Origin of the sequence: Agromyces sp. H17E-10, assembly GCF_022919715.1 — a bacterium.
Lineage (GTDB): Bacteria > Actinomycetota > Actinomycetes > Actinomycetales > Microbacteriaceae > Agromyces.
The window spans coordinates 1,428,783-1,486,453 of sequence record NZ_CP095042.1 but is presented as its reverse complement, the minus strand read 5'-3'; the positions used below and the strand labels follow the sequence as shown (position 1 = coordinate 1,486,453).

At 70.0% G+C, this 57,671-nt stretch carries 35 protein-coding genes and 3 tRNA genes (1 of these 38 only partly in view); 31 read left to right on the top strand and 7 right to left on the bottom strand.

Translation table 11 applies throughout. The features are described 5' to 3' along the window. Positions 1-72: 72 nt before the first annotated feature. The 4 genes from MUN74_RS06660 (at position 73) to MUN74_RS06645 (ending at position 1,917) form a co-directional block, all read left to right on the top strand. The gene (locus MUN74_RS06660) at positions 73-561 is read left to right on the top strand and encodes a YajQ family cyclic di-GMP-binding protein (protein ID WP_244855662.1); all 489 of its coding nucleotides are present in this window, start codon (positions 73-75) and stop codon (positions 559-561) included. A gap of 206 nt (positions 562-767) precedes the next feature. Then, a complete protein-coding gene (locus tag MUN74_RS06655) occupies positions 768-932 on the top strand; it encodes a hypothetical protein (RefSeq protein WP_244855661.1) in 165 nt (54 codons plus the stop codon). Positions 933-946: 14 nt separating this feature from the next. Beyond that, complete coding sequence (locus MUN74_RS06650; RefSeq protein WP_244855660.1) at positions 947-1,732, top strand: PH domain-containing protein; 786 nt, start codon at positions 947-949, stop codon at positions 1,730-1,732. 100 nt (positions 1,733-1,832) lie between these two features. Continuing rightward, a tRNA-Tyr gene (locus MUN74_RS06645) sits at positions 1,833-1,917 on the top strand. A gap of 78 nt (positions 1,918-1,995) precedes the next feature. Here the strand turns inward: MUN74_RS06645 and MUN74_RS19215 are convergent. Then, positions 1,996-2,121, bottom strand: coding sequence for a hypothetical protein (locus MUN74_RS19215; RefSeq protein ID WP_255820936.1), 126 nt, complete (start codon positions 2,119-2,121; stop codon positions 1,996-1,998). 206 nt (positions 2,122-2,327) lie between these two features. After that, positions 2,328-2,768: a VOC family protein gene (locus MUN74_RS06640; protein WP_244855659.1), complete on the bottom strand. Its 441-nt coding sequence runs from the start codon at positions 2,766-2,768 to the stop codon at positions 2,328-2,330. 49 nt (positions 2,769-2,817) lie between these two features. Between MUN74_RS06640 and MUN74_RS06635 the strand changes: the two genes are divergently transcribed. From MUN74_RS06635 to MUN74_RS06620, 4 genes are all read left to right on the top strand, one after another. Continuing rightward, positions 2,818-3,294, top strand: a complete 477-nt coding sequence (locus MUN74_RS06635; RefSeq protein WP_244855658.1) for a GNAT family N-acetyltransferase — start codon at positions 2,818-2,820, stop codon at positions 3,292-3,294. 73 nt (positions 3,295-3,367) lie between these two features. Next, entirely contained in the window at positions 3,368-4,198 is an 831-nt protein-coding gene (locus MUN74_RS06630; RefSeq protein WP_244855657.1) for an inositol monophosphatase family protein, read from the top strand. A 1,073-nt stretch (positions 4,199-5,271) separates the two neighbouring features. Beyond that, complete coding sequence (locus MUN74_RS06625; protein WP_244855656.1) at positions 5,272-6,291, top strand: M23 family metallopeptidase; 1,020 nt, start codon at positions 5,272-5,274, stop codon at positions 6,289-6,291. A 311-nt stretch (positions 6,292-6,602) separates the two neighbouring features. Further along, positions 6,603-7,604: an endonuclease domain-containing protein gene (locus MUN74_RS06620; protein ID WP_244855655.1), complete on the top strand. Its 1,002-nt coding sequence runs from the start codon at positions 6,603-6,605 to the stop codon at positions 7,602-7,604. A gap of 206 nt (positions 7,605-7,810) precedes the next feature. On the opposite strand, the gene MUN74_RS06615 is transcribed toward MUN74_RS06620, so the two are convergent. Next, positions 7,811-9,580, bottom strand: a complete 1,770-nt coding sequence (locus tag MUN74_RS06615) for a glycoside hydrolase family 13 protein (RefSeq protein WP_244855654.1) — start codon at positions 9,578-9,580, stop codon at positions 7,811-7,813. A gap of 256 nt (positions 9,581-9,836) precedes the next feature. Here MUN74_RS06615 and MUN74_RS06610 point away from each other — a divergent pair, with 256 nt between their 5' ends. The 6 genes from MUN74_RS06610 (at position 9,837) to MUN74_RS06585 (ending at position 16,358) form a co-directional block, all read left to right on the top strand. Next, positions 9,837-11,072, top strand: coding sequence for a sugar ABC transporter substrate-binding protein (locus MUN74_RS06610; RefSeq protein ID WP_244855653.1), 1,236 nt, complete (start codon positions 9,837-9,839; stop codon positions 11,070-11,072). 146 nt (positions 11,073-11,218) lie between these two features. After that, on the top strand, positions 11,219-12,847 hold the full coding sequence (locus MUN74_RS06605) for an ABC transporter permease subunit (RefSeq protein WP_244855652.1): 1,629 nt from the start codon (positions 11,219-11,221) through the stop codon (positions 12,845-12,847). 95 nt (positions 12,848-12,942) lie between these two features. After that, positions 12,943-13,875 (top strand): sugar ABC transporter permease, encoded by a 933-nt coding sequence (locus MUN74_RS06600; RefSeq protein ID WP_370647376.1) that lies wholly within the window; start codon positions 12,943-12,945, stop codon positions 13,873-13,875. 182 nt (positions 13,876-14,057) lie between these two features. Beyond that, entirely contained in the window at positions 14,058-16,058 is a 2,001-nt protein-coding gene (locus MUN74_RS06595) for a glycoside hydrolase family 13 protein (protein WP_244855650.1), read from the top strand. A 106-nt stretch (positions 16,059-16,164) separates the two neighbouring features. After that, positions 16,165-16,236 (top strand) — tRNA-Thr (locus MUN74_RS06590). 45 nt (positions 16,237-16,281) lie between these two features. After that, positions 16,282-16,358 (top strand) — tRNA-Met (locus MUN74_RS06585). Positions 16,359-16,465: 107 nt separating this feature from the next. Here the strand turns inward: MUN74_RS06585 and MUN74_RS06580 are convergent. Further along, entirely contained in the window at positions 16,466-17,092 is a 627-nt protein-coding gene (locus MUN74_RS06580) for a dihydrofolate reductase family protein (RefSeq protein WP_244855649.1), read from the bottom strand. Positions 17,093-17,128: 36 nt separating this feature from the next. Then, positions 17,129-17,695, bottom strand: coding sequence for a dihydrofolate reductase family protein (locus MUN74_RS06575; RefSeq protein WP_244855648.1), 567 nt, complete (start codon positions 17,693-17,695; stop codon positions 17,129-17,131). Between the two features lie 203 nt (positions 17,696-17,898). On the opposite strand from MUN74_RS06575, the gene MUN74_RS06570 reads away from it, so the two are divergent. Both MUN74_RS06570 and MUN74_RS06565 read left to right on the top strand, forming a co-directional pair. After that, the gene (locus tag MUN74_RS06570) at positions 17,899-18,816 is read left to right on the top strand and encodes an NADP-dependent oxidoreductase (RefSeq protein ID WP_244855647.1); all 918 of its coding nucleotides are present in this window, start codon (positions 17,899-17,901) and stop codon (positions 18,814-18,816) included. Between the two features lie 275 nt (positions 18,817-19,091). Further along, positions 19,092-22,976, top strand: coding sequence for a glycosyl hydrolase family 95 catalytic domain-containing protein (locus MUN74_RS06565; RefSeq protein WP_244855646.1), 3,885 nt, complete (start codon positions 19,092-19,094; stop codon positions 22,974-22,976). A gap of 127 nt (positions 22,977-23,103) precedes the next feature. Here the strand turns inward: MUN74_RS06565 and MUN74_RS06560 are convergent, their stop codons facing one another. Continuing rightward, positions 23,104-25,998: an immunoglobulin-like domain-containing protein gene (locus tag MUN74_RS06560; protein WP_244855645.1), complete on the bottom strand. Its 2,895-nt coding sequence runs from the start codon at positions 25,996-25,998 to the stop codon at positions 23,104-23,106. A gap of 97 nt (positions 25,999-26,095) precedes the next feature. Next, positions 26,096-29,098: an immunoglobulin-like domain-containing protein gene (locus MUN74_RS06555; RefSeq protein ID WP_244855644.1), complete on the bottom strand. Its 3,003-nt coding sequence runs from the start codon at positions 29,096-29,098 to the stop codon at positions 26,096-26,098. A gap of 235 nt (positions 29,099-29,333) precedes the next feature. On the opposite strand from MUN74_RS06555, the gene MUN74_RS06550 reads away from it, so the two are divergent. The 15 genes from MUN74_RS06550 to MUN74_RS06480 all read left to right on the top strand — a co-directional run. After that, positions 29,334-32,006: a LamG-like jellyroll fold domain-containing protein gene (locus MUN74_RS06550; RefSeq protein ID WP_244855643.1), complete on the top strand. Its 2,673-nt coding sequence runs from the start codon at positions 29,334-29,336 to the stop codon at positions 32,004-32,006. A 17-nt stretch (positions 32,007-32,023) separates the two neighbouring features. Continuing rightward, a complete protein-coding gene (locus tag MUN74_RS06545; protein ID WP_244855642.1) occupies positions 32,024-36,175 on the top strand; it encodes a beta-L-arabinofuranosidase domain-containing protein in 4,152 nt (1,383 codons plus the stop codon). A gap of 18 nt (positions 36,176-36,193) precedes the next feature. Beyond that, positions 36,194-39,430 carry a LamG-like jellyroll fold domain-containing protein gene (locus tag MUN74_RS06540; RefSeq protein WP_244855641.1) on the top strand — a complete coding sequence of 1,079 codons (3,237 nt, stop codon included), beginning with the start codon at positions 36,194-36,196 and terminating at the stop codon, positions 39,428-39,430. 256 nt (positions 39,431-39,686) lie between these two features. Continuing rightward, positions 39,687-40,325: a hypothetical protein gene (locus MUN74_RS06535; protein WP_244855640.1), complete on the top strand. Its 639-nt coding sequence runs from the start codon at positions 39,687-39,689 to the stop codon at positions 40,323-40,325. 4 nt (positions 40,326-40,329) lie between these two features. Then, the gene (locus MUN74_RS06530; protein WP_244855639.1) at positions 40,330-41,388 is read left to right on the top strand and encodes a DUF916 domain-containing protein; all 1,059 of its coding nucleotides are present in this window, start codon (positions 40,330-40,332) and stop codon (positions 41,386-41,388) included. Positions 41,389-41,506: 118 nt separating this feature from the next. Beyond that, positions 41,507-44,908: a family 43 glycosylhydrolase gene (locus MUN74_RS06525; RefSeq protein ID WP_244855638.1), complete on the top strand. Its 3,402-nt coding sequence runs from the start codon at positions 41,507-41,509 to the stop codon at positions 44,906-44,908. 14 nt (positions 44,909-44,922) lie between these two features. Continuing rightward, on the top strand, positions 44,923-47,130 hold the full coding sequence (locus MUN74_RS06520) for a family 43 glycosylhydrolase (protein WP_244855637.1): 2,208 nt from the start codon (positions 44,923-44,925) through the stop codon (positions 47,128-47,130). Between the two features lie 61 nt (positions 47,131-47,191). Next, on the top strand, positions 47,192-49,840 hold the full coding sequence (locus MUN74_RS06515) for an immunoglobulin-like domain-containing protein (protein WP_244855636.1): 2,649 nt from the start codon (positions 47,192-47,194) through the stop codon (positions 49,838-49,840). Then, positions 49,837-50,205, top strand: coding sequence for a hypothetical protein (locus tag MUN74_RS06510; RefSeq protein WP_244855630.1), 369 nt, complete (start codon positions 49,837-49,839; stop codon positions 50,203-50,205). The genes MUN74_RS06515 and MUN74_RS06510 overlap by 4 nt, the downstream gene beginning before the upstream one ends. A gap of 9 nt (positions 50,206-50,214) precedes the next feature. After that, positions 50,215-51,243, top strand: coding sequence for a LacI family DNA-binding transcriptional regulator (locus tag MUN74_RS06505; protein WP_244855623.1), 1,029 nt, complete (start codon positions 50,215-50,217; stop codon positions 51,241-51,243). Continuing rightward, positions 51,240-52,802: a sugar ABC transporter ATP-binding protein gene (locus MUN74_RS06500; RefSeq protein ID WP_244855622.1), complete on the top strand. Its 1,563-nt coding sequence runs from the start codon at positions 51,240-51,242 to the stop codon at positions 52,800-52,802. Before MUN74_RS06505 ends, MUN74_RS06500 begins: the two co-directional genes overlap by 4 nt. A gap of 269 nt (positions 52,803-53,071) precedes the next feature. Continuing rightward, the gene (locus MUN74_RS06495) at positions 53,072-54,070 is read left to right on the top strand and encodes an ABC transporter substrate-binding protein (protein ID WP_244855620.1); all 999 of its coding nucleotides are present in this window, start codon (positions 53,072-53,074) and stop codon (positions 54,068-54,070) included. Positions 54,071-54,204: 134 nt separating this feature from the next. After that, the gene (locus MUN74_RS06490; protein ID WP_244855619.1) at positions 54,205-55,791 is read left to right on the top strand and encodes a sugar ABC transporter ATP-binding protein; all 1,587 of its coding nucleotides are present in this window, start codon (positions 54,205-54,207) and stop codon (positions 55,789-55,791) included. Then, on the top strand, positions 55,788-56,873 hold the full coding sequence (locus MUN74_RS06485; protein ID WP_244855617.1) for an ABC transporter permease: 1,086 nt from the start codon (positions 55,788-55,790) through the stop codon (positions 56,871-56,873). Before MUN74_RS06490 ends, MUN74_RS06485 begins: the two co-directional genes overlap by 4 nt. Next, a protein-coding gene (locus MUN74_RS06480) for an ABC transporter permease (protein ID WP_244855616.1) crosses the window boundary here: on the top strand, positions 56,870-57,671 show its 5' portion. 260 nt of this gene lie beyond the right edge of the window; 802 of the gene's 1,062 nt are visible here — the first part of the coding sequence; its start codon is at positions 56,870-56,872; its stop codon lies beyond the right edge, outside the window. The genes MUN74_RS06485 and MUN74_RS06480 overlap by 4 nt, the downstream gene beginning before the upstream one ends.

Here is a 57,671-nt window from a genome sequence, read left to right as displayed (position 1 = left end):
TCTCGATACGCTCCTTCGTCGCTACTCGACCGACGGGGTGTATCCAACAGCTCTCTCGGTAAACTGGCCCGCATGGCAGATGCAACGTTCGACATCGTGAGCAAGGTCGACAAGATGGAGGCCGAGAACGCCGTCAACCAGGCGCGCAAAGAGGTCGAGCAGCGCTACGACTTCAAGAACGTCGGCGCCTCGGTCGAGTGGAGCGGCGAGAAGGTCCTGCTGAAGGCCCAGACCGAAGAGCGCGTCAAGGCCGTGCTCGAGGTCGTCGAGTCGAAGTTCATCAAGCGCGGCATCACGCTGCGCGCGCTCGACACGGGTGAGCCGTACGCGTCGGGCAAGGAGTTCCGCATCGAGATCGCCCTCAAGAACGGCATCGACAGCGAGAACGCGAAGAAGATCTCGAAGATCATCCGCGACGAGGCGCCCAAGAGCGTCAAGAGCCAGATCCAGGGCGACGAGCTGCGCGTCTCGTCGAAGAGCCGCGACGACCTGCAGGCGACGATGGCGCTGCTCAAGGGCAAGGACCTCGACGTCGCGCTGCAGTTCACGAACTTCCGGTAGGGGTCTCGATACGCGTCGCCTCCGGCGGCGCTACTCGACCACCGGGTGGGCGCTTCGCGCCTACTCGACCACCGGGGAAGCCGGGGCTCGCGCGGCGCGCCGCGCCCGCCCCGCAGCATCCATGCGGTAAGAATGCCGGGTCAGGGCTCGCTCGTGGGGTGGCCGGCCTGCCATCGCACGAACAGAGAAGGGAAAACGCAGAAACCATGAAGTTGGTCAAGCGCATACTCCTCGCCCTCGTCATCGTCTTCGCCGCGTTCTACCTGATCACGCGGCCCGAGGATGCGGCGAACGCGGTGCAGGGCGCCGTCGACGCCGTCTTCAACGCGATCGCCTCGATCGGCACCTTCTTCATGTCGCTCGTCTCCTAGCGAGGAGGCGCACCGTGGGCTTCTTCGATCCGCACGTCGAGCGGCACCTCATCGCCGATGAGGGCGAGGTGATCGTCGACGAGGTCACCAAGCACTGGGCGGCGAACGTCGCGGCGACGCTCGAGATGCTCGCGGCGATCCCGGTGCTGCTCCTGCTGAACGTGCTGCCCTCGCAGCTGTACTTCATCCCGATCTTCGGAGCGCTCTACCTCGTGCTCGACGGCCTGCGCCGCATCCTCGGCCGCCGTATGGACCGCTTCGTCGTCACCAACATGCGCGTGTTCCGCGTGCACGGAATCCTGGCGCAGCGCATCGCGACCATGCCGCTCACGCGAATCCTCGACATCTCGGTGCACAAGCCGATCATCGGGCGCGTGCTCAACTACGGCCACTTCATCTTCGAGTCGGCCGCGCAAGACCAGGGGCTGCGCGAGATCCGCTTCGTCGGCTCGCCCGACCAGCGCGGGCTCACCATCCAGCGCGTCATCCAGCGTGCGGGTCTGCGGGGCGGTGGTCGTGGCGGCGCGGCATCCGCCCTCGTGACCGGGATGCCGCAGCAGGACACCGGCGACCAGCAAGCGCGTTCGGGTGAGCGTGGCGGGCGCACGTTCGACGACGGCGAGGCGCGCACGCAGCCCGTGCCGATCGTGAACGGGTCGCACCAGGGCTGGCTGTCGACGTCGCCGACGGCCCGCAACGACACGAGCGCGGTGAACACGACGTCGCCCATCCGGGCCGACGGCACGCGGCGCGATCAGGGCGACACGTCCGAGGCGCCGTGGTGGCGTCCGTCGGACTGAGCGGTCGCGCGCACCTGCGCGGCCTCGATTTCCGCGAGAGGGCCTCGGCGGGTATCCTTGTCAGGCCCCCGGTTGTGTGCAGAACTCGGTCGGGTGCGATGGCGAGTTACCCAAGCGGCCAAAGGGATCTGACTGTAAATCAGACTGCATTGCATTCGGGGGTTCGAATCCCTCACTCGCCACCAGAGAAAGCCCCGGTTCACCGGGGTTTTCGTGTATCCGGGGCAGGTGGTCGGCCGTCACAGCAGCCGGCGACTCGGTCGTCACAGCAGCATGCCGACGGTGATGACGAACACCACGGTGACGGCGAAGCTGACGAGCAGCATGCCTGCGTCGTGGTTGCTGACGGTGTCGGTCGTGCTCTTCTCGTCGTACCGGTGTTGACTCACGTGCATGCTCCTCTCGTGTCACCCCCGTGCGAGCCATGCTTCCCGAACCGCGGAGTTCGGCGAAAGGGGTTGACGACCGGCGGCGAGCGGACGGCCGGGCGCCTCGGCGAGGGGTCAGTCGAGCGTCGGCGAGCGGTCAGCCGGGCACTTCGGCACTTCGGTGAGGGGTCGGCCGGTCGACTCGGCGAGCATCCCGGCGCGGGCGGTCAACCGATCGACTCGGCGAGGGCGATGATCGCGCCGCCCGGGCCGCGCAGGTAGCACAGGCGGTAGTACCGCTCGTAGTCGGCGATCTCGCCGACGAGCTTGCCGCCGTGCGCGCGCAGCCGTTCGACGGTGTCGTCGATGTCGTCGACCTCGAACATGACGCTGCGCAGGCCCAGCAGGTTCGGCGTCGCGTTGGCGGGTGACGGGGTGAGCACGTCGGGCGAGCGGAACTGCGTGAGCTCGAGCTTGCCGTGCCCGTCGGGCGTCGACATCATCACGATGTCGACGCGCACGTCGTCGATGCCGTTGACCCGGTCGACCCAGTCGCCTTCGACGGCGGCGACGCCCTCGCTCTCGAGACCGAGCTCGGTGAAGAACGCGATCGCGGCCTCGAGATCGTCGACGATGAGGCTGACGTGGTCCATGCGCGGTGTCGTCATGTGGCAGAGCCTACGCGCGGGGTCCGACGTCGCCCCTATGATCGCGAGCGTGAGCGCATCGACCGCTGCCGAGACCCATCCGCTGAACGATGAACACGCGGGTGAGTTGCTCACCCTGCAGCGCGCGGCCTACGTCACCGAGGCGCAGCTGTACGGCGACCCCTTCTTGCCGGCCCTCACGCAGACACTCGACGAGGTGCGGCACGAGCTGCGGCATCCCGCGCTCGGTGTGACGGAAGACGGGCGACTCATCGCCGCCGTGCGGTGGACGGTCGACGGGGCGGTCGCGCACATCGGCCGGCTCGTCGTCGCGCCCGACCAGCAGGGCCGCGGGCTCGGCACGACGCTGCTGCGCGCGGCCGAGGCGGCGAGCGGGGCTGACTCGTTCGAGCTGTTCACGGGGCACCTGAGTGCGGCGAACATCCGGTTGTACGAGCGCGAGGGGTACCGCGAGTTCCGGCGCGAGGCGCTGCAGCCCGGGGTGGAGCTGGTGTTCCTGCGCAAGGATGCGTCGGCCGCAAGCTGAGCCCTGAGCGGGTACGCGAGCTTCGGAAGGTGCTGCGGGTGTGCTCGTCGGCGGGCGACGATAGCGTGGGGGCATGACCGAGCACGAGGCATCCGACGCCCCCGATGTCGACCTGGCCGAGCTGCTCGCGCTCGTGCGCGAGATCGCCGTACAGGCCGCGGAGTTCGCGGCCGAGGCGAGGCGCGCCGGTGTCGAGATCGCGGCCACGAAGTCGACCCCCACCGATGTCGTCACCGCGACCGACCGCGAGACCGAGGCGCTCATCCGCGCGCGCATCCTCGAGGCGAGGCCCGACGACGGCATTCTCGGCGAAGAAGACAGCATGCTCATCGGCACGAGCGGGCTGACGTGGGTCGTCGACCCGATCGACGGCACCGTCAACTTCCTCTACGGGCTGCCGGGGTGGGCGGTGAGCGTCGCCGTCGTCGCCGGACCGCCCGAGCCGTCGAGCTGGCGCGCGCTCGCCGGGGTCGTCGTCAACCCGTCGACCGGCGAGGTGTTCGAGGCGACCGCCGGCGGGGGAGCGCGGCTCGGCGAGCGCTCGCTGCAGGTCAACGAAGCGGTACCGCTCGGGCGTGCACTCATCGGCACCGGGTTCGGGTACTCGGCCGAACGGCGGCGCGAACAGGCCGAGGTGCTGCTCGAGGTGCTGCCGCAGGTGCGCGACATCCGCCGCGCTGGGTCGGCGGCGGTTGACCTCTGCGCGCTCGCCGCGGGGCGGCTCGACGGGTTCTACGAGCAGGGGCTCAACCCGTGGGACCACGCGGCCGGCGCCCTCATCGCCCGCGAGGCCGGGGCGCTCGTCGGCGGCCCGCGCGGCGGGAGCGAGAGCGACGAACTCGTCGTCGCCGCGGGGCCCGGGCTGTACGAGGAGCTGTCGGGCGCGATCGCCGCGGCGCGGTGAGTGCGGGGCGGTGAGCGTGGTCGGGCGAGCGACACGGCGGAGCACGTCGTTCATCGCCGCTCCACGCAACGGAACTCGATGATTCACATGGCGTTCACGAGCGAATCCGGGTAGCCTTTACCGAGTTGTTATCTCGTCGCTCGCGTCGGGATGAGTACCTCCCCTGCAAACCTCTCGTCCCCGACGCCGAAAGCCCCCAACACGTGCTCGAGTCCCCCCTCGTGCCCGACGGATCTTCGCCAGGCACCCAGGCTGCTGCGCGGCCCGAGCGTCCCCTGACCCGTCGAGAGTTGCGCGAGCGCGAGGCGGCCGAGGCGGCTGCTGCAGCTGCGGCGTCTGCGGCGTCGATGTATCCGGCGGCGGCTCCGACGTATCCGGCGACGCAGGCGCATCCGGTGGCTCCGGTCTATCCGGCGGCTCCGACCTATCCGGCGACGCAGGCGTATCCGGCGGGGCAGGTCCCTCAGAGGCAGGCGCAGGGGTACATGTCGCAGCCTGCACAGACTCAGGCGCAGTCGTACGCGTCTCAGCCAGCACACACTCAGGCGCAGTCGGCTGTCCCGGCCCAAGCTCCGGCGGCACCGGTTGGTGCGCCGGTGTCGACTCCGGTCGCTGCTGCGGCTCCGGCCGCGGCGACTCCGGCTGGTGCACCGGCTTCCTCCGGCGCTGCCTCAGCGGCACCCGTTTCGGCCACGGCGGCACCGGTTGGTGCGCCGGTGTCGACTCCGGTTGCTGCGGCGGCTCCGGCCGCGGCCGCGCCGCGTCGACCTGCATTCGACGACCTCTTCGCGGGCATCGGCATCTCGGACCCGACGCCGCAGGCCGGCGCTCCTGCTCCTGCTTCGGCTCCGCGCGCTTCGGCTGCTGCGACGGCTCCGACTGTGCGGACGTCCGCACCTGCTCCGTCGGTTTCCGTTGCGGCTCAGCAGGCTTCCGCCTCCGCTCCCGCTCCGGCTCCCTCCGCTCCCGCCCCCTCGGCTCCGGTTGCGGCTCAGCAGGCCGCACCCGCGGCCGCTCCGATCGCTGCGGCCGCGCCCGCCGTCGCGAAGGCGACGGCGATTCCGACGCCCGAAATGCTCCGCGGAGATTCGCCCATCGACGACCTCGCCGCTCTCATCGGCGGTGCAGACTTCTCCGAGTCGGAGACGGTCGCGCAGACGGAGTCGCGCTTGCAGCGTGCGAGCTCCGGCAAGGCCACCGGGCGTGCGGCCTCGAACCGTCGTTCACGTGCGGCGTCGGCGCCGGTCGTCGACGAGCACCCCGCGGCATCCGCCCGTCGTTCGAAGCGCCCGTCGCGGAGTGCCGTGAGCGGCGCCCGCCCCGCGGCATCCGCCCCCGTCGAGCGCAACGCGCCGACCCGGCCCGCCGCGACCGGCAAGTCCAGCCGCCGCATCGGGCGCCGCTTCGCACCCGTCGTCGCCATGGGGTTCGCGGGCATGCTCGCCGTCGCCACGTCGGTGCCGGCGATGTCGCTCATGACCCCCGCCGAGGTGCAGGCGATGGCGCTCGAGGGCGCCGCGTCGACGTCGGTCGACGGCCAGAGCATGCAGATCGCCGACGGCGTCATCGCCGAGGGCGTCGACAGCGAGGGTTACAAGACGCAGACGATCGAGGAGTACGCCGAGGCGGCCGGCATCCGACCCGAGGCGACGTTCACGAACAACCCGGCGGGCACGATCCAGTGGCCGTTCGCGATCGGCGTGCACATCGGCGACCGGTTCGGGTACCGCGATTGCGCCGGCTGCTCGAGCGACCACCACGGGCAGGACTTCAACCCCGGCTACGGCGCCGATATCCAGGCCATCGCCGACGGCGTCGTCGTGAACTCGACCGACGACGGCGGATCGCTCGGCACGGTCATCATGATCCAGCACGAGATCAACGGGCAGACCGTCGTCAGCGTCTACGCCCACATGATCTCGGGCTCGCGCCTGTTCGAAGAGGGCGACACCGTCGAGGTCGGCGACGTCATCGGCGAGACGGGCAACACCGGCATGTCGACGGGCCCGCACCTCCACTTCGAGATCCGCATCGGCGGCATCGATGGCGAGTGGGTCGACCCGCTCGAGTGGCTGTACGCGAACACGAACTGAGTTTCTCGACGGCTCGCGACGCTCTGGCTGGTCGCGGCGTGCGGTTGGTGACTTGCAGGATGAGCTGGTCGGCAGGTCCTGTGGGAGCGGTGCTGGCCGAATAGTCCTGTAAGTCGCCACGGCGGCGCGGGGTGCGGTTGGTGACTTGCAGGATGAGCCGGTCGGCAGGTCCCGTGGGAGCGGTGCTGGCCGAATAGTCCTGTAAGTCGTGGTGGCCGCGACTGGGCTGCCAGGCGTTCGACGCGACGCCCGTTATCCACAGTTGCGAGCGCGCGAGCCCGAGACGGACTGCGGGCAAGCAGACTCGACGCATGCCGAACGACACGCGAGCCATCGCCGGTTGGATCCGCCGGAATGGTGGCGCGGTTCCGGCGCGCGAACTCGACGACGCGGGCTTCCGCCGCGAGCAGCTGAGCGCGGCGGTCATCGACGGCTCGGTCATTCGCGTCCGTCAACGATGGTTCGCCGTATCGGATGCTCCAGTCGACGTCGTGCGCGCCGTCCGAGTCGGCGGCGCCGCAACCGGGGCATCCGTCGCGCGTATCCATGGTCTCTGGGACACCGGCCTCGACGAGATGCTCCACGTTCGCGTGCATCGCTCCGCGTCGAGGTTGAAGTCGCCGACAGCGGTGCCGGCTGCGGGCGCGTCCGGCGGTCGATCAGCCATCGTTCCGCTCGACGCCGTCGGCGACCGCGTGTGCGTGCACTACCGTTCCGACCCGCCCATTCGGAGCGGACGCGACCCGCTCGCGGTCGCCTTGGCCGAGATGCTGCGTTGCACGCGCGCGGTCGATGCGATCGCCACCATCGACTCCGCGTTGGCGCGAGGCGAGGTCGGTCTCGACGAGATCAGATCACTCGCCGGCCCGTCGCACGGCCGTACTCTCGATCGTTGCACCGACGGGTCGGAATCGGGCATCGAGACCAAGGTGCGGCTGCTCCTGCGGGCGCGGAACATCCGGCACCGGTCGCAAGTGTCGATCTCGCGTGTCGGGCGGGTCGACCTGCTCGTCGGCGACCGGCTCGTGATCGAGGTCGACGGTGCGCGCCATCACACCGGTTCCGAGCAGTTCGAGAACGATCGGCGTCGCGACTTCGAGCTGGCGATGCGCGGGTACCTCGTGCTGCGGCTCAGCTACAGCATGGTCGTCGACGACTGGGAGGTCACGAGCCGCGGCATCCTCGCCCTCATCGCCCGTGGCGAGCATCGCTGGGGCGCACGGAGCACGCCGTCGGCTGGACTCGACGTGGCCCTGCGACGACTCGATCGATACGACGACGCGCCGCTCGCGGCACAGCTCGCCGGCCGCTGAGCCGCATTACAGGATGAGCCGGTCAGCACGCCGGAATACGGCGGTGCTGGGCGGGTGGTCCTGCAAGTTGTCGGGATGCGACGGCGGCGTGGACGCGCGTGGGGCACTACGCGGGCGCAGTTACAGGATGAGCCGGTCAGCACCCCGGAATACGGGGGTGCCGACCGGCTCATCCTGTAAGTTCGCGACGCGCGGTCGCCCGCGCGCTACGCGCGGAGCCAGACCGTCGTGTCGGGCGGCAGCACGCGGGATGCCTCGTCGAGGGGACTGCTCGCGACGAGCACGTCGCCCTCGGGCAGGGTCGCGGGCGTCGTGCCGGTGTTCGCCACGACGAGCACGTCGCCGTTGCGGAACGCGAGCACGCCGTCGCCGCCCGAGGCCGGCACCCACTCGAGCGACCCGGCGGCGAGCCCGTGCTCGCGCCGCTGGGTGAGCAGCGTGCGGTAGAGCGAGAGCGTCGAGGCGGGGTCGCGCTCCTGCACGTCGCGCGCGAGCGACGCCCACTGGGCCGGCTGCGGCAGCCACGAGGCATCCGTGGGCCCGAAGCCGTACGACGGCGCCGAAGCCGACCAGGGCAGCGGCACCCGGCAGCCGTCGCGGCCGTAGCGTTCGTGGTCGGTGCGGAACCACGTCGGGTCCTGACGGGCGTCGTCGGGCAGGTCGATGACCTCGGGCAGGCCGAGCTCCTCGCCCTGGTAGAGGTACGACGAGCCGGGCAGCGCGAGCTGCAGCGTGGTCGCAGCGCGGGCGCGGCGCAGGCCGTCGGCGTACGCGGGGATGCCGCGCGAGCGCGGTCCGAGTCCGTGGCCCTGGGGGTTCGGCTCGGTGACCGAGAGGCGGGTCGCGTGGCGCACGACGTCGTGGTTCGAGAGCACCCACGTCGAGGGCGCGCCGACGCTGCCGAACGCGGCGATCGAGTCGTCGATCACGCGGCGCAGCGCCTCGGCCTGCCACGGAGTCTCGAGGTAGGCGAAGTTGAACGTCTGGTGCATCTCGTCGGGCCGCACCCACTTCGCGAGCTTCGACAGCGGGTCGACCCACGCCTCGCCCGCGAGGATGCGGTCGCCCGGGTACTCGTCGAGCAGCGCCCGCCAGTCGCGGAAGATCTCGTGCACGCCCTCCTGCGCCCAGTACGGGGCGAGGTCGTCGGCCTCGGTCGAGATCTCGGGCTCGAGCGGCACGCCGGTGGATGCCTCGGGGCCGGCGCCGTGCGCCGTGCCGACGTCGTGCTGGGCGGGCGCCTCGAGCGCCTCGGGCGCCTCGGTCGCCACGCCGCCCGCGCCGCCCATGCTGCCGCCGTCGGCGGGCGGGGTGTAGTCGGGCAGGCCGTCGGCCTTGATCATGCCGTGGGCGACGTCGACGCGGAACCCGTCGACGCCGCGGTCGAGCCAGAACCGCAGGATGCGCCGGAACTCCTCGCGCACCTCCTCGTTCGTCCAGTCGAAGTCGGGCTGCGACGAGTCGAAGAGGTGCAGGTACCACTGGCCCGGCGTGCCGTCGGCCTCGACCACGCGGGTCCAGGCCGGGCCGCCGAAGACCGACTCCCAGTTGTTCGGCGGCTCGTCGCCGCCGGGGCCGCGGCCGTCGCGGAACAGGTACCGTCCGCGCTCGCCGCTTCCGGCGGGCGCGGCGAGCGCCGCCTGGAACCATTCGTGCTGGTCGCTCGAGTGGTTGGGCACGAGGTCGACGATGACGCGGATGCCGCGGGCATGGGCTTCGGCGATCATGGCGTCGAAGTCGGCGAGGGTGCCGAAGCGCGGGTCGATGTCGCAGTAGTCGGCGACGTCGTAGCCGGCGTCCTTCTGGGGCGACGTGAAGAACGGCGAGAGCCAGATGGCGTCGATGCCGAGCTCTTCGAGCGCGCCCAGTCGCTGCGTGATGCCGGCCAGGTCGCCCATGCCGTCGCCGTTCGCGTCGGCGAACGATCGGGGATAGATCTGGTAGATCGCGGCAGTGCGCCACCATTCGGAAGTCATGTCCGAAACTGTACGACATCTCCATACCGGATGGAAACGCTTGCAGTTCACGCGGGCTGCTCTACGGTCACGAACTGGTATCGATCGCGGCATCCCGGTTTTGCAATACACCGAACGCAAGGTATATCTGTAATCGCTTGCAATCAGCGAGCGTCAATTGCAGAACGGCCTTTCGGGCGCGGTGCGCACGTGCACCTGCACTATCGAGCCACCAGGCGAAGGCGCCGATCTCACGCACACTGAGAAGGACACACCAATGAGGGTGAACAGGAAGAGCCTGCTCGCGGCCGGTGCGGTCGCGGTCGTCGCAACGCTCGGCCTCGCCGGTTGCGCGGGCAGCGACAGCGGTTCCGACGCCGAGTCGACCACGAGCGGCAAGCTGACCGTCTGGGTCGACTCCGAGCGTGTCGACGCCCTGCAGGGCGCGGCCGACGCGTACACCGAGAAGACCGGTGTCAAGGTCGACCTCGTCGGCAAGGACGTCGCCGACATCAAGGACGACTTCATCCAGCAGGTTCCGACCGGCAAGGGCCCCGACATCGTCATGGGCGCCCACGACTGGCTCGGCGAGCTCTCGACGAACGGCGTCGTCGCGCCGCTCGAGCTCGGCGACTCGGCCGGTGACTACCTCCCGGTGGCGATCGACGCCTCGACCTACGAGGGCACCGTCTACATGCTCCCGTACGCGGTCGAGAACATCGCGATGCTGCGCAACGCCGACCTGATCCCCGAGCCCGCGTCGAGCTTCGACGACATGCTCGCCAAGGGCAAGGCCGCCGGCCTCGACCACCCGTTCGTCGTCGAGCAGGGCGCCGAGGGCAACCCGTACCACCTCTACCCGTTCCAGACCGCGTTCGGCGCTCCGGTGTTCGGCTCGGGCGCCGAGGGCTACAACCCCGACGACCTGCAGCTCGGCAACACGGGCGGCGAGCAGTTCGCCACGTGGCTCGGCTCGCAGGGCAAGAACGGCACCGGCGCGTTCAACACCGACATCGACGGTGACATCGCCAAGGAGGCCTTCACCAGCGGCAAGGCCGCCTTCTGGCTGACCGGCCCGTGGAACGTCGGCGCGGCCGTCGACGCCGGCATCAACGTCGCGATCGACCCGATCCCGAGCCCGACCTCGGAGGCGGCGCAGCCGTTCGCCGGCGTCAAGGGCTTCTTCGTCTCGGCCGAGTCGAAGAACAAGGTCGCCGCGAACGACTTCCTCGTGAACTACATCGGCACCGAAGACGTTCAGCTCGAGCTCTTCAAGGCCGGCAACGTGCTCCCCGCCCTCACCGCGGCTGCCGAGACTGCCTCGAGCGACCCGATCGTCGCGGGCTTCGCGACCGTCGGCGCCGACGCCGTGCCGATGCCGGCCATCCCGGCCATGGGCCAGGTGTGGCAGTACTGGGGCATCGCCGAGGCCGCCATCATCAACGGCGCCGACCCAGTCGCCACGTGGCAGAAGCTCGCCTCCGACGTGCAGGCGGCGATCGACGCCGGTTGATCCGGTGAGTCCGTCGGTCGAGTAGCGACGAAGGAGCGTATCGAGACCACCTTCCGTGGTCTCGATACGCGCCCTCCTTCGTCGGGCGCTACTCGACCGGCGGGTTCCGTCCATCCCAGAGGCGACACGAGAGACCAGGCACCAGCATGAGCACCGCGACCGACGACGTCCGCGAAGACGCCCCACCGAAGGCACCCAAGCCGACGAAGCAGCAGCGTCGTGCGGCGAGCATCGCCGACCAGGCATCGGGCGGCATCAAGATGCTGCTCATCAAGATCGTCGCCCTCGGCATCGTCGACGCGCTCGCGCTGTTCGCGGTGTTCGTCCTCATCTCGCACGAGCAGTGGCTCGTCACCGGCGTGGTCGTCGCGGTCACGGCCCTCGTCAACTGGATCTACTTCTCGCGGCGCAAGCTGCCCGCGAAGTACCTCACGCCCGGCGTCATCTTCCTCGTCGTGTTCCAGGTCTTCGTGCTCGGCTACACGGCGTACATCGCCTTCACCAACTACGGCACCGGCCACAACGGCACCAAGGAGCAGGCGGTCTCGTCGCTCATGGCGTCGTCGCTCGAGCGGGTACCCGACTCCCCGACCTACGGCGTGACCGTCGTCGAGCGCGGCGACGAACTGGGGCTGCTCGTCACCGACCCCGACGGCGAGGCGCTCGTCGGCACCAACGAGGAACCCCTGCACGAGGCATCCGGGGCGCAGTTCGACGGCGACGTCGCCGTCTCGGCCGACGGCTGGACCTCGCTCAAGTTCGCCGACGTGCTCGCCCGCACCGACGAGGTGACCGCGCTCGCGGTGCCCTACTCGGATGACCCGAACGACGGCGCGATCCGCACGCCCGACGGGTCGAAGGGCTACCTCTACACGTCGACCCTCGAGTACGACGCCGAGGCCGGCACCATGACCGACCTCTCGACCGGCACGGTCTACAGCGACACCGGTGTCGGCGCCTTCACCGCGGAGGACGGCACGAAGCTGCTGCCCGGCTGGCAGATCACGGTCGGCTTCGACAACTTCGTGCGGGCCATCACCGACACCCGCCTCTCGGGCCCGCTCGTGTACGTGACGCTGTGGACGTTCGCGTTCGCCCTGCTGTCGGTCGCGACGACCTTCTTCCTCGGGCTGTTCCTCGCGATCGTCTTCAACGACATGCGCATGCGGGGTCGCAAGTACTACCGCACGCTCATGATCCTGCCGTACGCGATCCCGTCGTTCCTGTCGGCGCTCGTGTGGGCGGGCATGATGAACCAGAGCTTCGGCTTCATCAACCAGGTGCTGCTCGGCGGCGCCGACATCCCCTGGCTCACCGACCCGTGGCTCGCGAAGGTGTCGATCCTCCTCGTGAACCTGTGGCTCGGATTCCCGTACATGTTCCTCGTGTGCATGGGCGCGCTGCAGTCGATCCCCGAAGACATCCAGGAGGCCGCGACGGTCGACGGCGCGAAGCCGTGGGCGGTCTTCCGCCTCATCAAGCTGCCGCTGCTGCTCGTGACGGTGGCGCCGCTCCTGATCGCGTCGTTCGCGTTCAACTTCAACAACTTCAACACCATCTACATGCTCACCGACGGCGGGCCGCGTGACGCGAACGCGCCGATCCCGGTCGGCTTCACCGACATCCTGATCACGATGGTCTACAAGGTGGCGTTCACCGGGCAGACGCGCGACTACGGTCTCGCGAGCGCCTACTCGATCATCATCTTCATCGTGGTCGCGGTGATCTCGATCATCGCCTTCCGCCGCACCAAGAGCCTCGAGGAGCTGAACTGATGGCCGCTCGCAAGGACAAGCCCGGCCCGGGCGTCGCCCCCACCGGCGTCGTCGCCCCCACCGGTGTGGGACTCGCCGTCGCCGAGATCGAGGAGATGGATGCCTCGACCCGCGCTCACGCGTCGGTCGGCGGCCCCGGCGGCGGAGCCCCGCTGCAGCTGCCGAAGAAGCCGTTCAACTTCGGACGCTGGTTCTCGGCGACCGGCTGGCGGCACGTCGTCGGCGTCGTGATGGTGGTCTTCGCGCTCTTCCCCATCGTGTTCGTCGTGTCGTCGTCGCTCAACCCGCACGGCACGCTGACCGGCTCGAACGCGCTGTTCTCGAAGATCGGGCTCGAGAGCTACGTGCGCATCCTCACCGACCCGCAGGTGCCGTTCACGACCTGGTTCGGCAACACGCTCATCATCGCGGGCGTGACCGCGGTCTGCACCGTGTTCCTCGGAGCCCTCGCCGCGTACTCGTTCTCGCGCATGCGCTTCACCGGCCGCCGCTTCGGGCTCATCTCGATCGTGGTCGTGCAGATGTTCCCGCAGCTGCTCGCGGTGGTCGCGATCTTCCTGCTCATGTCGGCGGTCGGCGACCTGTTCCCGGCGATCGGCCTGAACACGCACGTCGGCCTCATCATGGTGTACCTCGGCGGCGCGCTCGGCGTGAACACGTACCTCATGTACGGCTTCTTCAACACGGTGCCGGCGTCGATCGACGAGGCCGCGAAGATCGACGGCGCGGGTCACGCGCGCATCTTCTTCACGATCATCCTGCGGCTCGTCGCACCGATCCTCGCCGTGGTCGCACTGCTGTCGTTCATCGCGTCCGTGAACGAGTTCGTCGTCGCGTCCGTGCTGCTGGTCGACACCGACAAGCAGACGCTCGCGGTCGGCCTGACGAAGCTCGTGTCGAACCCCCGCTACGCCGACTGGAGCGCGTTCTCGGCCGGTGCCGTGATGGCGGCACTGCCGGTCGTCGCGCTGTTCCTCTTCTTGCAGAAGTACATCGTCGGCGGGCTGACGGCCGGCGCGGTCAAGTAGGACTCGAACCGTGGGCCGCTCGTGTCGGCGGCGGCGGGTCCCCGTTGTCACGAGCGGCAGACTTCGTTTCGAGCTATGTCAGTTGCGCCTCATGATGAGGCGCAACTGGCATAGCTCCAACGCGATACCGCACCGCGGCGGTGTCGGCCAGCGGTGACAGTGGCACACGAGAGGATGCATCCATGCTGACGCCCCACCACGACGGATCGCCGCTGCACGTCTCGACGCAGCATCCCGCGCTCGGCGAGGTCGTGCGGGTACGCCTGCGCGTTCCCGAGGGGGCGGTGGGCGCCGACGGCGCACCGATCGGCCCGCTCGCGTGGGTCGGCACCCGGTCGAACCCGAACCGCGAACCGCGGTTCGACGAGGCGCGACGGATGCCGCCGGCCGAGCCGGCCGACGGCGGCGAGCGCGACGCGGCTGCGGCCGCGGGTGAGCGCGAAAGCGGCCGGCCCGGCGTCGATGGGTCCGCCGGCTGGAGCTGGTGGGAGGCCGAGGTCGGGGTCGAGAACCGCGTGCACGGGTACCGGTGGCTGCTCGTCGGCGACGACGGCCGGCAGCACTGGCTGAACCAGGTCGGCCTGTCGGGCGTCGAGACGCGCGACCGCGACGACTTCAAGCTCGTGGCGCATGCGGCGGCGCCCGAGTGGGTCGCCGAGAGCGTGCTGTACCAGGTGTTCCCCGACCGGTTCGCGAAGTCGGGCGACGCCCCCTTCGACCGGCTGCGTGCGAGCGGCGAACTGCCCGAGTGGGCGATCGCCGCCGACTGGGGCGACGCGCTCGACCCCGTGCCGCCGGGGCGCTCGAAGCAGGTCTTCGGCGGCGACCTCGACGGCGTGCGCGAGCGGCTCGACCACCTCGTCGGGCTCGGCGTGAACCTGCTGTACCTGACGCCCGTGTTCCCCGCGCGCTCGAACCACCGCTACGACGCGTCGACGTTCGATCGGGTCGACGACCTGCTCGGCGGCGACGAGGCGCTCGTGCGCCTGGTCGAGGCGGCTCATGCCCGCGGCATCCGGGTCATCGGCGACCTGACCAGCAATCACTCGGGTGATGCGCACGAGTGGTTCCGCACGGCGCAGGCCGACCCCGAGTCGGCCGAACGGGAGTTCTACTCCTTCACCGACGACGAGGCCGACGGCGGCCACGGCTACGAGTCGTGGCTCGGCGTGCCGAGCTTGCCGAAGTTCGACTGGTCGTCGGCCGAGTTGCGTCGTCGCTTCGTCGAGGGGCCCGACTCGGTCGTCGCGAAGTACCTGCGGGCGCCGTACTCGCTCGACGGCTGGCGCATCGACGTCGCGAACATGACCGGCCGGCTCGGCGAGGTCGACCTGAACGCCGAGGTGCGGCAGGCGATCCGCCGCACGATGCTCGACGTGAACCCCGACACGATGCTCATCGGCGAGTCGACGAACGACGGGGCCGACGACTTCCAGGGCGACGAGTGGCACGGCGCGATGACGTACGCGCCGTTGACGCGCCCGCTGTGGAGCTGGCTGCAGGAGCCCGGCAGCCCCGCCGGTGGCGGCATCGGCTTCGCGCTCGGGCAGGTGCCGACGTTCACCGGCGGCCAGTTCGTCGACGCGCACCTGCGGTTCGCCGCCGGGTACCCGTGGCGCACCCGCCTCGGCACCATGAACGCGCTCGACACGCACGACACCCCGCGCTTCGCGACGCACGCCCGGCCGGGTACCGTGCCCGTCGCCTTCGGGCTGGCGGTCACGTTGCCGGGTGTACCCGTCGTGTGGGCGGGCGACGAGTTCGGGCTGACGGGCGTCGACGGCGAGGCATCCCGCACGCCCATGCCGTGGGGGAGCGAGGAGTCGGCTTCGGTCGCGCCCGTGCTCGAGGCGTACCGTGCACTCGTCGCGCTGCGACGGGCGAACCCGGTGCTCGCGACGGGGGGCATCCGGTGGCTCGCGGTCTCCGACGACGCCGTCGCGTTCGTGCGCGAATCGGCCGAGGCATCCGTGCTCGTCTTCGCGACGCGGGCAGCGGCGACGCTGACGGTCGCTCCGGGTGCGCTGGGGGCGGCAGCGGGCCCGGATGCCGCGACTCGCGTGTTCGGCGAAGCCGCGTTGACGGCGTCGGAGCGCGGCCTCGAGCTCACGGCGGAGGGGCCCGAGTTCGCGGTGTGGGCGCTGCCGGGGGTGCGGGTGCCGGGCGCTTCGGTGGTCGAGTAGCGCCGACGCGGAGCGGCGCCGCGTATCGAGACCGGGCCGGCGTCACCGTGGTACGAATCACCCTCCGAGAGGTGATATCCTCGTACGGTTGCCAATTGCGGCACACGCCCCGATAGCTCAGTGGTAGAGCACTTCCATGGTAAGGAAGGGGTCGTCAGTTCAATCCTGACTCGGGGCTCTGGTTCTCGGTTCGAGCGTTCGCGTTCCGGTCCGAAAGCCTCGCGGCGGGGTAGCTCAGGTGGTTAGAGCACACGGCTCATAATCGTGGTGTCGCGGGTTCGAGTCCCGCCCTCGCTACCACAGGCCCGGATTTCTACGGAAGTTCCGGGCCTTCTGTGTTTCTCGGGCACGGTCGACCCGCACGAACTCGCCGATCCAGCGCGCGAGCCCGTCGCCCGTCACGGCGTTCAGTGAGGCGATCGTCCGGCACGCTGCGGCGTCGCGACCGGGGCTTGGGCGTGCAGGGTGGGGCGGTAGACGAGTTCCTGGATGTCGCGGTCGAGCGTGCGCCGTTCGAGGAGTTCGAGGTCGAAGTCCTCGGCGCCGGCGAAGACGGGATCGGTGCCGGTGCGCGCGGTGATGACGGGGAACACGGTGACTTGGAGCCGGTCGACCAGCCCCGCGGCCATGAGCGCGCGGTTCAGGGCGAGGCTCCCGTGCGAGCGCAACGGCACGTCGGACTCCGCCTTCAACCGGGCCACGATCTCGACGGCGTCCCCGCGCACGAGGTCGGCGTGCGGAAGGCTGGGCAGGGGTGCGCGGAGGCTCTTGGTGATCACGGTCATCGGCAGGCCGGTCATGCGGGTGACCCAGGCGTCCTGGACGTCGGGGTACTCGGCGCTCGCGTCGAGCATCGCGGCGAAGGCGCGATACGTGTTCGCACCGAACACCATCCGCTGCGGCTCGTCATAGAGCTCCAGTCGGCGGGCGAGGAGTTCGGGACCCTGCTTGCCCCAGTAGCCGCCCCAGTCGCCGGTGGCGGTGCCGAAGCCGTCGAGACTCGAGAACACGTCGATCGTGTAGGTGGTGGTCATGGTGAACCGGCTTCCTCGAAGGTGCGTGCGGCGCGGTCAGGCACGCGGGATGTCCTTGCCGGTGGGCCGGTACTCGACGAGCAGGAGCCGGCCGTCGAGGACGCGCTGGCCGGCGAGTTCGAGGTCGCCCGACCCGATGCCCTCGAACGCCGGTTCGCGACCGGCCTCGCCGGCGAACAGGGGGAAGATCATCAGCCGCAGCCGGTTGACCAGGCCGGCGGCCACGAGTTGGCGGGCGAGCGAGAGACTGCCCCACGTGCGCAAGGGCACGTCGCTCGTCGCCTTCAGGTCGGTGATCTCGTCGGTGAGCTCTCGGTCGGTGATGCGGGTGTTCGGCCAGTCGGTGCGCTCCAGCGTGCGGGAGAACACGATCTTCTCCAGCGCCATCGTCGCATCCAGCGATTCGCCCCACGCTTCGTCGGGCAGCGCCCGGAAGGCGTCGTAGGTACGCCGGCCCATGATCACGCGCTGGGGCGCGGCGCTCTCGGCGGCGTTCCATTCGCCGAGCTCGGGGCCGTCGTAGCCGAAGTACCCGGGCAGGCCGTCGCTGCCTGCGAAGCCGTCGACCGAGAGGAAGAGGTCGACCGTCAACGTGCTCGACATGATGTTCTCCTGTTCAGTTGCACTGAAGCACGGTCGATCGTGAACAGCGCTGTACGATTTGTGTCCACAATAACCCGTACAGTGGTGTTCAACAAGAGAGCTGGCGGCGGCTGGGCTCGGGAGCAGGGCATCGCCGGGTGTTCACTACAGAAGGTGGGCTGTGTGGCCCAAAACTGTCGGAGAGCGAACGAAGGAGCATCCTCATGAAGGCGATCGTGGTGACCGACCCGGCGGCGGGACTCGCCGGCATGACCCTGGCCGATCGGCCCGAGCCGTCGCCGGCGATCAACGACGTGGTCGTCGAAGTACACGCCGCGGGATTCGTGCCGACGGAGGTCGACTGGCCGTCGACCTGGGCCGACCGCGCCGGTCGCGACAAGACGCCGTCGATCCTCGGGCACGAGGTCGCCGGCGTGGTCAGCGCACTCGGGTACGGCACGACCGGGCTCTCGGTCGGCCAGCGGGTCTTCGGCCTGGCCGACTGGCACCGCGACGGCACGCTGGCCGAGTACGTCGCCATGGAGGCGCGCAACCTCGCGCCGTTGCCCGGCGACGTCGACTTCACGGTGGCCGCGAGCCTGCCGATCTCGGGTCTCACGGCGTGGCAGGGGCTCTTCCAGCACGGGCGGCTCCGGTCGGGGCAGACGGTGCTCGCTCACGGGGCGGGCGGCGCCGTCGGCTCGATGGTGACCCAGCTGGCACGTGAGGCCGGAGCCTACGTCATCGGCACGGGACGGGCGGCCGACCGGCAGAAGGTGCTCGACTTCGGTGCGAACGAGTTCGTCGACCTCGAGCACGACGCGCTCGAAGAGGTGGGCGGGGTCGACCTGGTCTTCGACGTCATCGGCGGCGACATCCAGCGGCGGTCCGCGGCGTTGATCCGGCCAAGCGGAACGCTCGTGACCATCGTCGCGCCGCCCGAAGCCCGACCCGTCGACGGTCTGGCGATCGACTTCGTCGTCGAGGCCGATCGCGGCCAGCTCACCGAGATCGTCCAGCGGGTGCGAGACGGCCGGCTGCGCACCAACATCGGCGACGTCGCCGACCTCGATGACGCGGTCGCAGCGCTCGACCCGACTCGGCGTCGCACCGGGAAGACGGTCATCCGCGTGCGGCCGTGACCGCGCCGCGGGCGAAGCGAGCGGATCTCGTCGCCCGGTGCGCATACATCGGAGGAATCTGCCCTGTCTGTTCCGTACTTGAGTGATGTTGTGGATTCCGTCAGGCTATTGACGCATATACATCTGATGTTTATCGTTGGCGTCGTACATCTGCACGAAGAGGTCCAGTGATTCGCGACGACGGTCGCATTTCTTCGGGCCGAGCGGTAGTGCATCGATCCAGTTCGTCATGCCACCCGGGATTCGGGTCCGGCGCTCAATGAAGAGAGAAGACTGTGTCACAGAAGAAGCAGGTACCCGCGGCGGTGCGCGCTGCGAACGACTCGGGCCGGCAGTCGAGGAGGTGGATGTCGGGTTCGCTCGCGGTGATCCTTGCAACAGGCGGGGTCGTCGCGCTCGGCGCTCCCGGCGCGGCGGCCGAGGAGCCTCCGGCGTTCGGTGAGCAGCCGGCGCTGAAGACGTGGTACTCGGCGCCGGCCGGACCGGCCAACGACAAGGCGCTCGCCTGGGAGAAAGAGAGCCTGCCGCTCGGCAACGGCTTCATCGGCGCCGGCATCATGGGCGGCGTCGACAGCGACGAGATCATCATCAACGATCACACCTACTGGACGGGCGGGCCCGGTCAGAATCCGGCCTACGACGGCGGATTCAGCTCGAAGACGTCGGCCCAGAACGTCGCGAACCTCGAGAAGGCGCGAGCTCTGCTGCAATCCGCGTGGGATGAGACGAAACCGGCGAGCGTGGATGCCGACGGCAACATCACCCCAGCGACGACACCGGATTCGGCGAAGCTGACCGAGGTCACGAACGCGGTGAACCAGTTGATCGGCGACAAGAAGAACTTCGGTTCGTACCGTCAGCTCAGTTCGGTGCTGATGACGTCCGGGGAGACGATCGGCATCATCGGGTTCTCGGCGAACTACGACAACCCGAACTCGGCCGGGGAGACGACGGGGTCGCTGTTCGACGGCAGCACGAGCACGAAGATGTACGCCGACAAGTTCGGCAAGCCGACGTCGGACCACGCGTACGAGGTGCAGTGGACGTACTCGAAGGCGTTCGCGGCATCGACGTACCGGCTCGCGACCGGCAACGACACGCCCTCGCGAGACTTCAAGTCGTGGGATCTGTATGCGAAGAGCGGTGACGGGGACTGGGTTCTCGTCGACACGGTGGCGGATGCCGCGTTCGGAACCGCCCGCAAGGCGTACAAGGACTTCCAGCTCGACGCCCCGGGCTCGTACGACGCATACAAGATGGTCGTGACCGCGACGGCAGGCGGTTCCGACCCGCAGATGTCGGAGATCGACGTGCCGATCCCCGTCGACGGGCCGGCGTCGATCGCCGGTCAGACGGCGAACCACGAGCACCCGACCAACGCGCAGGAGCGGTCGGCGTCGTTGTTCGACGGCGACACGTCGACCAAGATGTACGCCCATGATGCGGGGCCCATCACCGCAGAGAACCCGTACGAGGTTGAGTGGTGGTACACGAAGCCGGTCGAGGCGACGACGTACCGCCTCGCGACGGGCAACGACCAGCCCGGGCGCGACTTCAAGACCTGGACGCTGTCGGGCAAGTCGGGCGACGGCGACTGGGTGCTGATCGACACCGTCGCCGATGCCGCGTTCGGCGATGCACGGAAGGCGTACCGGGACTTCACCGTCGACGAGCCCGGCACGTTCGACCGGTTCAAGCTGACGGTGACGGCCACGGCCGTCGCGGGCCAGAACCCGCAGATGTCGGAGATCGAGATCGCTCTGCCGGCGGACGACGACGAGGTCACCGACTACCGTCGCGAGCTCGACCTGGACGCCAGCAAGGCGGACGTGTCGTACACGCAGGCCGGTGTCGACTACGAGCGTGAGTACTTCGTCTCGAACCCCGACAACGTGATGGCGATCCGTTTGACGGCGTCAGAGCCGGGCAAGATCAGCCAGGTCTTCTCGATCAAGCCGATCGACCCCCGCAAGATCGAGGTCGACGGCGACACCGTGACGGCGACTGGTTGGGTGAGCGGCCACAACCAGGCGTCCGACGACGTGAACAAGTTCAACGACGCGCTGCACTACGCGCAGCAGTTGAAGGTGATCCCGCAGGGTGAGGACGCCGAACTCGTGGCGACCGACAACGCGATCATGGTCAAGAACGCCGATTCGGTCGTGCTGCTGACCACGACCGACACCAACTACCAGGAGGACGTCACCGGCGACGCACCGTATCCGGGTGAGGACCCGCTGAACAACTACTTCGACGGACGCGACCCGCTGCTCGACGTCGAGGAACGCATCGATGCCGCTTCGCAGCGCAGCTTCGACGAGCTGTACGAGCGTCACCTCGCCGACTACACGTCGCTCTACGACCGGGTGAAGCTGAACCTGGGCAACCTGCCTGCGGTGACCGACAAGACGACCCCGCAACTGCTCGCCGGGTACCGCAAGGGCACGAACACCCCGGAGGAGAACCGCTACCTCGAGACGCTCTACTACCAGTTCGGGCGGTACCTGCTCATCTCGTCGTCCCGCGAGGGGTCGCTGCCCGCGAACCTGCAGGGCATCTGGGCGTACGGCACGAACCCGCCGTGGGCCGCCGACTACCACACCAACATCAACCTGCAGATGAACTACTGGCTCGCCGAACAGACGAACCTCTCCGAGCTCACCGAGCCGATGCTCAGCTACATCGACGCGCTCATCCCGCGAGGCGAGCAGGGTGTGGACCGAGTCTTCGGCGAGGACACCCGCGGGTGGACGATCTGGCACGAGAACAACATCTGGGGCAACGCCGCGCCCGCGACGTCGTCCGCCTTCTTCAGCCCGGAGGACGGCGCCTGGGTGGCGCAGCACGTCTGGGAGCACTACCAGTTCACGAAGGACGCCGACTTCCTCGAGCAGCACTACGACATGCTGCGCGACGCGGCGCTGTTCTGGGTCGACACGCTCGTGCTCGACACCAAGAGCAACAAGCTCGTCGTGAGCCCGTCGTACTCGCCCGAGCACGGCCCCTACTCACTCGGTGCGACGGAACCGCAATCGGTGGTCAGCGGCCTGTTCGAGGACGTCATCGAGGCACACGACGCACTCGGTGCTCGCCTGGACGGCGCCGATGAGGTCAACGGTCTCGAGGGGCGCGCGGCCGAAGACGGCTACATCGACGAGATCGCGACGGCGAAGGCGGGGATGCTCGGCCTGCAGATCGCACCGAATGGCACCTACACCCAGGGCGGCAAGAAGTACCCCGGCGGGCAACTGCAGGAGTGGCAGTACCCGATCGCGATCGACTTCACGGGCGACGGCAACCACCGGCACACCAACCACCTCTACGCCCTGCACCCGGGCGACCAGGTCGTCGCCGGCCGGAGCGCCGAGGAGGACGCGCTCGTCGACGCGATGAAGGTGACGCTCAACACTCGCGGCGACTCCTCGACCGGTTGGTCGATGGCGTGGAAGCTGAACTTCTGGGCGCGCGTTCGCGACGGCGACCACGCACACGTGCTCTACAGCAACCTGTTGAAGCAGGGCACCTACGACAACCTGTGGGACGCGCACCCGCCGTTCCAGATCGACGGCAATTTCGGCGGCACGGCAGGTGCGACCGAGATGCTGCTGCAGTCGCAGGGCGACGCCATCGAACTGCTGCCGGCCACGCCGAAGGTCTGGGACACCGGGTCCGTGACCGGCCTCAAGGCCCGCGGCAACGTCGGCGTCGACATCGCCTGGAAGGAGAACGCGCTCACCGAGGCCGTGCTCACCCCCGCGGTCAGCCAGACCGTCACGGTGTCGGGAACCGGTCTGGCGAAGAAGGTCGTGACCGACTCGAGTGGTCGTGAGGTGCGATTCACCGCCGTCGCCGACTACGACGGCGACCTCGACGGCCAGCGGATCCGGTTCGATGTCGAGGCGGGCGAGACCTATCGCATCGCGGACGGCGTCGGATTCTCGACCGTGTTCTGGCAGCTCGACCGCGCCGAAGGCGTCGGCGACCTCACCGCCGAGGCCGCGACCGAGGTGCGCGAGCACCTCGAGGAGGCGTGGGACCTCGCCGCGTCGCCCGCGTCGAAGCGGGCGGTCATCGCCCAGCTCGACAACGCCTCGCGCAAGGGAGCGGCGAACGCCGAGCTCGTGGCGGCGATCGACGCGCTGAGGGCCACGTACAGCTGATCACCGCGCCACGGTGCCCGACCGCGATATCGGCGGGCATACACGGCGACGGGGCCGGCTCAGATGCGCCGGCCCCGTCGCCGTTCGATGCGGCCCTCCACGGCACGGATGCCGTGCGCGACTCACGTCAGCACGAGCGACCCCCGTACGCACCGGTGGTCGCGACACCCTCGACCGTCGCCGTGACCGTGCCGGCGGGCACGACCTGCAGGCGGCTCGAGAACGTCGTCGACGCGGTTGCACCGGCCGCGAGCGTGAACATGCGCTCGCCGTAGGCCGACGAGACCGTGACGATCGCGCTCTCCGACGAGTGGTTGGTCGACTTCGCGATCACCGTGACCTTGCCGGCGACGCAGCGGGTCTCGGCCGCGACGTCGACACCCGGGGTCACCGTGACGGTGGCCGTCACCGGCATCCGCGAATCGTCCTGTGCGACGCCCGCGACCGTGAAGGTTCCGGGCGCCGCGTAGTCGGCCGCCTCGACGTCGCCCCAGGCGACGCCGACCTGCTTCGTGGCACCGTCGGCGGTGGTGAGCGAAGCGCCGGGCAGCACGGGCGCGACGCCGGCGCGGGTGGTGACCTCGATCGGCGCGACCTCTGCGACCGCGACCGCCGGGGCGAACGCCTCGAGCACCTGCTGGTACTCGGCGCGGGTCACCGGCAGCACGGTGCCGTGGCGCGGCTTGCCGCCGTCGCTGTTCTGCGGCAGGTTCGCGCGCAGCGTCGCTCCGAGCGGCTGCCAGGATGCTCCGTCGTCGAGGTCGTTCGACCCGAACGGGATGTAGTGGTTCGGGCCGGCGTGGTAGTCGGGCTGGTCGATGAACAGGTACCAGTCGAGACCGTTCACGTCACCGGGGTTCGCGGGGAAGACGTTGGGCCCCTCGCCGCTCGTGAACGTGCCGCCGGGCTCGCCGTTCGGCAGGCCGGTGGCGACCTTCTCCTTGACGAGCGTCCACTCGTCGGCGTCGCCCGTCGTGCCGGGCAGCGAGCCGGTGATCGTGTCGAGCAGGTCGGTCGACTTCTCCTCGCGGATCGTCATCGACGCCTCGTCCTTCGTGAACCGGTAGTACGTGTCGTCGACCTTCGCGACCGTCGAGTCGATCAGGCCGCGGCCGGTGCCGCGCTGCACGTCCGACCAGATCTGCGGCTCCGAGAACGTGACGAAGTCGTCGGTCGTCGCGTACATCATGCGGTTGTAGGTGACCGCCGTGCGCGACGACGCGTCGGTCGTCGGGTAGAGGTTCGACGCCCAGAACACGACGTACCGGCCGAGCTCGTCGTCCCAGTACGCCTCGGGCGCCCACGTGTTGCCCGCGTACGGCGTCGAGACCTGCACGTGCCGCTGCTCCGACCAGTTCACGAGGTCGGTCGACTCCCACACCTCGATGCCGAGCGAGCCTGACAGCTGCGCGGTCGTGAAGCCGCCGGCGAGACCGGCGACCTTGAGGTCGGTGGCGAGCATGTAGAACTTGTCGCCCTCGTGCGAGCGGATGATGAACGGGTCGCGCAGGCCCGTCGTGCCCTGCGTCGACGTGAAGATCGGCTCGCCGCCGTTGAGCGTGTTCCACCGCAGCGCATCGTCGCCCTTGGAGGCCGCGAGGCTCACGCGCTCGGCACCGGCGCCCTCGCCCGTGAAGAACGCCCAGACGTAGGCCTCGGGGTCGGCCGAGGTGGTCGGCGCGGCCGCCACGGTGAGCGTGAAGTCGCGGGTCGCGGTGGCCGCACCGCTCGTCGCGGTCGCGGTGAGCACGAGATCGGTGGATGCCTCGGAGCGGGTGACCTTCACGGTCGCCGCGCCCGGCTTCACGCCGTCGCGGAGTTCGGCGACGGCCGTGCCCGAAGACACGGCCCACGTGATCGCCGAGCCGTCGGCCCCGACGGTCGGCACCGAGAAGCTCGTGCGCACGTCGTCGGCGTCGACCGGGAGAGCGATGGCTGCGGCATCCGCGTCGGCCTTCGCCTGGTCGGTCAGTTGCGCGGGGACGCCGACGGGGTAGCTGCGGGTCGTGGTCTGCCCGCCGGCGCTGAAGGTCGCGGTGAGCGTCACCTCGGCGTCGGGGGAGCCGGCCGCGGGACGGGTCACGGTCGCGGATCCACCCGACACGGCGATCGCGTCGTCGTCGCTCGTCCAGCTGATCGCCGCGCCGTGGTTCGAGGTCGGCAGTGCGAAATCGGCCGTCGCCGTGTCGGGCACGGTGACGGCCGCCGTGGCGCCCGCGAGCGCCTGCTCGGCGAAGAGCTGCTGCACGGTTGCTGCGTCGAGTGCCGACGCGTAGACCGCGAAGTCGTCGACCGAACCGCTCCAGCCGGGGTCGTTGTAGGTCGACCGGCCGAGGTACGCGACGAGGCTCGAACCGAACGACGACACGTTGCGGGCGATCGGCACCTGGCTGATCCGGCTGCCGTTCACGAAGGTCGTCAGGGTGCCCGCGCCGCCGTCGATGACGGTCGTGTAGAGCGCCATGCCCGACGGGGTCTTCGCGCCCGAGGTCGCTGCGCTCGTCGAGCCCGCGCCCACCTCGGTGCCCCACGGCGCGGTCGCGCTGACCGTGTTCGTCACGACCGACTTCACGTAGCCGCTCGGGTTCGTCGGGTTCAGCAGCCAGTAGCCGCTCGAGTACGAGGCACCCGAGGCGACGGGCGCGCCGATGAAGGCGGCGGCGACGTTCGCCGGACCCGTGCGGTTCTCGAGCCAGGTCGACACGGTCAGCTGGGTCTTGCCCACGAGACCGGCGGTCGGCACCTCGACGTAGCCTGCGGTGGTGCGGGCGCCGCCGGGCAGGTTCAGTGCACCGTCGGCGACGGTGGCGCCCGTCTGCCTGAGCGTGCCGTCGTAGCCGTTGCCCGAGTCGTCGGCGACGACGCCCGAGCTCGCGGCGTCGAAGCCGTAGTGGATCAGCGGGGCGGGCGCCGTCGCGGCGCCCGCAGCCTGCGTGGTGACGGCCCCGGTCGCGGCGAGCGCGGCGGCCGCGGCGAAGGCCGCCGCTCCCGTCCGGACCCGTCGCATGAGCGTGTCGCGCATGTCACTCCTTCGTGTGTGGTCGTGCTGGTGGTCGGCGAGGCCGGCCGGATGCCGCGGCGTATCGCCGGGCATCCGGGCGGCGCATCGGCGGCGAGGATCAGCCGCAGTTCGCGGCGGGGGTGGGGAAGGTGCCCTCGAACGCGGCTCCGCCGGAGCCGGTGCCGGTGAGGGTGAGGGAGCCCGCGGTGATCGAGGCGGCGCGGGTCGAGAAGACGGCCGAGGTCGTCGCGCCGGCCGCGAGCGAGAGCGCCTTCGTGCCGTACGGGGTGGTGATCACGACGTCGGCGCGCTGGGTGTCGCCGTTGTGCGCGGCCACGACGAGCTGCACCTTGCCGGCGACGCAGCGCGTCGTCGTGGTCGCGGAGAGCTCGAGGTCGCCCGTCACGGCGACGGCGGCCGAGGTCGACGTCGCGACGAGGCCGTCGGCGTAGCCGTCGTACACCGCGGTCACGCTCGTGACGCCGGCGGGAACGGTCGCGCTCGCCGAGGCGTCGTCGAGGGCGACCGTCTCGCTCCACGTGCCGCCCGTGAAGGTGACCGTGCCGGCGACCTCGCCGCCGTCGGCCGCGGAGACCTCGGCGGTGACCTCGCGGCCGTCGGCCGAGAGTGCGGTGGTCGAGCCGACGGCGGTGATCCCGGTCCAGTCGTGCATCGCGGTGAGCACCGTCTGCGGCACGCTCACGAAGGCGCCGTGCCGCGGGCTCGCGGGCAGGCCGCCGACGGGCCGCACGTTCCAATCGGCGCGCTTCGAGAGCCGGTCGGACTGCGAGCTCGAGGCGATCGCGTCACCGCTCGTCACGAACGCGCGGTAGCCGCCGGCGCCGTAATTGTCGACGAGGAACACGTAGCCGTCGCCGGTGGCGTTGTTCGGGTCGCCCTCGTTGAGCTCGATGATCTCGGGCCCCTCGCCCGACTGGCCGGTCTCGAGGCTCGTCATGCGGGTGTCGGTGAGCTGCCAGGTGGTGGCGGGGTCGGCGTTCCAGTCCGACGAGGTGGTCGGCGCGGTGAGCACCTTCGAACGCTCGAGGAAGATGTCCTTGCCGGCCTCGAGAGTGCCGGCCGCGCCGCTCTCCTCGTTCTTCGTGAACCGGTAGTAGTAGTCGCCGATCTTCGTGACGGTCGAGTCGATGCGGGCGTACCCGGTGTCCTGCCAGCTCGTCGGCGGGGCGGTGAACGTCGTGAAGTCACGGGTCAGCACCTGGAACATCCGCGCGTAGAGCTTGTCGGCGTTCGTGTGCGACGCGTCGGAGTAGAGGCGCGAGGCGAAGAACACGACGTACGACTGCAGCTCGTCGTCCCAGTACGCCTCGGGCGCCCAGGTCATGCCCGCGGCCGGCTGGTTGACGGTGATGCCCGAGTCGCCGTCGTTCGTGCGGGTCCAGTGCACGAGGTCGACCGACTCCCACACCTCGATCTTGAGGCTGCCGGCCGACTGGGCAGGGCCCCAGCCGGTGCCGCAGCTGATGCAGAGGTCGGTGGCGAGCAGGTAGTACTTGTCGCCGTCGTGCGAGCGCAGGATGAACGGGTCGCGCAGGCCCGTGGTGTCGCTCGTCGAGGTGATCACCGCGGCGCCGCCGTTGACCGGCGAGAAGGTGAAGAAGTCGTTGCCCGAGGTCGCGGCCTGGTAGATCTTCTCGTCGCCGTCGCTCTTGAAGTAGGCGGCGGCGTACCCGGCATCGGGTGCCTGTCGTGTGCGCTCGGCGACCGTGACCGTGAACGACCGCTCGACCGAGTTCTCGCCGAGCACGGCGTGCGCGGTGAGGGTGACCTGCTCGTCGCCCGAGCCGTAGGCGGGCCGGTCGACGATGCCGCCGCCGGCGAACGGGTCGGCCGAGCCCACGGCGGGGGCCGCGTAGTCGGGGTCGGTCGGGGTGACGAGCGCGGGGTCGGAGCTCGTCCAGGTGATCGCGGCGCCGTCGACCGTGCCCGTCGTGATGAGCGGCAGGTTCTCGGTCGTGCGCGACGCGAGCGTGATCGCGTCGAGGTCGGCCGACGGGTTCGGGGCGAACACCGTGAACTCGAACACGATCTCCGCGCCGCTCGCCGTCGTGGCCGTCACGGTGACCGGGGTGTCGGTCGTGATCGTGCGCGAGACGACGCCCGTGTTCGAGATGACCGCCGTGTTCTCGGAGGCCCAGGTGAGCGCCACCCCGTTCGACGAGGCCGGGAACGTCAGGTTCTTCGACACCTGGTCGGCCGAGGGGTTCGCGCCGAGCACCGTCGGCAGCAGGTCGGCCCGCAGCAGCGCCTCGGTCGACGCCGCCTTGGCGGCCGCCGTGGGCATCGACTCGGCGAGCTGCGCCTGGCTGAGGGCGACGTCCCACACCTTGACGTCGGTGACGTCGGCCTGCAGCAGCGGGTCGGGCGAGTACAGCGAGCGGCCGAGGTAGCCGAGGGTCGTGCCGCTCGGGATGATCGAGCTGAGCGAGTACGTGTGCGTGGTGGTCGAGATCTGCACGCCGTCGCGATAGAGCGTGAGCGTGTTGCCGCTGCCCACCATCGTGAGCGTCGTGAAGCCCGGGTTGAGGCCGCCGCCGTTGGGCAGGCGCACCTCGCCGTTGCTCGTGCCCGTCTTCACGCGGATGCCCGAGAGCACCGCGCCGGCGTACGCCGTCTCGCCCGAACGCGGATTCACGAAGATGTGGTTGCCGAGCGCGGTGGTGTTCCAGGCGCCGACGCCGTCGCCGATCACCCAACCGAACTGGTTGGCCGCGGTCTGGGTCTGCACGGTGTACTCGACCGTGAAGTCGTTGTCGGTGCCGGTGACGAGCCCCTTCGGCAGGGCGGCGTAGCCGTCCTTCCTGAAGCGCAGCACGGCGTCGCCGTCGGCGTCGGCGAACGACGCGTCGGTGAGGCCCGTGAGGGTGGCGTTGCGGCCGTTGCCCGAGATGTCGAGCAGCTGGCTGCCCGCGTGGGTCATGTCGTAGTGGGCGGTGACGGCGGGCAGGTCTGCGGCTGCCCCGGCCGTTGCGGATGCCTCGTCGGAGGCGGTCGCCGAGAGGGGTGTCGCGAGGCAGAGCCCGGCGGTGAGCGCACCGGCGAGGCCGGCGGCGATGAGCCGTCGAGAACGCGGCGGAGAGGTTTCGGCGGTGGGTCGCATGAGGGCTCCTTGCAGTCGCCGTTGACAGGTGGGGGAGCGTGCCACTGGGGCGCGTGCGCTGAATGTTACCGGACACATCGTTGAGATTCCAAGGATCTCGTCATTCGGCGAAAGTGCGCGAAATTGTCTGGCGGGATTTCTCGTGCCTGTGCTACCTTCTGCTGTTACCGGGAACAAGCGCCGAACTCCTTCCCGGTTCAGCCCGCCACCGAAGTCGTAGGCACAGGAGCTCTCAATGTCGAAGCACTCCGCCGTTCACCGCGCGCTCCGCGCATCAGCCGTAGCTCTCGGCGCCGCCCTCGCGGCGACCGCGATGGTCGGCCCACCGGCATCCGCGGTCGCCGCCGACGCGCCACGTGACGGTCTCGTCGCCGAGTACCTGTTCACCCAGAGCGCCGGCACGACCGTGGCGAACACCGCCGGCGGCGGGGCGACCGCGGGCGCGGCATCCGTCGTCAACGGCACCGACGCGCTCTGGACCGGCTCGTCGCTGAAGCTCACCGGCGGCGCCAAGTCGAGCACCACCGCCGACTGGGTGCGCCTGCCCGACGGACTGCTCACCGGCGAGCAGTCGGCGACGATCACGGTCGAGACGAAGTTCGACGCTTCGATGCTCACGACCTTCAACTTCCTGTGGAACATCGGCAGCGACAGCACCACGTCGTACTTCTTCGCCTCGATGCGCGACAAGGCGCGCACCGCGATCACCACGTCGAGCAACTCCGGCGAGGCGAACGCGCGCGCCACCGCGTCGCTCGCGGCCGACCGCTGGTACAGCGTCACCACCGTGCTCGACGGGGCCGCCGACACGCTCGCGTTCTACATCGACGGCGTCAAGGTCGGCCAGACCACGACCGCCCTCGAACCGGCGTCGATCATGGCGCAGACGGTCAATGCCATCGGCCGTTCGCCCTGGCCGGACCCCTTCTACAAGGGCGAGGTGTCGGCGTTCCGCGTCTACGACCGGGCGCTCGCCGGCGCCGAGGTCGCTGCGGTGGCCGACACCGACGCCGCTGCGCATGCCGCGACCTTCCAGCAGGCCGCACAGGCCGCGGTCGATGCGATCCAGCCCATCGCGATGGACGACTCCTCCAAGCTGCTGCCCACCTCGGCCGCGGCATCCCTGACCTGGTCGGATGCCTCGGCCGGACTCGCGCTCGGTGCGAACGGCACGACCCTGCAGGCGGTGCAGCCCGCGCCGGGCGAGCCCGCGCTCAGCGGCACCGTGACCGCGACCGCCACCGTGCGGGGCGTGACCGCATCGAAGCAGATCCCGGTGACCGTGGCCCCGCGGGCCGAGGCCGACGACGACTACGGGTACCTGATGGTGCACTTCATCGAGGACTCGGCCGGCTACGCCGAGAAGATCTACCTCGACGTCTCGCGGGGCGACGACCCCGAGCAATGGGATCCGCTGAACGGCGGCAAGCCGATCCTCGCCTCGCAGCTCGGCACGACCGGCGTGCGCGACCCCTACCTCACCCGCAACCCCGAGACCGGCGTCTACTACATCATCGCCACCGACCTGCGCGTCTTCGGCGGCGACGGGGGCTCGGGCTCGTGCACGAGCTGGTGCTACTGGAGCTCGAAGGGCAGCACCAAGCTGCACGTCTGGCAGTCGACCGACCTCGTGAACTGGGGTGCGCCGCACAGCATCGACCTCGCCCTCGACGCGAGCGGTGCGAAGGTCGCCGAACTCGGCATGGCGTGGGCGCCCGAGGCGACCTGGGTCGACGACTACTACCCCGACGGGCGCGGCGCGTTCGTCATGTACTGGTCGTCGAACCTCTACCAGAACCCCGAGCACACCGGCTCGAGCTACAACCAGGTGCTCTGGGGCGCGACCACCGACTTCAGCCAGGACACGTACGCCTACGGCGGTTCGTTCGTGAACGCCGGTGCCAACACCATCGACACCACGATGATCCAGGACGGCGACACGACCTACCGCATCACGAAGGACAACGGCCTCGGCAAGGGCATCTACATGGAGTCGACCACGGCCGACCGCTGGTGGGAGACGGGCACGACGTGGACCCAGCTGCAGACGAAGATCGGTGCGGTGTGGGCCGGCGGCAACGCGGGCGGCGTCGAAGGCCCCGCCGTCTTCAAGAGCCACAGCGAGGACCGCTGGTACCTGTACGTCGACGTGATCCCCTCGACCGGTTACCGGCCGATGAGCACGACGAACCTCGACGCGGGGTGGACCCAACTCACCGACCCGGGCTTCTTCATGGCGCCGAGCACCAAGCACGGCGGCGTCGTCTCGCTCACCAAGGCACAGTACGACACGGTGCGCGCGGCCGATTCGCGGCAGGCGGTCACGACGGCGCTCGGCTCGGTGTCGGTCGTCGCGGGTGGCGACGCCGCCGACCTCGCCGCCGCACTGCCGCCGACCGCCGACGTCGTGCTCGCCTACGACCGCGGTACGGCGGCCCGGCCCGTCGCGTGGAGCACCGACGGGGTCGACCTCGCCACCCCCGGCAGCTACCCCGTCACCGGCACCGTCAGCACCTACAGCGCGAACCTCGACACCTGGGCGGGCGACGGCGGTTCGAACGCCTGGAACGCACCGAACCGGGTGCTCTCGCCGAGCGCGGCGGTCACGGTCACCGCGACGGTCGTCGTGGTCGCCGACCCGGCAGAGCCGGCGCTCACCGTGCAGGCGGCGACCCGCTGCGTCGCCGGCAAGGTCGTGCTCGTGACCACGGTCGCGAACACCGGCGACGAGGCGGAAGAGGTCGCGGTCTCGACCGCCTACGGCTCGAAGACCGTGCAGCTCGCGGCCGGCAAGACGGCGAACCAGACCTTCAGCTCGCGACTCGCCTCGACCCCGGCGGGCGCCGTGCAGGCCGCGACCGAGTCGGGTGCGAAGACGGCCGCCTACGACGCCCGCGTCTGCGGCTGACCGAAGGGGATGACGCGATGAAGCGCTTCACGAAGACCCTGCGCACCACGGCCGTCGCCGCAGCCGCGACGATGCTCGCCGGGCTCGTCTGCACGACCGCCCCGGCGGTCGCGGTGACCGGGGATGAACTCGGCATCGAGGCATCCACGGTGCTCGAGCTGCCGTTCGACGGCGACCTCGCCGACACGAGCGGCAACGCCGCGCCGGTCGGCCTGCAGAAGGGCACCGCCGCGTACGGCGCCGGCATCGACGGCCAGGCGTTCTCGTTCGACGGCTCGACCGCGCTGAAGCTCGGCACCGCCGCCGCCCTGCAGCCGCAGGACCTCACCGTCTCGTTCTGGTTCAACCCGAGCGCGACGATGACCGGCGAGCAGGTGTTCGCGTGGTCGAAGACCGTCTACAACTCCGACGGCTGGTACCTCACGAGCGAGAACGACGGCGTGCCGCTCGCGCTCTCGATCGGCCCGTCGACCGGTCAGCCGTACAAGGTCGCCGTCGACGCCACCCGCTCGACGTTCTTCCCGGCGGGCAAGTGGACGCACGTCGTCGCGACGTACGACCACACGACCAAGGCCATCGCGTTCTACCGCAACGGTGTGCGCCAGGCCTCGACCGTCAAGTACCCGGTGAGCGCCACCGCGAGCGGTGTGCTCGGCTCCGAGGCCACGAGCACCAAGACGATCGGCTACAACGGGCCGAACTACAACGGCTCGCACCTCAAGGGCCTGCTCGACGACTACGCGCTCTACAACGGCGTCGCGACCGTCGAGGAGGTCGTCGCCCTCACCCAGCGCAACGACCCCGGCTTCGACCCGGCCTCGGTCGCGCAGGCCGACCTCGACGCGATCACGGTGCAGCCGACCGCCGTCGTCGACTTCGTCGTGCCCACCTCGGGCGCCGGCGGCAGCGAGATCGGCTGGACGAGCGACGACGAGGGAGTGATCGCGATCGACGGCGGCACCGCGCACGTGACCCGCCCGACCGAGGCGCCCGCGACCGTGCACCTCACCGCGAGCGCGAGCTACGGCGGCAGCGAGGTCGTGACGCGCGGCTTCGACGTCGTCGTGCAGCCCGAGGGCGAGGCATCCACGCAGTATCTCGCCGAGGCGGGTCTCGAGCACGTGACGATCGCCGACGACTACCTCGAGAATGCCAACGAGAAGACGATCGACTACCTGCTGAGCCTCGACCCCGAGAAGTTCCTCTACTCGTGGTACGTGCAGGCGGGACTCACCCCGACCACGTCGAGCGGCTACGGCGGATGGGAGCGCTCGAGCGGCACCCGGTTCCAGGGCCACTTCTTCGGCCACTACCTCTCGGCCCTCGCGCAGGCGTACGCCACCACGACCGACGCCGAGGTGAAGGCGCAACTGCTCGCGAAGCTCACCGCGGGCGTCGAGGGGCTCAAGCGCTGCCAAGAGGCGTGGGCCGCCGCCAACCCGTCGAGCGCCGGCTTCGTGGCGCCCTTCGCGCTGAGCGCGCTGCCGAACGGCAAGGACGGCCTGCTCGTGCCGTTCTACAACCTGCACAAGGTGCTCGCCGGGCTGCTCGACGCCCACCAGTACGCGCCCGCCGACGTCTCGGCCGACGCGTTGACCGTCGCATCCGGCTTCGGCACCTGGGTGAAGAACTACGCGGCGTCGCTCTCGAACCCGGCCTCGATCCTCTCGACCGAGTACGGCGGCATGAACGAGGCCCTGTACGAGCTCTACAGCATCACGAAGAGCCCGGTGCACAAGCGTGCGGCCGAGTACTTCGACGAGACGACGCTCTTCCAGCAGCTCGCCGCCGGGCAGGACGTGCTCAACGGCAAGCACGCCAACACCACGATCCCGAAGCTCGTCGGGGCCCTCAAGCGGTACACGGTCTTCATGGACGACCCCGAGCTGTACGCGACGCTCAGCCAGGCCGAACGCGACGCGCTGCCGATGTATCGCCAGGCCGCCGAGAACTTCTGGACGATCGTGATCCGCGACCACACCTACGCGAACGGCGCGAACAGCCAGTCGGAGCATTTCCACGGCGCCGACACCCTCTACGCGTTCGCCACGAACGGCGTCACGTCGGGCTACGGCGAGAACTCGACGGCCGAGGGCTGCAACGAGTACAACATGCTGAAGCTCAGCCGCCTGCTGTTCCAGGTGACGAAGGACGTGAAGTACGCCGACTACCACGAGTCGACGTTCATCAACACGATCCTCGCGTCGCAGAACCCCGAGACGGGCATGGTCACCTACTTCCAGCCCCAGACCGCGGGCTACGCCAAGGTGTTCGGCACGCGGCTCGACCAGTTCTGGTGCGACCACGGCACGGGCATCGAGAGCTTCACGAAGCTCGGCGACTCGATCTACTTCACGGAGCCCGATGCGGTCTACGTGACGCAGTTCCGCAGCTCGGAGCTGCGATCGGCTGCGCACAATCTGCGCCTCGTGCAGACGGCCGACGTGCCCGAGAGCCCCGACGTGCACTTCACGGTGTCGGGCCTCGACGGCGGCGCCGTCTCGGACGGCACCGAACTGAAGCTGCGCGTGCCCGGCTGGGTCGCCTCGCCGCCGTCGCTCACCGTCAACGGCGAGCAGGTGGATGCCGCAGCGCTGACGGCCGACGGGTTCATCACGCTGCCCGTGGCCGACGGCGACGAGATCGTCTACACGCTGCCCGCCGAGGTGCGCGTCGTCGACGGCACCGAGAACCCGAACTGGGTCGCCTTCGCGTACGGACCCGTCCTGCTCGCGACCGAGCTCAACCGCACGAACGTGAACGCGAGCTACACCGCGGGCGTGCTCGTGCAGATGAGCGTCGCCGACAAGTCGGTGAACTCGAACGTCGTCGTCGCCGACGCCGACGCGTGGAAGGCCGCGGCGACGACGAACATCGAGCGCATCGCCGACGGCGTGAACGCGAACGGGCTGACCACCATGCGGTTCAAGCTGCACGGGGTCGACCAGGCGTCGGCCGCCCTGACCTTCGAGCCGTACTACAGCCTCTACGACGCCCGCTATGCGACGTACCTGACGCTCGTGGAGCCCGACTCGCCCGAGGCGCAGGCGCTCATCCTCAAGCAGAAGCAGCAGTTGCGCGTCGACGAGACCACGATCGACTCGCTGACGAGCTTCGACGACAACAACAGCGAGGCCGACAAGAACGTCGAATACTCGAACTCGACCGTCGGCGTCTTCAACGGCCAGAGCTTCAGGCACGCACCGCCGGCCGCGGGTGCGTACTTCCAGTACGACATGATCGTCGACCCCTCGCTGCCGGCGAACCACCTCGGCGCCAGGTACTACGGCGGCGACAACGGGCGCACGTTCGACGTGTACCTCAACGACGTGCTGCTGAAGCACGAGACCTTGACGAACGCGAACGGGGCGACGAGCTGGTACATCCAGTACGACCGCATCCCGCAGGCGATCATCGACGGCATCGACGCGAAGGACAGCTACAAGCGCGACCAGTCTGGGCAGTACGTGCTCGATGCCGCCGGCGAGCGGATCCCCGTCGTCACGGTGCGCTTCCAGAGCAACGGCACGAGCTACGTCGGCGGGCTGTTCGGGCTCTTCACGTCGTCGTCGGACCACTACGCGACCGATGCCGAACTGTCGAAGCTCGACGTCGCCGACGGCACCCTGTCGCCCGCGCTCGCCGACGGCATCCACGAGTACACGGCGACGGTGCCGATCGACGCGACGACCGCGACGATCGATATCGACCCGGCGACCCCGAGCGGACTCGTCTACGTCGACGGCGTGCTCATCGACGACGCCGAGCCGCGCACGGTCGCGCTCGCCGCCGACGGACCCACCGCGGTCTCGGTGAAGACATTCGCGCAGGATCACACGACGAGCGTCACGTACACGCTGCAGATCGTCCGCGCGGGGCCGTCGCTCGACGTCACGGCCCAGGCGAGCGCCCGCTGCGCAGCCGGCAAGGTCGTCGTGGTCGTGAAGACCACCAACGCCGACACCGTGCCGGTCGTGCTCGCCGTGACCTCCACCTTCGGTGACGCGACCGCGAGCGTCGCGCCCGGAAAGACGGTCTCGAAGACACTCGCGACGCGTTCGGCCTCGATCGACGCCGGCGCCGCGACCGTCACGGCGACCGGAACGGTCGACGGCGCGCAGGCCACGACGGCAGTCGAGGCCGACTATCCAGCCCTCAGCTGCGGCTGATCAGAAGGAGCAGACGACATGCAACGAACCAGGCGACTCGTGTGGGGTGCCGCGGCCGCCGTGCTGTGCGCGAGCCTCATCACGCCGGCCACCGACCCGGCCACGGCGGCCGACACCGACGCCGCGCTGCTGGCCGACTTCACCTTCGAATCGGGCACGACGAGCTTCGACGGCGGTGCCGCCCGCGCGACCGTGCAGGGCACCGCGACCCTCGTCGACGGGCCGACCGGCAAGGCCGCGAAGCTCGGCAGCGGCTTCTGGCTGAACGCCGTGAAGAACGACGGCACGCCGCTCCTCGCGGGGCGCGACGAGGTCACGATCTCGTACGACAGCAAGCCCGACGCCACTGGCAACACGGGCTGGTCGATCTTCGCGGCGCGCAGCACCGCGACCCAGACGTACCAGCAGGAGCACTACCTCGGGCTGCTCGACAAGACGACGGGCATCACCGTCGAGCGGTACGACAACGCCGGCAGCCGCGACACGAGCGGCAACCTCGTCGCCACCGTCGCGAACACCGGTTGGAAGCACGTCGACCTCGTGCTCTCGGGCTCCACCGCGAGGCTGTTCGTCGACCAGCGGCTCGTCGCGACGAACACGACGGGCAAGACGCTCTCGACGATCCTCGGCGCCGGCGGCGGCGTGCTCCAGCTCGGTAAGGCGAACTGGGGCGGCGGCGAGTACTTCGCGGGCCTGCTCGACAACGTGAGGGTCTACGACCGGGCGCTCACCCCGGGCGAGCTCGGCGTCGAACCCGCCCGCTCCGACCCCGCTGCCGCCCTCGCCATCCCGGCGCGCGTGACCGGCGACCTGCCCGCGTCCGTGCTGGGCGCTGCCGTGACGTGGTCGGCGTCGGGCCCGGGCGCCTCGCTCGTCGCGGCCGACGGCACGATCACCCGGCCCGAGGACGGCCCCGTGGCGGCGACCGTGACGGCCGCGATCGAGGGCGTGGACGCCCCGGTCACCGCCGAGGTGCAGATCCTCGACGAGGGCGGCGAGATCGCCTCGTACGTCAAGAAGGTCACCACGACCGACGGCGTGAAGGACGACCCGCTCGCCTACGACGACGACCGCCGCGCCGACGCCCTGTACGTCGCCGCACGCCCGGCCGGGTCGAGCGACTGGGAGCCGCTGAACCGCGCACAGGCGATCCTCTACGCCAGATGGAACGGTTCGCAGGGCGCGCAGCCCGACCAGCAGATCGGCTCGCCGACGCTCGTGCGCTTCGCCGACGGCAAGCTCGGCGCCGTCGCCGCGCAGAACAACCGCACCGACTCGATCTTCGTGTGGGACAGCCCCGACGGCGTCACCTTCCGCAACCAGCGCACCGTGAAGGTCGCCGCCGACGGCTCGATCGTCAGCGACCCCGCCGTCGTCTTCGACGCGGCATCCGGTTCGTACAAGGTGTTCTGGAACGACCTCGCGACGGGCGAGGGCCGCGTCGCGACCCTCGCCGGACTGACCGGGAGCTCGACCCCGTCGGAGGCGACCCGCGCCGACGAACGCCGGCTCGGCGTCGACGGCGACGGGCTGTCGTCGTTCGCGGCGCAGTCGCAGGCGAGCACGTTCTCGATGTCGGAGTCGGAGTTCGACGCCTTCTACACGGGCTACGTCGACCTACGCAACACCGGCGTCGCCGACCTCCCGCCGACCGAGGTCGAGCACGGTGCCGACCTCACCGCGGCCGACCTGCCCGCGACCGTGACGATGCAGTACAACGACGGTTCGACGAAGGACCTCGCCGTCACCTGGGACGCGGAAGAGATCGCCGCGATCGACACCACCGAGGCGGGGGAGGTCGAGGTCACCGGCACCGTGCAGCAGACCCCGGAGGAGATGGTCAGCGACGCGCGCGCCGATCCCGACCTGTTCTTCAACGAGGACGACGGCTACTGGTACCTCACCGGCTCGCACTACTCGATTCCCTCCACCGCCCCCGACAGCGACCTGGTCGACCGCAACGCCTACCGCAAGATCGGGCTGAAGCGGGCCAAGACGATCGACGGCCTGAAGGACGCGCCCGAGCAGATCGTCATCGACCCGGACGCCGGCACGCCCGGCCACGAGGCCCAGTACCCGAACACGTTCTATGGGTGGGGCGGCTACATCTGGGCGCAGGAGTTCCACAAGATCAACGGCACCTGGTGGATCGTCGCCGGCATGAACCGCGGCTACGCGCCCACGGGCGGATGGTGCGACAACACGGTGCTCATCCCGTACGTCGGCTCGGACGAGTCGCTGCGCGCGGGCGGCCTCGTGGACCCCGCCAACTGGGGCGAGCCGACCGTGCTCGAGGGCGCGGCCTTCGACGTGTCGTACCTCGAGCGCGAGGAGAACGGCGCCACGCAGGGCTACTGGATCATGCCGAACGCGGCGAAGCTGTTCATCTCGAAGGCGAAGATGGGCCCCGAGGGCACGGTGCCGCTCGTCGACGGGGCGATGACCCAGGTGTACGCGCTGTCGCAGCCGTGGGAGTACGGCAAGCAGGCGCCGACCCCCTCCGACACGAACGAGGGCGGCGACCAGGGCATCGTCGAGGCGCCGTTCATGTTCGAGTACGGCGACTTCACCTACATCACCTACTCGGGCGGCACGGTCGACAAGTACTACGACCTCGGCCTCCTGCGTGCGGCCAAGGGAGCCGACCTGCAGAACCCCGCGAGCTGGACGCAGGTGCCGTTCCCGGTGCTCACGACGAATGACACCGCGGGCGGACGGATCGGCGGTGAGGGTCACGGTGGCACCGGGCACAACTCGGTCGCGATCGACGAGGCCGGCAATCTGGTGCTCGCCTACCATGCGCGTCCCTACCCCGAGCCGCACGTGAGCGGCGCCGCGGGCGGCCTGTTCGACCCTGACCGCAACACCTGGTTCAAGTCGGTGAACGTGCGCGCGAACGGCATGCTCGACCTCTCGCTCACGAGCGACCAGGAGGTCGCGCCCGAGAATCGCACCGTGACCGCGCGGGTGGTCGTCGCACCATCCCCGTCGACCGTGCAGGTCACGACGGCGAGTCGGTGCGTCGCGGGCAAGGTCGCACTCGTCGTGACGGTCGCCGACGGAGGGTCGGCAGGGGACTCCGTGCACCTCGCGACGCCGTTCGGCGAGCGGACCATCGCGCTGGCCGCCGGGGAGACGAGATCGGTCGTCTTCACCACGCGCCAGGCCTCGATCAGTGCGGGCTCGATCACCGTGTCGTCGAGCGCGACCCCCGCGCCGTTCACGGTGGCCTTCGCCGCAGCGGAGTGTGGCTGAGATGCCCGGAATTCCGGGCGAGAAGGGCCCTCTCATGAACCGCGTCGGCAATGTTGCGATGCGCCTTGACGGCGTCGAGCACCCTCCCTACGCTAGAAATGTTCCCGTTAACATTTCGGGACGAACCACGGCTTCGACAGGCCGTGAACCGGCAAGGACGCCGACCCTCGGTCGCGACCTGAGCCCACTTCGAACGTGCCAGCCCCCTGCTGGACGACGGAACGGTTCGGCGGACGCCGACCGAGGAACTGGAGAGATGATGATGAGCAAAGGTGCTGCACTTCGCGCGGCAACGGGCGTGCTCGGCGGGCTGATGCTCGTCGGCGTCGGAAGCGCGGCGTTCGCCGACTACCCCGACCCCACGAGCGGATCGGACGTCGACGTGAACGTCGACATCGCCGCCGTCGAGAACGGCGCACTCAGCCTGACCGTCGACAGCAGTGCGACGTCGCTGGCCGAGACCGGCTCCACCGCGGAGTTCCGTCAGTTCACCGGCACGCTGCCGAACGTGACGGTCACCGACACGCGCACGGACGTGCCCGAGGGCGTCTTCTGGTACGTGACCGGCCAGGCGTCGAGCTTCGTCGGCGCCGCCGGCCAGCCCGGCATCACGGCCGACCACCTCGGCTGGTCGCCCGCGCTGGTCGACCCCGCCAACGGCGATGACGTCGTCGAGGGCCCGGCGGTCGACACCTCGCTCGACCCGACCGGGCCGAACAACGTGGGCCTCGTCGGCGAGGAGCTGCTCGCCCTCAACCTGACCGACTCGCAGAGCGCCGCCACCACCGGCCAGTGGACGGCGAACGCCGACCTCGTGCTGAAGACCCCGGTCGACGTCGCGCCCGGCGCGTACACGTCGACCCTGACCCTGTCGCTCTTCGAAGACGCGCTCTGAGCACGTGAACCGGTCTCGTCTTCACCGCGCGCTCGCCGCCGTCGCCGCCGTCATCGCGGTCGGCGTCGGCGGCGTGCTCGCGACCTCGGGTCCCGCCGCGGCCGAAGAGTCCGCACCGGTGTCGTGGTCGGTCAGCCCGGCCGACGCATCCGGACCCGACGGCCGCTTCTCGGTCGAGCACGAGATCGACGCGGGCGCGAGCGTCGACGACTTCTTCGCCGTGCGCAACGTCGGCGGCGAAGAGGTCACCTTCGCGCTGTCCGCCGCCGACGGCTTCTACAACGACAACGGTCGCTTCGACATGCTGCCCTCCGGGCAGGAGTCGGTCGACTCGGGCACGTGGATCTCGCTGCCCGAGTCGGTGACGGTGCCGGCCGGCGGCACGGTCGTCGTGCCGTTCACCGTCGCCGTGCCCGAGAACGCCGAGCCGGGCGACCACGCCGCCGGCATCGCCGCCTCGGTGATGTCGACGCAGTCGGGCGACGGGGCATCGGTCGGCGTCGAGAGCCGTGTCGGTTTCCGCGTCATGACGCGGGTGACCGGTGAGCTCGCTCCCGCCTTCTCGGTGCGGCAGGTCGGTGCCGACTACCGCACGTCATGGAACCCCCTGCGCCCCGGCGACCTCACCGTCTCGTTCGAGGTCGTGAACGAGGGCAACACTCGACTCTCGGTCGGTGGCCTCGTCGACATCGCCGGACGCGACGTCGCCTTCCCCGCGACGACGGACCACCCGCAGGACATCCTGCCGGGCGAGAGCCACGTCTTCACCGTCGAGGCGGACCGCGTCTGGCCGCTCTTCGCGTTCCCCGGCGAGATCGTCGTCTCGCCGACCGCGTCGACCGCCGACGGTGGCACGGGCGAGGTCGCGCCGAGCTCGACCTCGCTCTTCGTCTGGGCGATGCCCTGGCCCCAGCTGCTCGTGCTCGCCGGGCTCGCACTCCTCATCCTGGCGCTCGTCTGGCGCCGGGGGCGCTCGAAGCGCCGCCTCGAGACGATGCTCGCCACGGCCCGCGAGGAGGGCCGCAGGAACGCGACCGGGGGAGGGTCGGTCACCGCCGCATAGGCGACGCGCAGACGCGCCGCCGTTCGAACACGCACCACCGCCAGAGGCCGAAGGGATGCCTCGTGGCGCTCGTCCTGCACGCCTCGTCGGCGTGCGACATGCACTGGAGGGAAGTCGGATGGTTCGGGAGTCACTGCTTCGGAGGGAACCCGTCGCGCGTCGCACGCGGCGGTGGGTCGCGGGTGCGACGGCCGCGGTACTCGCGGCGGGCGGCCTCGCACTCGCGGGGCCGGGCGCGGCGATTGCGATCACGCCCGGTTCGCTGCTCGCGTCGTACGACTTCTCGGAGACCTCTGGCACGGTCGTGCACGACCTCTCGGGCACCGGGCACGACGGCACGGTGGTCGGCGGCGAGGCCTGGCGCGGCGGCTTCATGCAGCTCAACGGCTCGAACCACGTGAAGCTGCCCGACGGACTGCTGCAGGGCGAGTCCGCGGCGACGATCGTCGTCGAGACGAACCCGACCGCGCTGAGCGGTGCGAAGTTCCTCTGGAACATCGGCGGGTCGGGCAACGCGGCGACCGGGCAGTTCTTCATCCAGCCCGTCACGCCGCGCCTCGCGATCTCGAAGACGAACTACACCGCCGAGCAGACGGTGACCTCGGCGACGAAGCTCGTCGAGGGTCGGTGGCAGTCGGTGGCCGCGACGATCGCGAAGAACGCCGACGGCGCGACCTCCACGATGCGGATGTACATCGACGGGGTGCTCGTGGCCGAGAAGGCGAACTCGACGACGAACCTCAGCGACCTCACGACGCACACCATGAACCTCCTCGGCAAGAGCGCCTACAGCGGCGACTCGCTCTACCAGGGCGGGGTCTCGTCGTTCCGCGTGTACGACGAGGCGCTCACGGCCGGCGAACTGACCGCCGTGGCCGACGCCGACGCGACCACGGTCGGGGGCGAGGTCGTGGCGGCCGTCGACCTGGCCGCGGTGAACGCACAGGACCTCTCGGCCGTGGAGACCGATCTCGTGCTGCCCACGAGCGGAGGCGTGACGTGGTCGTCGTCGCCTGCGGGAATCGTCGGCGCCGACGGGAAGGTCACGCGACCCGCATCCGACACGGAGGTCACCCTGACGGCCACCGCGACCGTGCGCGGCAAGACCGCGACCCGGCAGTTCACCGCGACCGTGCTCGCCGCGCCGACGCCTGCAGAGGCCGCGCAGCACGCGGCGTCGGTGCTCGTGCTGCCATCGGTGCTCGAACCCGGCTACGCCCTGCCGACCACCGCGCTCGGACTGCCCGTGGCCTGGACCCACGTGTCGGGCGCGGGGGCGATCGATCACGGTGCGATCGCCTCGGCCCCTGAGTCGGGCCTGGTCGACGCCACGCTCGAGGCCGTCGTCGGCACCGCACCCGACACCGCGACCGCGCGGTTCGACGTGCGCATCGCCGAGGCGCAGGCGCAGCGCATCGCCTCGTACACGACCTCGAAGAACACCCGCGGCGGGGACGACCCCGAGGTGACGCGCACCGCGCACCTCGCACTGAGCGCCGACGGAGCCGCGTACACCGCGCTGAACTCGGGCGCCGGTGTCGTGTTCCCCGAGGTCACCGGCATGACCGAGACCAAGAACGGCACCAAGCGCTACCTCGCGAACCCGTACCTCTTCCGGCTGCAGAGCGACGAGGGCTTCGGGCTGATCGCCCGCCGGGTCGACGCGGCCGGCACCGCCGACGCCTCCGGCGCGCTCGTCTTCACCTCGCCCGACCTCGTGCACTGGACCGAGCTCGACCTCCTCGCCCTCCCGGGCCAGGGCACCTCGGGTGCGGTCTCGGCCGAATGGGACGCGCGTGCCGCCACCTATCGGGTCGTCTGGACCGGGCCGACGGGCTCGGCGCTCACGGGCACGACCGACGACTTCGGCTCGGTCGACTACGAGGGCGCCGGCCAGCAGCCGTCGGGCCGCACCGGCACCATCGGCGTCGCCTACGCCGAGCCCGCCTCGATCATCCCGCTCACGGCCGGCGAGGCCGAGTCGGCCGCCGGCCTGCTCGGCCGGGTGCACAACACCGGCCTGCAGGCACTCGACCCGGTCACGGTCGAAGCCGGTGCAGAGCTCGAACTGCCAGAGGCCGTCACGGCCGACTACTCCGACGGCGGCACCCACGACTTCCGCGTCGACTGGGACACCTCGGCCGTCGACACCACGACCCCCGGCGAGTACACGGCGACCGGCACGCTGCAGCGCACCGACGCCGTCTACCCGCTCGCCAGCCGTCGCGCCGACCCGCACATGCTCCGCTACACGCTGCCGAACGGCGACAAGACCTGGCTGTTCATCTCCACCGACGACAACGGGCAGGACGAGTTCTTCATCCGCAGCGCCGACACGATCGCCGGCCTCGCGACCGCGGCCGACACCCGGATCCTCGGCATCGGCCTGTCGGGCACGGCACCCGTCGGCTCGCAGCTGTGGGCACCAGAACTGCACGTCGTCGACGGCGAGCTGTACCTGCTGTTCGCGGCGAACGCCGAGAACGTGAACGCCTGGAACGGGGTGCAGTCGTACACGATGCACCTGAGGTCGGGCGGCGACCCGCGCGTGCGCGCCGACTGGGAGGCGCCGCAACGCGTGGTCGACGCCGACGGCCTGCCGCTGACCGCCTACGGCACGGGCATCACCCTCGACATGACCCACTTCGAGGACGACGGCACCGACTACGTCGTCTGGTCGGAACGGAACGTGCCGTCGACCGGCACCGGTCCGGCCGTGCTGAAGATCGCGGAGGTCGCGCCGTCGACGACGGGCCCGTGGCAACTCGTGGGCGAACGCTCCACGATCGTCTACCCCGACCGGGGCTGGTCGGACAACACGACCGAGGTCGTCGAGGGCCCGTTCGTGATCCAGCGCGACGGCAAGGTCATGATCACCTTCTCAGGCTCCGGCGTCGACTGGACCTACAGCGTCGGTCTCGCGACCGCGCAGTCGGGCGCCGACCTGCTCGACGCCGCGTCGTGGACCGTTCGCGACTACCCGATCTGGAGCTACGAGGGCCCGACCGCGAACAACTGGGGACCGGGCCACAACTCGTACACCTACGACGACGACGGCAACCTGCTCAACGTGTTCCACGCGAAGGCGACGCAGAACGGGTCCCGTGATGCCGGCGTCCGCATGGTCTACTTCCGCCAGGACGGCAGTCCGATCCTCGACATGGCCGACACCGAGTGGCTCGCAGCGGCGAACCGCACGGTGACCGCGAAGGTCGTGGTCGAGGCGGCCGCCGAGCCCGAGTTCACCGTCAGCGCCCAGACCAGGTGCGTCGCGGGCAAGGTGACGCTCGTCGCCGCACTCGCGAACACCGGTGAGGCGCAGGTCGACGTGCTGGTCGAGTCCTCGTACGGCACGAAGCAGCTCGCACTGGCCGCAGGCAAGACCGCGTCGACTCCGTTCAGCACGCGCACGGCCGAGCTCGACGCCGGCCGGCTCACCGCGACGGTCACCACGACGACCGGCGGACCGACCCTCACGACCACCTACGCGGCCGACTACGCCGCCCGCACCTGCGGATGAATGAGGAGCACACGATGATGCGCACCAGGAGAGCACGACGAAGCGCCGCGGCATCCGTCGTCGTCGGAGCCGTGCTGGCCTCGACGCTCGGGGCCTCCCTGCCCGCGGCCGCCGACGAGTCGGCTGCCCCGCAGCCGATCGTCTCGTACCCCTTCGATGACGGCACCCTCCGGGACGCGGTCGGCTCGACCGACCTGACGGCGTCCGGCACCGCCGCCGTCGTGGCAGACCCCGAGCGCGGCGGCGTGCTGCACGTCGACGGCACGGCGAACGGCTTCGCGGAGTTCCCACGCGGCTTCTTCGACGGGCGCGACGCCATGACGGTGTCGATGGACGTGAAGAGCGAGAAGTCGAGCGGCAACTTCTTCACCTTCGCGTTCGGCGCGGACACGACCCGGTACTCGTTCCTCCGCGTCCGCGGCGGCGAGGTGCGCAACGCCATCACCGAGGCGTCGTGGCAGAACGAATCGGCCGTGACCGGCACGGTCGCGAGCGGAGCCTGGCATCACTACGACCTGGTGTTCGACGGGACGAAGATGACGGTCTACGTCGACGGCGCGAAGCTCGGCGAGAACCCCGCGCTCTCGGCGACGGTGTCGGCCCTCGGCACCGACCTCGTCGGCTATCTCGGCAAGTCGCTGTACGCCGCCGACGCGTACTTCGCGGGCTCCTTCGACGACGTGCAGGTGTTCGACCGGGCGCTCAGCGCGTCGGAGGTGCTCACGATCGCCGGGGCGACCGACCAGCTCACCGAGGTGTCGCTCGTCGACCCGGCCGTGCTGAAGATCGCGCCGATCGTGAACGGCGCGACGCACACCGCGATCCTGCCGGTGAAGCCCGGCACCGACGTGTCCGCGCTCGCACCGACCTTCGGCGCCGCGACGGGCGTGACCGTGGCGCCGGCCTCGGGAACGACGGTGGACCTGTCGTCGCCGGTGACCTACACCCTCACCGACGAGGCAGGAGCGACCGCGACCTGGACCGTCTCGGCGCAGGTCATGAACAGCCCGGTGCTGCCCGGCCTCTACGCCGACCCGAACATCGCCGTGTTCGGTGACACCTATTACCTCTACGCCACCACCGACGGCACGCCCGGCTGGGGCGGCAAGGACTTCTTCGTGTGGAAATCGGCGGACCTCGTGAGCTGGACCCGGTCCGCCGACCCGATCCTGACGCTCGACGGCACCGCCGGCGACGTCCCGTGGGCGAGCGGCAACGCGTGGGCGCCGACCATCATCGAACGCGGCGGCAAGTACTACTTCTACTTCAGCGGTCACAACACGGCGCTGAATCGCAAGACGATCGGCGTCGCCGTCGCCGACGACCCCGAGGGGCCGTTCACGGCGCAGCCGAACGCGATGATCCTGAACAACGAGGCCGTCGCGTCGGGGCAGGCCATCGACCCGGCCGCCTTCCTCGACCCCGTCACGGGCAGGTACTACCTGTTCTGGGGCAACGGCAGCCCCGTCTATGCGGAGCTCGGCGACGACATGACGTCGCTCAAGCCCGGCACGATCGCGAGGATCAGCGGACTGACCTCGTTCCGCGAGGGCTCGTTCGTGAACTACCGCGACGGGGTCTACCACCTGACGTACTCGATCGACGACACCGGGTCGGAGAACTACCGCGTCGGCTACGCGACCTCGACGAGCGTCGACGGCCCGTGGACGTACCGCGGGGTGATCCTGCAGAAGGACCTCTCGCTCGGCATCAAGGGCACGGGGCACAGCTCGATCGTCAACGTGCCCGGCACCGACGACTGGTTCATCGCCTATCACCGGTTCGCGATGCCGAACGGCGACGGCACCCACCGCGAGACGACGATCGACCGGCTCGAGATCGGCGCCGACGGGTTGTTCCAGACGGTGCGGCCGACGCTCACGAGCGTCGCACCGCAGCCCGTCGCGAGCCCGATCGACGTGTCGGCGGTCGCCTCGACCCGCTGCGCAGCGGGTCGGGCGGTGCTCGTCGTCACGGTGACGAACGAGACGCGCGACACGACCGGTGCCGTGGACGTGCGCATCGAGACGGCCTACGGCGCGAAGCGGCTCGACGCGCTCGCCGCGGGTGACGCGGGCAGCGCGAGCTTCTCGACCCGCCTCCCGACCCTGCCGGCCGGCACCGCGACCGTCACCGCCACCGCTGCGGGGGCAGCGCCCGCTTCGGATGCCTCGCCCCCCAGTCCGCTCGAGGTCGCCTTCGCCGCCCGCAGTTGCGGCTGACCCTGCGCGGCACCTGCTCCACCACCACTCGAACCACAACTCACCATTCCGGAGGATCGCAATGAGTCGGGAAACCCAACAACAGGCCTCGAGGCCCGTCGCGCGTCGTGCGCGGCGGTGGTTCGCCGGAGCGACGGCCGCTGCGCTCGCAGCGGGCGGTCTCGCGCTGGCGGGCCCGGGCGCGGCGACGGCGATCACGCCCGGTTCGCTGCTCGTGTCGTACGACTTCTCGGAGACGTCGGGCACCGTCGCCCACGACCTGTCGGGCACCGGCCACGACGGCAGCGTCGTCGGCGGCGAGGCGTGGCGCGGGGGATTCCTGCAGCTCAACGGCTCGAACCACGTGAAGCTGCCCGACGGACTGCTGCAGGGCGAGTCGGCGGCGACGATCGTCGTCGAGACGAACCCGACGGCACTGAGCGGGGCCAAGTTCCTCTGGAACATCGGTGGGTCGGGTGAGGGCGCGACGGGGCAGTTCTTCATCCAGCCGGTCGCGCCGCGGGTCGCGATCTCGAAGACGAACTGGTCGGCCGAGCAGACGGTGACGTCGCCGACGAAGCTCGTCGAGGGTCGGTGGCAGTCGGTCGCAGCGACGATCGCGAAGAACGCCGACGGTGTCACGTCGACCCTCCGCATGTACATCGACGGGGTGCTCGTGGCCGAGAAGGCGAACTCCACGACGAACCTCAGCGACCTCACGACCCACACCATGAACTACCTCGGCAAGAGCGCCTACGCCGCCGACTCGCTGTACCAGGGCGGGGTGTCGTCGTTCCGCGTCTACGACGAGGCGCTCACCGCGGGCGAGCTCGGCACGCTCGCCGCGACCGACGCCCAGGCCGCCGCCGACGAGACCGCTGCGGCGCTCGACCTCGACGCCGTCAACACCCAGGACCTGTCGGCGGTCGGGACCGATCTCGTGCTGCCCACGAGCGGGGGCGTGACGTGGTCGTCGTCGCCCACCGGTGTCGTGGCCGCCGACGGGACGGTGACGCTGCCGGCATCCGAGACGGAGGTGACCCTGACGGGCACCGCGACGGTGCGCGGCAAGACCGCGTCCAAGCAGTTCACCGTGACCGTGCTCGCGGCGCCCACCCCGGCCGAGGCCGCACAGCGCGACCTCGACGCGATCGTGCTCGCGAACGCCGACGACGTGCGCGGCGACCTCACCCTGCCGACCACCGGTGACCGGTTCGGCTCGGCACTCGACTGGCGCTCGTCGGCGCCCGCGGTCGTCGACGTCGAGGGCACCGCGACCGTGGCGCCGGGCGTCGTCACCCGCCCCGACTCGGGCGACGCGACCGTCGTGCTCACCGTGACGGCGACCAACGGCGATGCGACGGCGACCCGCGACATCCCGCTCACCGTTCGCAAGGCGAACGCCACCGGCGAGACGACCGACTACCTCTTCGCGCACTTCACGGGAACGGAGGGCAGCGCGAGCGACGAGCAGATCTACTTCGCGACCAGTCGCGACGCGGCCACGTTCACCGACACCCGAGCCAACGGCGACCCCGTGCTCTCGCTCAGCAAGGGACAGGGCGACGGCGGCGTGCGCGACCCGTTCGTCGTGCGCTCGCCCGAGGGCGACCGGTTCTTCGTGATCGCGACCGACCTGAGCATCTACTACCGCGGCGGGTGGGGCAACTCGAACGCGACCGTCACCGGTTCGAAGTCGCTCGTCGTGTGGGAGTCGACCGACCTCGTGAACTGGAGCGAACCGCGCTTCGTCGACGTCGCGAGCGGCATCCCGAACGCCGGCATGGCCTGGGCTCCCGAGGCGACCTGGGACGAGGTCACGCAGCAGTACTACGTGTACTGGGCCACGCGTGCGGACGGCAACACCGAGCTCGGCGACAGCGTCGACGTCTACCTGTCGACGACGCGCGACTTCCGCACCTTCTCGACGCCGGTCAAGTGGATCGACCGGCAGGGCTCCATCATCGACACCACGGTGATCAAGGTCGGCGACTGGTTCTACCGGGCCTCGGGCGACGGGCAGATCACGATCGAGCGCTCGAAGCAGCTCGACGCGGTCACCACCTCGGCGACGGCGAAGACGAGCGGCACCGACCGGGAATGGGTGCTCGTCGGCACGCTGCAGTCGATCCTCAGCGGCAGCGGCACCTGCTCGGGCGGCACGAACTACACCGGCTCGTGCCTCGAGGGCCCCGAGTTCTTCGAGTACAACGACGACGACCGCGGCGCGGCCGAGCGGCTCTGGGGCCTGCTCGCCGACCAGTACGCCACCGGCCGCGGCTACCTGCCCTTCCGCACGACCGACATCGGCACGGCGTCGGCGTCGGCGTGGTCGAAGGCGAGCGGCGTGAACCTCGGCACCCTGAAGAAGCGGCACGGCGGCATCCTGCCGATCACGGCCGACGAGTACCGGCGCGTGATGTTCCACTACGCGGGAGTCGGCACGAACCCCGATCTCGCGATCGAGGCGAGCACCGCCTCGCGGTGCGTGGCCGGCAAGGTCGTCCTCGTCGTCTCGGCGAAGAACGCCGACTCGCGCGCCGCCGACGTCACGATCACCACGCCGTTCGGGACGAAGACCTTCACGGCCGCGCAGCCGGGCAAGACGGTCTCGCAGGCGTTCTCGAGCCGCCTCGCCGCCATCGACGCCGGGTTCGCCGGCGTCAGGGCATCGACGAGCGATGCGAGCTACGACGGCGACGCGGCGTTCGCCGCGCGGGACTGCGGATGAGGAAGGCCGGTCTCGCGGCGATCGCGCTGCTGCTCGCACTGAGTAGCGGCGCGGTCGCCGCACCCGCGGCCGCTGCACCCGCGGCCGCCGCACCCGCGGTAGCCGGACCCTCGGTGGCCGCGTCCGACGACCGGCCGGGCGCAGCCGGCGCGGGCACCGTGTCGATCGGGGTCTCCATCACACCGCGCGACCTCTGCGCCGGCATCCGACCGCCATGCAAGTGCACCGACGGCGCCCCGACGCTGCCGCCGGGCCTCGCGAAGAAGGCGGGCAAGTCCGACCCGGCCGAGAAGCCCGGCCCGACGAAGAAACCCGGCAAGCCGAAGCCCGATTGGTGCGGGTCGCCCGTCGCTCCGAGCGAATAGGCTGTCCCCGTGAGTGACCTCGAGACGGGCGAGCGCCCCGAGAAGCTCGGCATCCGCGAGGTCGCCGCGCTTGCCGGGGTGTCGCACATGACCGTCTCGCGCGTGCTCAACGGGCACCCGAACATCCGGCCGGCGACGCGCCAGCGCGTGCTCGACGTCATCCAGGAGCTCGACTTCAAGCCGAACAGCGCGGCGCGCGCGCTCGCGACCCAGCGCACGCAGCGCATCGGCGTCATCGTCGACAGCGCCGTCGAGTTCGGCCCGACGAGCACCCTGCGCGGGCTCGAGCTCGCCGCGCGTTCGGCGGGCTACTCGGTGACGTCGGTCGCGATGCAGGACGACGCGAACCTCACGCCCGAGGCCGCCGTCGGCCACCTCGTCGCCGAGGGCATCGACGCGCTGTGCATCGTGGCGCCGCGCTCGTCGTCGGTCTCGGCGCTGCGCCGCATCTCGATCGACGTTCCCGTGCTCGTCGTCAAGGCCGCGAAGGACCCGAGCTTCCTCACCGTGAGCGTCGACCAGCAGCTCGGCACGACGCTCGCCGTCGACCACCTCGTCGCGCTCGGGCATCGCGACATCCTGCACATCTCGGGGCCGCTCGACTGGCTCGAGGCCCGCGGGCGCGAGCGGGCGTTCCACGCCCGCATCGAGCAGTGGGGGCTCAAGGAGCGCCCCGTCGTGGTCGGCGACTGGACGGCGGACTTCGGGTACGACTACGCGGTCGGCCTCAAGGGCGTGCCCGAGTACACGGCCGTGTTCGTCGCCAACGACGAGATGGCGGTCGGCGTCATCCACGGCTTCCACGACCGCGGCATCCGCGTGCCCGACGACGTCAGCATCGTCGGCTTCGACGACCTGCCGCTCGCACGGCACGTGCTGCCGCCGCTCACGACCGTGCGGCAGGACTTCCACGCGCTCGGCGCGAAGGCCATGGAGGTGCTGCGCGCCGCGCTCGAGGGGCGCGAGATCCCGCAGCGCTCGAAGATCCCGTCGGAGCTCGTCGTGCGGGCATCGACCGCCCCGCCGAGGTCGTCATGACCGAGCGGGATGCCGCGGCGGAGGCGACCTCCGAGCCGCAGCCGGTCGTCGAGATGACGGGCATCACCGTCGAGATCGACGGCACGCAGGTGCTGCACGGGGTCGACCTGCGGCTCTTCGCCGGCGAGGTCCACGCCCTCATGGGCGGCAACGGCGCGGGCAAGTCGTCGGTGGTCAAGGCGCTCACGGGCGCGTACCGCATCGACGGCGGCGAGGTGCGCATCGCGGGGGAGCGGGTCGTGCTCTCGGGGCCGGCTGCGGCGGAGTCGGCGGGCGTCGCTGCCGCCTTCCAGGACGTCGACCTCTGCGGCAACCTCTCGATCGCCGAGAACATCATGATCGGGCACGAGGAGCGCCGCTGGTACGGCATCTCGTGGCGGGCGACCCGCCGCAGGGCGGTGGCGGTCCTCGAGGAACTCGACCTCGGCGACCTCGACCCGCGGCAGACGGTGTCGGCGCTCGCCCCACCGGTCCAGCAGCTCGTCGCCATCGCCCGCGCCATGGTCACCCACCCGAAGGTGCTCGTGCTCGACGAGCCCACGTCGAGCCTCGACGCCGACGAGGTCGCGACGCTGTTCCGGGCGCTGCGCAGGCTGCGCGAGCACGGCGTCGCCATCCTCTTCGTCTCGCACTTCCTCGAGCAGGTCTACGCGATCAGCGACCGCATCACGGTGCTGCGCGACGGCTACGGGCAGGGCGAGTATCGCACGCGCGAGCTCGACCGCGCCGAGCTGATCTCGAAGATGATCGGCAAAGACCTGACCGAGCTGCGGCGCATCGGCTCCGAGCGTCGGGCGCATCGCGCCGACCCGACGGGCGAGCCGGTCTACCGGGCGATCGGCGTGGGCCGCCGGGGCGAGTTCGAGGCGACCGACTTCGAACTGCATCGCGGCGAGGTGGTGGGGCTCGGCGGACTGCGCGGCTCGGGTCGCAGCGAGTTCGGGCAGCTGCTGGCCGGCGTCGCCCGCCGCGACACCGGCACGATCCAGATCGACGGGCGGCAGGTCGCGCTGCCGAACCCGGCGGCGGCACTCCGGCGGCGCATCGCGTTCGCGAGCGAGGACCGCCGCGACGGCGGCATCATCGAAGAACTCAGCGTGCGGGAGAACATCATCCTCGCGCTGCAGGCGATCCGCGGCTGGGCGCGACCGATCTCGCGCGCTGAGCGCGACGCCCTGGTCGACCGGTACATGGAGTCGCTCGCGATCGTCGCTCCCGGGCCCGACGCGCCGGCGCGCCAGCTCTCGGGCGGCAACCAGCAGAAGGTGCTGCTCGCGCGCTGGCTCGCCACGCGTCCGCACGTGCTCGTGCTCGACGAGCCGACGAGGGGCGTCGACATCGCGGCCAAGGTGGAGATCCAGGCGCGCGTCGCGGAGATGGCCAGGGAGGGCGTCGCCGTCGTCTTCATCTCGTCGGAGCTCGACGAGGTCGTGCGGCTCAGCGACCGCATCGCGATCCTGAAGGACCGGCGCAAGATCGGCGAGGTCAGCAACGGCCCCGGCCTGAGCGTCGACACGATCATCGAGATGATCGCCGCCGACGACGAGGACGACGCGTAGCCGAACGTTCGTCATCGGCCTGCGTGCGATGTCGCGCGCTGCCGTCTCCGAGCCGCCGCGCGGAGCCGGGCGTGACCCGTTCGGGGGCGGTGCTGCGGCCATGTGTCCGGAATGTTATGTTTCCGGGAACAAACTGCTTGCGTTCCCGTTTTTGTTCCCGGTAACATCACTCGTGCGACACGCTTCGAGCGTCGTTGCAATCACCCGAAGCCCGAATCGACGGGCAGAAGCAGCCGGCGATGATCGCCGGGTCTCAAGGAGGAGATCACATGTCAGTTCAGAGGCGATTCGCGAAGGTCCTCGGCCTGGCGGCCGTCGGCGCGCTGAGCATCGGCCTCGCCGCGTGCTCGAGCGGCGGCGGCGACAGCGCATCGGGCGACGAGGGCGGCGACCTCACGACGGTCGGCTTCGTCGCCGTCGGTCCCGAGGGCGCATGGCGTGAAGCGAACGAGAAGAACATCCAGGAGACGTTCACCGAGGACGCCGGCTTCGAGCTGAAGTACGCGCCCGCGACGAACCTCGACCAGAAGTCGCAGATCGATGCGTTCACGTCGTTCGTCGACGAGGGCGTCGACGTCATCCTGCTGTCGGCCACCGAGGCCTCCGGCTGGGAGGACTCGCTCAAGCGCGCGCAGGAGGCGGAGATCCCCGTGATCCTCCTCGACCGCGGCATCGAGCCCGACGACACGAGCCTCTACGTGACCCGCATCGCGCCCGACAACGTCGAGGTCGCGAAGGAGGTCGGCGCGTGGGCGGCCGAGCAGTTCCCCGACGGCGGCAACTACATCACCCTCGAGGGCCCCGCGGGCGTCGGCGTCGTCAACGAGCGCAACGAGGGCTGGGACGCCTCGGTCGACGGCTCGAAGCTCGTCGAGGTCGCCGCGCAGACGGCGAACTGGTCGGCTGAAGAGGGCAAGAGCGTGACCGAGACGCTGCTCAAGGCGAACAACAACGACGTCCAGCTCATCTTCGCCCAGAACGACGAGATGGGCCTCGGCGCGGCGCAGGCCGTCGAAGAGGCGGGCCTGAAGCCCGGCACCGACGTCAAGATCGCCACGATCGACGGCACCAAGGCCGCGATGGAGGCTCTGGCCGCCGGGCAGCTCAGCTACGTGCACGAGTACAACCCGCTCTTCGGCGAGACCGCCCTCGACGTCGTGAACAAGACGCTCGACGGCGAGTCGGTCGACTCGTACATCATCGTGCCGAGCGAGGCGTTCGACTCGCCCGAGGCCGCCCAGGCCGTGCTCGCCGACCGCAAGTACTGATCGGTCGAGCCCACCTCCGGCTCGGGTACGCGCGCGTACCGGCGGTGCGGGGTCTGCTTCCACAGAGGCCCCGCACCGCTCCGGTCTCACGAAACGGGTCGTGACGACGCGACCAGGCACAGGATGCGATTCTCATGAGTGAAGCACTGCCCATCGTCGAGATGCGCGACATCTCGATCGAGTTCCCGGGCGTCAAGGCGCTGGACGGTGTGGACTTCCGCCTGTTCCAGGGCGAGGTCCACGCGCTGATGGGCGAGAACGGCGCCGGCAAGTCGACGCTCATCAAGGCGCTCACGGGCGTCTACCGGATCGACGCCGGCTCGATCGTCGTCGCCGGCCAGGAACGCCAGTTCCACGGCACGGCCGACGCGCAGAGCGCCCACATCTCGACGGTGTACCAGGAGGTCAACCTGGTCACGAACCTCTCGATCGGCGAGAACGTGATGCTCGGGCACGAGGTGCGCGGCGCGTTCGGCGTCAACTGGAAGGCCACCCACAAGGCCGCCACCGAGGCGCTCGCCCGGCTCGGGCTCGAGTACCTCGACACCCACAAGCCCCTCTCGACCCTGTCGATCGCGATGCAGCAGCTCGTCGCGATCAGTCGCGCGATGGCGATCAAGGCGAAGGTGCTCATCCTCGACGAGCCCACTTCGAGCCTCGACGCGGCCGAGGTCGAGGGCCTCTTCCGCGTCATGCGGACACTGCGCGACGAGGGCGTCGCCATCCTCTTCGTCTCGCACTTCCTCGACCAGATCTACGCGATCAGCGACCGCATCACGATCCTGCGCAACGGCCGCTACGAGGGCGAGTACCTCACCCGCGAGCTCGACCGGCACGAACTCATCTCGAAGATGATCGGCAAGGATCTCGGCGCGCTCTCCTCGCTCGGCGGCAATCGCCGCACCGACGCGCGCGACTACGCCGCCGAGGCGCCGCTGCTCACGGCCAAGGGCATCGGCCGACGCGGCTCGATCGAACCGACCGATCTCGACATCCACCCCGGCGAGGTGGTCGGCTTCGCCGGCCTGCTCGGCTCGGGGCGCACCGAGCTCGCCCGCCTGCTCTACGGCGCCGACCGTGTCGACGAGGGCGTCGTCACCCTCGACGGCAAACGCGTCGACATCAAGACCCCCGCCGACGGCCTCGGCAAGCGCATCGCGTTCTCGACCGAGAACCGGCGCGACGAGGGCATCATCGGCGACCTCACCGTGCGCGAGAACATGATCCTCGCGGTGCAGGCCGAGCGCGGCTGGGCTCGACCCCTCTCGCGCAAGGAGCAGGACGAGATCGTCGACAAGTACATCACCGAGCTCAACGTGCGGCCCGCCGACCCGAACCGGCTCATCAAGAACCTCTCCGGCGGCAATCAGCAGAAGGTGCTGCTCGGCCGCTGGCTCGCGACGAAGCCCGAACTGCTCATCCTCGACGAGCCCACGCGCGGCATCGACGTCGGCGCCAAGGCCGAGATCCAGGAGGCGGTGGCCCAGCTCGCCGAGGACGGCGTGTCGGTCGTCTTCATCTCCTCCGAGCTCGAGGAGGTCGTGCGGCTCAGCGAACGCATCGTGGTGCTGAAGGACCACCAGAAGATCGGCGAGATCGTGAACGGCCCCGAGGTGACGGCGCAGCAGATCGTCGACGTCATCGCCGCGCACGGTGTCGAAGCGGCGGCGCACAGTGGCATCATCGATGCCGAGCCCGAACTCACGGAGGCAGAACAATGAGCACTGCTGCTCGATCGACCTGGCTGCACGACCTCGTGCGCAAGCCGTTCTTCTGGGGCCTGGTCGCGATCCTCGCGCTCCTGCTGCTCAACGTCGTGAAGGACCCGACGTACCTCGCGATCTCGGTCAATCCCGAGAACGGCAACCTGGTCGGCAACCTCGTCGACATCCTCCGGGCCTCGGCCCCGATCCTCATGATCGCCGTCGGGATGTCGCTCGTGATCGCCACCGGCGGCATCGACCTCTCGGTCGGCTCGGTCATGGCGGTCTCCGGCGCAGTGGCGATGGTCTTCATGAAGGACGCCGGCCAGTCCGACTCGGTCGTGGTCGCCCTCGGCGCCATCGGGCTCGCGCTCGCCGTGAGCGCCGTGCTCGGCGTCGTGAACGGCGTGCTCGTCGCCTACATCGGCCTGCAGCCCTTCATCTCGACGCTCATCATGATGCTCGCGGGTCGCGGCATCGCGAAGGTCATCACCGAGGGGCAGAACACCTCGGCGACGAACGAGCCGTTCCGCTGGCTCGCCAACGGCTTCATCATCGGCCTCCCCGTCGTATTCCTGCTCGCGCTCGCGATCGTGGGCGTGGTCGGGCTCGTCGTGCGCCGCAGCGCGCTCGGCCTCATGATCGAGGCGATCGGCATCAACCCGAAGGCGAGCCGCATGGCCGGCATCCGGCCGAGCGGACTGCTGCTGACCGTCTACGTGCTGAGCGCCGTCCTCGCCGGCATCGCCGGCATCATGTCGGTCGGCACCGTGATGACGGTCGACGTCTCCCGCACCGGCTACCAGATGGAGCTCGACGCGATCCTCGCGGTGGTCATCGGCGGCACGTCGCTGTCGGGCGGCAAGTTCTCGATCGGCGGCGCCGTCGTCGGTGCCCTGCTCATCGCGACGCTCGACAAGACCGTCGTGTTCCTCGGCGTCTCGTCGTCGGCCACGCCGGCATTCAAGGCGATCGTCATCGTCATCCTCTGCCTGCTCCAGTCCGACCGGGTGCGCAGCTGGTTCGTGCAACGTCGGAAGCCCAAGTTGGAGCGACCCGAGCCGAAGTCGGTCGTCGAGAAAGAGGAGGTGCCGGCATGACCGCGCTGCAGTCCCCCCGCGTCGAGGCCCCGGCCGAGGCATCCCCGCTCTCGCGCCTGTGGGAGCGCGTGAAGCGCGTCGTCGCCTCGAACCCGTCGGTGCTGCCGACGGCGGCGGCCATCGCGATCTTCATCGGCATGGTGATCTACGGCGAGGTGGCCTACGGGCGCATCGTGCAGTACAACACCCTGTCGAACCTGCTGATCAACAACGCGCACCTCATCATCCTCGCGGTGGCGATGACCTTCGTCATCCTGACCGGCGGCATCGACCTGTCGGTCGGGTCGGTGATCGCGCTGTCGAGCGTCGCGGGCGTGATGCTCTCGAACGCGGGGTGGAACCCGTGGGTCGTGATCGTGCTGATGATCCTCATCGGCACCGCGTTCGGCCTCGCGAGCGGCATCCTGATCCAGTTCTTCAACGTGCAGCCGTTCATCGCGACCCTCGCGATGATGTTCCTCGGCCGGGGCCTCGCGGCGCTGCTCAGCACGCGGCCCGAGCGGCTCTCCGACGACTCGCCGATCCTGTGGCTCGGCGAGCAGTTCAAGCTCATCGACGGCGAGAAGGTCAACGACGTGGTGATCACCCCCGGCGTCATCATCGCCGTGCTAGTCGTCCTCATCGGCTTCTTCGTGCTGCACCGCACCCGCACCGGCCGCACCGTGTACGCGATCGGCGGCTCCGAGAGCTCGTCGTCGCTCATGGGCCTCGCGGTGCCGCGCACGAAGGTGCTCGTGTACGTCATCAGCGGCACGCTCGCGGGCGTCTCGGCGGTCGTGTACACCTCGCGCCTGGGGA

Coding starts and splice junctions, on each gene's coding strand:
- MUN74_RS06660 (WP_244855662.1), top strand. CDS start 73: ATGGCAGATGCAACGTTCGACATCGTGAGCAAGGTCGACAAGATGGAG.
- MUN74_RS06655 (WP_244855661.1), top strand. CDS start 768: ATGAAGTTGGTCAAGCGCATACTCCTCGCCCTCGTCATCGTCTTCGCC.
- MUN74_RS06640 (WP_244855659.1), bottom strand. CDS start 2,768: ATGACGACACCGCGCATGGACCACGTCAGCCTCATCGTCGACGATCTC.
- MUN74_RS06630 (WP_244855657.1), top strand. CDS start 3,368: ATGACCGAGCACGAGGCATCCGACGCCCCCGATGTCGACCTGGCCGAG.
- MUN74_RS06625 (WP_244855656.1), top strand. CDS start 5,272: ATGCTCCGCGGAGATTCGCCCATCGACGACCTCGCCGCTCTCATCGGC.
- MUN74_RS06620 (WP_244855655.1), top strand. CDS start 6,603: ATGCCGAACGACACGCGAGCCATCGCCGGTTGGATCCGCCGGAATGGT.
- MUN74_RS06615 (WP_244855654.1), bottom strand. CDS start 9,580: ATGACTTCCGAATGGTGGCGCACTGCCGCGATCTACCAGATCTATCCC.
- MUN74_RS06610 (WP_244855653.1), top strand. CDS start 9,837: ATGAGGGTGAACAGGAAGAGCCTGCTCGCGGCCGGTGCGGTCGCGGTC.
- MUN74_RS06605 (WP_244855652.1), top strand. CDS start 11,219: ATGAGCACCGCGACCGACGACGTCCGCGAAGACGCCCCACCGAAGGCA.
- MUN74_RS06600 (WP_370647376.1), top strand. CDS start 12,943: ATGGATGCCTCGACCCGCGCTCACGCGTCGGTCGGCGGCCCCGGCGGC.
- MUN74_RS06595 (WP_244855650.1), top strand. CDS start 14,058: ATGCTGACGCCCCACCACGACGGATCGCCGCTGCACGTCTCGACGCAG.
- MUN74_RS06580 (WP_244855649.1), bottom strand. CDS start 17,092: ATGACCACCACCTACACGATCGACGTGTTCTCGAGTCTCGACGGCTTC.
- MUN74_RS06575 (WP_244855648.1), bottom strand. CDS start 17,695: ATGTCGAGCACGTTGACGGTCGACCTCTTCCTCTCGGTCGACGGCTTC.
- MUN74_RS06570 (WP_244855647.1), top strand. CDS start 17,899: ATGAAGGCGATCGTGGTGACCGACCCGGCGGCGGGACTCGCCGGCATG.
- MUN74_RS06560 (WP_244855645.1), bottom strand. CDS start 25,998: ATGCGCGACACGCTCATGCGACGGGTCCGGACGGGAGCGGCGGCCTTC.
- MUN74_RS06555 (WP_244855644.1), bottom strand. CDS start 29,098: ATGCGACCCACCGCCGAAACCTCTCCGCCGCGTTCTCGACGGCTCATC.
- MUN74_RS06550 (WP_244855643.1), top strand. CDS start 29,334: ATGTCGAAGCACTCCGCCGTTCACCGCGCGCTCCGCGCATCAGCCGTA.
- MUN74_RS06545 (WP_244855642.1), top strand. CDS start 32,024: ATGAAGCGCTTCACGAAGACCCTGCGCACCACGGCCGTCGCCGCAGCC.
- MUN74_RS06540 (WP_244855641.1), top strand. CDS start 36,194: ATGCAACGAACCAGGCGACTCGTGTGGGGTGCCGCGGCCGCCGTGCTG.
- MUN74_RS06535 (WP_244855640.1), top strand. CDS start 39,687: ATGATGATGAGCAAAGGTGCTGCACTTCGCGCGGCAACGGGCGTGCTC.
- MUN74_RS06525 (WP_244855638.1), top strand. CDS start 41,507: ATGGTTCGGGAGTCACTGCTTCGGAGGGAACCCGTCGCGCGTCGCACG.
- MUN74_RS06520 (WP_244855637.1), top strand. CDS start 44,923: ATGATGCGCACCAGGAGAGCACGACGAAGCGCCGCGGCATCCGTCGTC.
- MUN74_RS06515 (WP_244855636.1), top strand. CDS start 47,192: ATGAGTCGGGAAACCCAACAACAGGCCTCGAGGCCCGTCGCGCGTCGT.
- MUN74_RS06510 (WP_244855630.1), top strand. CDS start 49,837: ATGAGGAAGGCCGGTCTCGCGGCGATCGCGCTGCTGCTCGCACTGAGT.
- MUN74_RS06500 (WP_244855622.1), top strand. CDS start 51,240: ATGACCGAGCGGGATGCCGCGGCGGAGGCGACCTCCGAGCCGCAGCCG.
- MUN74_RS06495 (WP_244855620.1), top strand. CDS start 53,072: ATGTCAGTTCAGAGGCGATTCGCGAAGGTCCTCGGCCTGGCGGCCGTC.
- MUN74_RS06490 (WP_244855619.1), top strand. CDS start 54,205: ATGAGTGAAGCACTGCCCATCGTCGAGATGCGCGACATCTCGATCGAG.
- MUN74_RS06485 (WP_244855617.1), top strand. CDS start 55,788: ATGAGCACTGCTGCTCGATCGACCTGGCTGCACGACCTCGTGCGCAAG.